General features: G+C 60.2%; 50 protein-coding genes, 1 tRNA gene and 1 pseudogene (2 of these 52 running past the window's edge). 27 read left to right on the forward strand and 25 right to left on the reverse strand.

Annotated elements, in window-relative coordinates:
• A protein-coding gene (locus tag VSP_RS11415) for an autotransporter-associated beta strand repeat-containing protein (protein WP_009960725.1) crosses the window boundary here: on the forward strand, positions 1-2,995 show its 3' portion. Its footprint begins 4,355 nt before the window's first position; only the last 2,995 of its 7,350 coding nucleotides appear in the window; its start codon lies beyond the left edge, outside the window; it ends in the stop codon at positions 2,993-2,995.
• A 22-nt stretch (positions 2,996-3,017) separates the two neighbouring features.
• Here VSP_RS11415 and VSP_RS11420 read toward each other — a convergent pair whose 3' ends face one another.
• Complete coding sequence (locus VSP_RS11420) at positions 3,018-5,537, reverse strand: PSD1 and planctomycete cytochrome C domain-containing protein (RefSeq protein ID WP_009960726.1); 2,520 nt, start codon at positions 5,535-5,537, stop codon at positions 3,018-3,020.
• 155 nt (positions 5,538-5,692) lie between these two features.
• Here VSP_RS11420 and VSP_RS11425 point away from each other — a divergent pair, with 155 nt between their 5' ends.
• The 5 genes from VSP_RS11425 to VSP_RS11445 all read left to right on the forward strand — a co-directional run bounded on the left by VSP_RS11425 (position 5,693) and on the right by VSP_RS11445 (position 10,673).
• A complete protein-coding gene (locus tag VSP_RS11425; protein WP_009960727.1) occupies positions 5,693-6,592 on the forward strand; it encodes a hypothetical protein in 900 nt (299 codons plus the stop codon).
• Between the two features lie 726 nt (positions 6,593-7,318).
• Positions 7,319-8,746, forward strand: coding sequence for an adenylosuccinate lyase (gene purB, locus VSP_RS11430; RefSeq protein ID WP_009960728.1), 1,428 nt, complete (start codon positions 7,319-7,321; stop codon positions 8,744-8,746).
• Positions 8,747-8,877: 131 nt separating this feature from the next.
• Entirely contained in the window at positions 8,878-9,555 is a 678-nt protein-coding gene (locus VSP_RS11435; RefSeq protein ID WP_009960729.1) for a hypothetical protein, read from the forward strand.
• A gap of 54 nt (positions 9,556-9,609) precedes the next feature.
• Complete coding sequence (locus tag VSP_RS11440; RefSeq protein ID WP_009960730.1) at positions 9,610-10,347, forward strand: TlyA family RNA methyltransferase; 738 nt, start codon at positions 9,610-9,612, stop codon at positions 10,345-10,347.
• A gap of 59 nt (positions 10,348-10,406) precedes the next feature.
• Complete coding sequence (locus VSP_RS11445) at positions 10,407-10,673, forward strand: hypothetical protein (RefSeq protein WP_009960731.1); 267 nt, start codon at positions 10,407-10,409, stop codon at positions 10,671-10,673.
• 68 nt (positions 10,674-10,741) lie between these two features.
• Here VSP_RS11445 and VSP_RS35005 read toward each other — a convergent pair whose 3' ends face one another.
• Both VSP_RS35005 and VSP_RS11455 read right to left on the reverse strand, forming a co-directional pair.
• A complete protein-coding gene (locus tag VSP_RS35005) occupies positions 10,742-11,656 on the reverse strand; it encodes a metallophosphoesterase family protein (protein ID WP_081452499.1) in 915 nt (304 codons plus the stop codon).
• Positions 11,625-12,617 (reverse strand): diacylglycerol/lipid kinase family protein, encoded by a 993-nt coding sequence (locus tag VSP_RS11455; RefSeq protein ID WP_081452500.1) that lies wholly within the window; start codon positions 12,615-12,617, stop codon positions 11,625-11,627. The genes VSP_RS35005 and VSP_RS11455 overlap by 32 nt, the downstream gene beginning before the upstream one ends.
• A 172-nt stretch (positions 12,618-12,789) precedes the next feature.
• Between VSP_RS11455 and VSP_RS11460 the strand changes: the two genes are divergently transcribed.
• Entirely contained in the window at positions 12,790-14,388 is a 1,599-nt protein-coding gene (locus tag VSP_RS11460; protein ID WP_009960735.1) for an aldehyde dehydrogenase (NADP(+)), read from the forward strand.
• A gap of 79 nt (positions 14,389-14,467) precedes the next feature.
• Here the strand turns inward: VSP_RS11460 and VSP_RS35010 are convergent, their stop codons facing one another.
• Positions 14,468-14,842, reverse strand: a complete 375-nt coding sequence (locus VSP_RS35010; RefSeq protein ID WP_009960736.1) for a nuclear transport factor 2 family protein — start codon at positions 14,840-14,842, stop codon at positions 14,468-14,470.
• Positions 14,843-14,990: 148 nt separating this feature from the next.
• Between VSP_RS35010 and VSP_RS11470 the strand changes: the two genes are divergently transcribed.
• Entirely contained in the window at positions 14,991-16,373 is a 1,383-nt protein-coding gene (locus tag VSP_RS11470; RefSeq protein ID WP_157210843.1) for an SBBP repeat-containing protein, read from the forward strand.
• 82 nt (positions 16,374-16,455) lie between these two features.
• Complete coding sequence (locus VSP_RS11475; RefSeq protein WP_009960738.1) at positions 16,456-17,958, forward strand: hypothetical protein; 1,503 nt, start codon at positions 16,456-16,458, stop codon at positions 17,956-17,958.
• On the opposite strand, the gene VSP_RS42180 is transcribed toward VSP_RS11475, so the two are convergent.
• From VSP_RS42180 to VSP_RS11490, 4 genes are all read right to left on the reverse strand, one after another.
• The gene (locus VSP_RS42180) at positions 17,886-18,371 is read right to left on the reverse strand and encodes a hypothetical protein (protein WP_156345078.1); all 486 of its coding nucleotides are present in this window, start codon (positions 18,369-18,371) and stop codon (positions 17,886-17,888) included. The genes VSP_RS11475 and VSP_RS42180 overlap by 73 nt on opposite strands.
• 107 nt (positions 18,372-18,478) lie before the next feature.
• Entirely contained in the window at positions 18,479-18,742 is a 264-nt protein-coding gene (locus VSP_RS11480) for a hypothetical protein (protein WP_009960740.1), read from the reverse strand.
• A 197-nt stretch (positions 18,743-18,939) separates the two neighbouring features.
• On the reverse strand, positions 18,940-19,716 hold the full coding sequence (locus VSP_RS11485; RefSeq protein WP_009960742.1) for a hypothetical protein: 777 nt from the start codon (positions 19,714-19,716) through the stop codon (positions 18,940-18,942).
• Between the two features lie 240 nt (positions 19,717-19,956).
• Positions 19,957-20,634 carry a class I SAM-dependent methyltransferase gene (locus VSP_RS11490; protein WP_009960743.1) on the reverse strand — a complete coding sequence of 226 codons (678 nt, stop codon included), beginning with the start codon at positions 20,632-20,634 and terminating at the stop codon, positions 19,957-19,959.
• 262 nt (positions 20,635-20,896) lie between these two features.
• On the opposite strand from VSP_RS11490, the gene VSP_RS11500 reads away from it, so the two are divergent.
• From VSP_RS11500 to VSP_RS35015, 4 genes are all read left to right on the forward strand, one after another.
• Entirely contained in the window at positions 20,897-21,541 is a 645-nt protein-coding gene (locus VSP_RS11500) for a hypothetical protein (protein WP_009960745.1), read from the forward strand.
• Between the two features lie 195 nt (positions 21,542-21,736).
• Positions 21,737-21,813: transfer RNA gene (locus VSP_RS11505), tRNA-Asp, on the forward strand.
• A gap of 161 nt (positions 21,814-21,974) precedes the next feature.
• A complete protein-coding gene (locus tag VSP_RS11510; RefSeq protein ID WP_081452501.1) occupies positions 21,975-22,703 on the forward strand; it encodes an ATP-dependent DNA ligase in 729 nt (242 codons plus the stop codon).
• 296 nt (positions 22,704-22,999) lie between these two features.
• Positions 23,000-23,254, forward strand: a complete 255-nt coding sequence (locus tag VSP_RS35015) for a hypothetical protein (protein WP_009960748.1) — start codon at positions 23,000-23,002, stop codon at positions 23,252-23,254.
• Between the two features lie 84 nt (positions 23,255-23,338).
• On the opposite strand, the gene VSP_RS43945 is transcribed toward VSP_RS35015, so the two are convergent.
• Complete coding sequence (locus VSP_RS43945) at positions 23,339-24,139, reverse strand: pirin family protein (RefSeq protein WP_425509794.1); 801 nt, start codon at positions 24,137-24,139, stop codon at positions 23,339-23,341.
• Positions 24,140-24,244: 105 nt separating this feature from the next.
• Between VSP_RS43945 and VSP_RS11520 the strand changes: the two genes are divergently transcribed.
• Positions 24,245-25,216 (forward strand): bactofilin family protein, encoded by a 972-nt coding sequence (locus tag VSP_RS11520; protein ID WP_029190362.1) that lies wholly within the window; start codon positions 24,245-24,247, stop codon positions 25,214-25,216.
• A gap of 10 nt (positions 25,217-25,226) precedes the next feature.
• Here VSP_RS11520 and VSP_RS11525 read toward each other — a convergent pair whose 3' ends face one another.
• Entirely contained in the window at positions 25,227-26,009 is a 783-nt protein-coding gene (locus tag VSP_RS11525; RefSeq protein ID WP_081452502.1) for a prepilin-type N-terminal cleavage/methylation domain-containing protein, read from the reverse strand.
• On the reverse strand, positions 26,006-26,779 hold the full coding sequence (locus VSP_RS11530) for a PEP-CTERM sorting domain-containing protein (RefSeq protein ID WP_081452503.1): 774 nt from the start codon (positions 26,777-26,779) through the stop codon (positions 26,006-26,008). Before VSP_RS11530 ends, VSP_RS11525 begins: the two co-directional genes overlap by 4 nt.
• A gap of 138 nt (positions 26,780-26,917) precedes the next feature.
• On the opposite strand from VSP_RS11530, the gene VSP_RS11535 reads away from it, so the two are divergent.
• A complete protein-coding gene (locus tag VSP_RS11535; RefSeq protein WP_009960753.1) occupies positions 26,918-27,562 on the forward strand; it encodes a DUF6580 family putative transport protein in 645 nt (214 codons plus the stop codon).
• Between the two features lie 96 nt (positions 27,563-27,658).
• Here the strand turns inward: VSP_RS11535 and VSP_RS11540 are convergent, their stop codons facing one another.
• From VSP_RS11540 to trpA, 7 genes are all read right to left on the reverse strand, one after another.
• Complete coding sequence (locus VSP_RS11540) at positions 27,659-28,687, reverse strand: Lnb N-terminal periplasmic domain-containing protein (protein WP_009960755.1); 1,029 nt, start codon at positions 28,685-28,687, stop codon at positions 27,659-27,661.
• Between the two features lie 726 nt (positions 28,688-29,413).
• Complete coding sequence (gene panB / locus VSP_RS11545; protein ID WP_009960756.1) at positions 29,414-30,187, reverse strand: 3-methyl-2-oxobutanoate hydroxymethyltransferase; 774 nt, start codon at positions 30,185-30,187, stop codon at positions 29,414-29,416.
• Between the two features lie 59 nt (positions 30,188-30,246).
• Positions 30,247-30,771: a 2-amino-4-hydroxy-6-hydroxymethyldihydropteridine diphosphokinase gene (gene folK, locus VSP_RS11550; protein ID WP_009960757.1), complete on the reverse strand. Its 525-nt coding sequence runs from the start codon at positions 30,769-30,771 to the stop codon at positions 30,247-30,249.
• 49 nt (positions 30,772-30,820) lie between these two features.
• A complete protein-coding gene (gene dapB / locus VSP_RS11555) occupies positions 30,821-31,561 on the reverse strand; it encodes a 4-hydroxy-tetrahydrodipicolinate reductase (RefSeq protein WP_009960758.1) in 741 nt (246 codons plus the stop codon).
• A gap of 22 nt (positions 31,562-31,583) precedes the next feature.
• Entirely contained in the window at positions 31,584-32,468 is an 885-nt protein-coding gene (gene dapA / locus VSP_RS11560; RefSeq protein ID WP_009960759.1) for a 4-hydroxy-tetrahydrodipicolinate synthase, read from the reverse strand.
• Between the two features lie 108 nt (positions 32,469-32,576).
• Positions 32,577-33,401, reverse strand: coding sequence for a diaminopimelate epimerase (dapF, locus tag VSP_RS11565; protein WP_009960760.1), 825 nt, complete (start codon positions 33,399-33,401; stop codon positions 32,577-32,579).
• 19 nt (positions 33,402-33,420) lie between these two features.
• A complete protein-coding gene (trpA, locus tag VSP_RS11570; RefSeq protein WP_009960762.1) occupies positions 33,421-34,221 on the reverse strand; it encodes a tryptophan synthase subunit alpha in 801 nt (266 codons plus the stop codon).
• A gap of 177 nt (positions 34,222-34,398) precedes the next feature.
• On the opposite strand from trpA, the gene VSP_RS11575 reads away from it, so the two are divergent.
• Together VSP_RS11575 and VSP_RS11580 are read left to right on the forward strand one after the other, a co-directional pair.
• Positions 34,399-35,856 (forward strand): phospholipase D-like domain-containing protein, encoded by a 1,458-nt coding sequence (locus VSP_RS11575; protein ID WP_009960763.1) that lies wholly within the window; start codon positions 34,399-34,401, stop codon positions 35,854-35,856.
• Positions 35,857-36,176: 320 nt separating this feature from the next.
• On the forward strand, positions 36,177-36,863 hold the full coding sequence (locus tag VSP_RS11580) for a hypothetical protein (RefSeq protein ID WP_156345082.1): 687 nt from the start codon (positions 36,177-36,179) through the stop codon (positions 36,861-36,863).
• 27 nt (positions 36,864-36,890) lie between these two features.
• On the opposite strand, the gene VSP_RS11585 is transcribed toward VSP_RS11580, so the two are convergent.
• The 5 genes from VSP_RS11585 to VSP_RS11605 form a co-directional block, all read right to left on the reverse strand.
• A complete protein-coding gene (locus VSP_RS11585; protein WP_009960765.1) occupies positions 36,891-39,965 on the reverse strand; it encodes a M56 family metallopeptidase in 3,075 nt (1,024 codons plus the stop codon).
• A 13-nt stretch (positions 39,966-39,978) separates the two neighbouring features.
• Positions 39,979-40,386 (reverse strand): BlaI/MecI/CopY family transcriptional regulator, encoded by a 408-nt coding sequence (locus tag VSP_RS11590; RefSeq protein ID WP_009960766.1) that lies wholly within the window; start codon positions 40,384-40,386, stop codon positions 39,979-39,981.
• Between the two features lie 142 nt (positions 40,387-40,528).
• Positions 40,529-41,776 (reverse strand): polysaccharide pyruvyl transferase family protein, encoded by a 1,248-nt coding sequence (locus VSP_RS11595; protein WP_009960767.1) that lies wholly within the window; start codon positions 41,774-41,776, stop codon positions 40,529-40,531.
• A gap of 538 nt (positions 41,777-42,314) precedes the next feature.
• Entirely contained in the window at positions 42,315-43,577 is a 1,263-nt protein-coding gene (urtA, locus tag VSP_RS11600) for an urea ABC transporter substrate-binding protein (protein WP_009960768.1), read from the reverse strand.
• Between the two features lie 105 nt (positions 43,578-43,682).
• On the reverse strand, positions 43,683-44,513 hold the full coding sequence (locus VSP_RS11605; RefSeq protein WP_075086842.1) for a hypothetical protein: 831 nt from the start codon (positions 44,511-44,513) through the stop codon (positions 43,683-43,685).
• A gap of 278 nt (positions 44,514-44,791) precedes the next feature.
• Between VSP_RS11605 and VSP_RS35020 the strand changes: the two genes are divergently transcribed.
• Both VSP_RS35020 and VSP_RS11615 read left to right on the forward strand, forming a co-directional pair.
• Positions 44,792-45,526, forward strand: a complete 735-nt coding sequence (locus tag VSP_RS35020) for a glycerophosphodiester phosphodiesterase (RefSeq protein WP_009960771.1) — start codon at positions 44,792-44,794, stop codon at positions 45,524-45,526.
• A gap of 74 nt (positions 45,527-45,600) precedes the next feature.
• Positions 45,601-46,545, forward strand: a complete 945-nt coding sequence (locus VSP_RS11615) for a metal ABC transporter substrate-binding protein (protein ID WP_157210844.1) — start codon at positions 45,601-45,603, stop codon at positions 46,543-46,545.
• 16 nt (positions 46,546-46,561) lie between these two features.
• On the opposite strand, the gene VSP_RS35025 is transcribed toward VSP_RS11615, so the two are convergent.
• Entirely contained in the window at positions 46,562-47,287 is a 726-nt protein-coding gene (locus tag VSP_RS35025) for a DUF1287 domain-containing protein (RefSeq protein WP_009960774.1), read from the reverse strand.
• A 37-nt stretch (positions 47,288-47,324) separates the two neighbouring features.
• Between VSP_RS35025 and VSP_RS35030 the strand changes: the two genes are divergently transcribed.
• The 8 genes and pseudogenes from VSP_RS35030 (at position 47,325) to VSP_RS11665 (ending at position 55,009) form a co-directional block, all read left to right on the forward strand.
• Positions 47,325-49,397: a sulfatase gene (locus tag VSP_RS35030; RefSeq protein WP_198141366.1), complete on the forward strand. Its 2,073-nt coding sequence runs from the start codon at positions 47,325-47,327 to the stop codon at positions 49,395-49,397.
• Positions 49,398-49,452: 55 nt separating this feature from the next.
• Entirely contained in the window at positions 49,453-49,818 is a 366-nt protein-coding gene (gene queD, locus VSP_RS11630; protein WP_009960776.1) for a 6-carboxytetrahydropterin synthase QueD, read from the forward strand.
• A gap of 352 nt (positions 49,819-50,170) precedes the next feature.
• Positions 50,171-50,386, forward strand: coding sequence for a hypothetical protein (locus VSP_RS11635; RefSeq protein WP_009960777.1), 216 nt, complete (start codon positions 50,171-50,173; stop codon positions 50,384-50,386).
• Between the two features lie 119 nt (positions 50,387-50,505).
• A complete protein-coding gene (locus VSP_RS11640; protein WP_009960779.1) occupies positions 50,506-51,012 on the forward strand; it encodes a hypothetical protein in 507 nt (168 codons plus the stop codon).
• A 107-nt stretch (positions 51,013-51,119) separates the two neighbouring features.
• Complete coding sequence (locus VSP_RS35035) at positions 51,120-52,049, forward strand: alpha/beta hydrolase (RefSeq protein ID WP_198141367.1); 930 nt, start codon at positions 51,120-51,122, stop codon at positions 52,047-52,049.
• A gap of 459 nt (positions 52,050-52,508) precedes the next feature.
• A pseudogene (locus tag VSP_RS43850) lies at positions 52,509-52,616 on the forward strand (SDR family oxidoreductase); the annotation flags it as partial.
• Positions 52,617-52,825: 209 nt separating this feature from the next.
• Entirely contained in the window at positions 52,826-54,019 is a 1,194-nt protein-coding gene (locus tag VSP_RS11655; RefSeq protein ID WP_009960782.1) for a low temperature requirement protein A, read from the forward strand.
• 405 nt (positions 54,020-54,424) lie between these two features.
• Positions 54,425-55,009, forward strand: a complete 585-nt coding sequence (locus VSP_RS11665; protein ID WP_009960785.1) for a hypothetical protein — start codon at positions 54,425-54,427, stop codon at positions 55,007-55,009.
• 371 nt (positions 55,010-55,380) lie between these two features.
• Here the strand turns inward: VSP_RS11665 and VSP_RS11670 are convergent, their stop codons facing one another.
• Positions 55,381-56,736 carry the end of a DUF7133 domain-containing protein gene (locus VSP_RS11670; RefSeq protein WP_009960786.1) on the reverse strand. It continues 3,147 nt past the right edge of the window, so 1,356 of the gene's 4,503 nt are visible here — the last part of the coding sequence; the start codon falls outside the window, past its right edge; its stop codon occupies positions 55,381-55,383.

The following is a 56,736-nucleotide window of genomic DNA, read 5'->3' on the forward strand; positions in this document are numbered from 1 at the left end:
CACAACGCAGAGCAACTGGGTGACGGATACCGGTGCGGACACACCGCTGGTACCAGGTATCAACACCAACGTGATCTTCTCCGCCACGGGGGCGGCAAATCAGAACGTGCCCATGGTCTTGGGAGCCAACATGAGCATCGGTTCGCTGACTTTCAATGACGTCACGGCGGTCACCTTGTCAGATGCGCTGAACCAGTTGCAGCTCAATGGCCAGAACGCCATCACGGTAAATGGACCGGGCCCGGTGGTGCTCAACACCCGTCTGGTCCTCGCAAACGCTGCACCGATCCTGAATGTCGATGCTGGCGGATCGCTGACTCTGGGTTTGAGTGTCTCGGGCTCCACAGTCACCAAAACGGGGGCAGGTTCGCTGACGTTCTCCGGCACACATTCCAGCACCTTCTCTGGCTTGTTCACTGTCAACGGCGGTGCTCTCCTGCTTGGTAAGACAGACGGAGTGGCCTCCATTTCTGATGACCTGCTGGTCCAATCCGGCGGCACGGTGCGGCTACTGAACGGCAATCAGATCGCTGATGCTGCCGACGTGACGGTAGAAGCCGGTGGCAAACTGGACCTGAACGGTAAGGCGGAATCCATCGATGGTCTGAACGGAGGTGGCACAGTCACCAACGAAGCCGTTACAGCCACCACATTGGTGCTCGGCGTGGGCAACGAGGACGGGAGCTTTGCCGGTGTCATTGAAGATGGGACAGGCGGTATGTCTCTGATCAAAACGGGCACTGGTGTCCAGTCGCTTTCAGGAGTCAACACCTACTCCGGCCTGACCACTGTGCTCAATGGCACACTCCGGCTTGGAGCCAATAACGCTCTGGGGACAGGAGATGTGCTGGTCAACGGCGCGACGGCCGTCCTGGATGTGAGCGCTTACACCGACACGGTGGGCAAGGTGACTCTCACCAACGGTTCAATCACAGGCACTTCGGCATCTCTTCTCACCAGCACCACCAGCTTTGAGCTGTTGAACGGCATGGTGAGCGCAAGGCTGGCGGGCAATGTGGCCGTAAACAAGACCACCACAGGAACAGTGACTCTGTCGGGTCAGAGCACCTACACAGGGGGTACGAACATCAAACAAGGGACCCTCGTGGTCACAGGCGTCAACGCCCTCCCCACAAACGGGGCTGTGGTGATCGGTGATGCGGGCAATGTAGGTGTGTTGCAGGTGAACGAAGATCAGTCGATCTCAAGCCTCCGCTTCCGCAGCAATACCGCCACGTTCAACACGCTGACCATCGCTGCCGGCAAGACGCTGACGATCACGGGGATTGACAGTCTCAAAGTAGGCGTGGGTTCCGGGACCGTCGCTGATCCTTACGTGAACACGAGTACCACCAAGGCGACTATCAACGGTGCAGGCTCTCTCGTCGTGAACAACAGTACCGGGACCCTTTCTGTGGGGATCCAGAACATTGACCAGAACAACGGGGAAAATACCTCGGAGTTGGACCTGCGGGACCTGGGCTCCTTCTCAGCAACAGTCAGTGCGTTGCGAGTGGCCTACGAATCAAAGAACAACGCTATCTTGCGGCTTTCCAACACCAGCAACACGATTGAGGCCAACCTGGTGAGCGTGGGCAACAGTGACCAGAACAACGCCGGGGCCAATGCCCAGATGTATCTGGGTGCGGGTACCAACATCATCCGCACCAGTGTGCTGGACGTGGGACGTGGCAAGACGTCCAATGCTCTTTTGACCTTTGGAGGCGCATCCGGCACTGCTCTCATTGAGGGGAAAACGCCGGGGTCCGCCGTCAACATCAACGTGGGTGTGGCTGGCGAGGTGGATACCGGGGCAACCATCGGGGGGACTCTCAATCTCACGGGACATGACGTTACGGTGCGTGCAAACGTACTGACGATCGGTCGTCGTACGCGGGCCAGCACGGGCGGCGCAACGGGTGTGGTGAGCTTTAGCCAGGGCATCTTCACGGCCAATCAGATCCTCCTTGCCAGCCGGACGGCTGGTGGCACGGTGACCGGCCAGTTGAATGTCAGCGGCGGCGAGTTCACGGTCTCCTCAGTGATCGGTAACAGCATCATCATCGCGTCAGGCGACTCCACCAATGGTCATCTCAATATCACAGGCGGGGTTTTTCACTCCAACGTGAAGATCCAGGATGGCGGCGGCACAGGCACAAGCCGGCTGACCCTGGACGGAGGGACGCTCGACATGCATGGCAATTCCATCGGTGAAGATGTGGACGTCATCAATGAGCTCAATTTCGTCAGTGGGGTGCTCAAGAATGTGGACGCCATCAATGGCTCCGCCGGGATCACTAAAACGGGAGCTGGCAAGACGCTGAAGGTGGAAGGTTCCAACTACTACTTCGGCGATACCAACGTGAACGCAGGTACGCTGCTGGTGAACGGTACTCATGGTGACCCGGGCGAGGACTATTATGGGAAGGCTGGGGCGTACAATGTGGCGTCGGGAGCCGTGCTGGGAGGCTCCGGATCGATTCACCTGGATGCTGGCAAATCGATCGCGATCCAGTCTGGCGGCAAGCTGGCGGTGGGTGACTCCACGCTTGCCACCGCTCAGGGGGCTTCCTTGACCGTGAGCACCATGGGCAGCGGGGCGTTGGTCTTTGAGACGGGCAGCTCGTTGGAGTTTGACCTGACGACCGCTGGCTCGGGCGGGCTGAACGAGGGTGATACCCTGGTACTTGAAGGACGTTTGAGCGTGGCGACAGGGGTGACACTCAACATCGCCAACCCCAATGCCTTGGCAAGCTGGAACTATGGCGATACCTGGAAACTGATTGATTGGTCGGCCATAACCTTTGCGGATGGGTCACAAGAAGCCTTTGTCATTGGGTCAAGCTTTGACTCAGTCCTAGTAGGGAGCGGCTACTCCTGGGACCTCACCAAGCTTTATGCTGACGGGACGATTACCGTTGTGCCGGAGCCTGGCCGCATGATGCTGGTGCTGGTGGGCTTCTGCTTCATGCTGGCACGCAGAAGGAGGAAGTAGCGGACGGTTCAACTCGACTCAATCACTCCCGCGTGATCGTCTCGTCCAGATTCAATAAGAGCTGGCACAGGGCGGTCCACGCGGCGTGTTCGATTTCAGGAAGGCTCTTGTCGCGTGGGGACTCTCCCACGGCCAGCAGTTTTGCGGCATCTGCAGGGGTTTCCTGAAACTGCGTGCGCAGGTAGTCCAGTCGTCCCAGTAGGATGTCAAACTCCTCCGCTGTCGGCGCTCGCGCGGTTGCCCACTGGAAGGCGAGGCCTAGTTTGACGCGGTCGTCAGGAGGTGCCGGGGCCTGGAGTACCCTCTGCGCCATGGCCCGGGCGGCCTCTACGTAGGTGATGTCGTTCAGAGTGGTTAGAGCATGCAGGGGCGTGTTGGTCCGGAGAGATCTCACATCACAGGTCTGCCTCGCGGCATTGTCGAAGAACATCGTAGGTCCGACGATGCGCCGCCAGAAGATATAGAGACTGCGCCGGTAGAGGGCATCGCCATGATCCTGCTTGTAGCTGATCTTGCCAAATGTGGCCTCCTCCCAGATGCCCTCTGGCTGGTAAGGGCGAACTGGCGGACCTCCCTGGGTTTCAGTGAGCAGCCCGGCCGCAAAGAGGGCCTGATCGCGGATCATCCAGGAGGGGAGCCGATGCCGTGAGGCGCGGGCCAGGAGGCGGTTCTCGGGATCCCGCTCCTGCAACTCCGGCGTGACGCGGGAGGACTGCCGGTAGGTGCGGCTCATCACGATCTGTTTGCAGAGTGCCTTCACATCCCAGCCCGATTCGATGAAATCGACGGCCAGCCAGTCCAGCAACTCCGGGTGGGAGGGCTTGGCTCCCTGAACGCCAAAGTCCTCTGTGGACTTCACCAGGCCCACGCCGAAGAAGCTCTGCCAGAAACGGTTCACTGTGACCCGGGCGGTGAGGGGATGGTCTGGGGAGACGAGCCATTTTGCCAGATCCAGCCGGGTGGGGCCGGTGCCTCCGGAGGTGAGCAGAGCAGGGAGGATGGCGGGGGTGCCCGCCTGGACCTGGTCGGTGGGTTTATCGTACGCGCCTTTTGCCAGGATGGAGGTCTGCCGGGGCTGCGCCAGCGTGTCCATGATCATCACCTTGGTCACGCCATTGGCGGCGGCGGTCCGTTCCCGGTTCGCGGAAAGGAGCTTCTCCAGTGCCTTCACATACTCCGGATCGGAGCCTTCATTTTTGAAGTGAGCCACCGCTTCGAGCAGGCCGTCCACGCCGCGTTTGACCGGGGGCACCTTCGCCAGCGTGGCGGGAAGATTCCCGGGCAGCTTGGCGGCATCGGTCTCGAGAAGCGGTGCGCCTTCAGCCCGGGGGAATTTCCTGAGCTCATGGGCCTCCACCTCCGCCGCAACGGCAGAGACCCGAGCCTCCGCCTTCTTCACCCGTTCCAGCTCGGCGGGGGTGGACATGTCCATAGCTGGCGCGGCCTTGCCACCGCGGATCGCTCCATCCTCGGAGGTCTGATTGAAGAAGTCGTAGAGTGCGTAGTACTCCCGCTGGGTGAGGGGATCGAACTTGTGGTCGTGGCATTTCGCGCAGGCCAGAGTCAGCCCCAGCCAGACAGTGGCTGTAGTGTCCACGCGATCCATCACATTCTCCACCCGGGTCTCCTCTGGGATGCGGCCGCCTTCGCCATTCATCATATGATTCCGGTGGAACCCGGTGGCCAGCTTCTGCTCCGGGCTGGCCCCAGGCAACAAATCGCCCGCCATCTGCCAGACGGTGAACTGGTCGTACGGCATGTTGGCATTGAAGGCCTGCACCACCCAGTCCCTCCAGGGCCACATGGTGCGTTCGGGATCGCCCTGATAGCCATTGCTGTCCGCATACCGTGCCGCATCCATCCAGTCCCAGGCCATGCGCTCGCCAAACCGGGGCGACTTCAGCAGACGGTCCACCACACGCTCATAAGCTTGGGGGGAGGCGTTGGCGAGGTAGGCGGTCAATTCCTCTGTTGTGGGAGGCAGACCCGTGAGATCCAGCGTCACCCGGCGAATCAGGGTCTCCCTGCTGGCTTGAGTGCTGAGGGCAAGGTTCTCTCGTTTCAGTCGGTCGATGACGAAGGCATCAATGGTGTTTCCATAGGTAATGTCGGGGGGCAGCACAGGGACGGTAGCCTTCACGGGCTTCACAAAGGCCCAGTGCTTGCCCCAGGGGGCACCTTCCTCCACCCAGCGCTTCAGCAGGTCCTTCTGGGCCGTGGTGAGCTTCCGATTGCTCTTGGGCGTGGGCATGACCTCCTCAGGATCGTTGGAAAAGATCCGCTGGATCGCGGTGCTCTGACTGCTGTCGCCAGGGCGGATCGCAATGTGCCCATCCACCAGGGCCTTGGCGGCGGCTTCCTCGTCCAGTCGCAGGCCTCCCTTACGCTCTGCCTTGTCCGGCCCGTGGCAGTGGTAGCAGTTCTCCGAGAGGATTGGCTGGATGTCCCGGTTGAAGTCCAGGGGTGCCGCCGCCCACGATGAGGCGGCCGCGCAGAGCAGGGCTGGAATCAGGACGGGGTGGGGCTTGCGGAATCCAGGCATAGTGAAGATGTCGGAAGCGTGCGGCGCTGGGGGCCAGCATGATGAGGAGCAACGGGATGTGGAAGGGTATTGTTGCGTGGGCTCCCAGGGAACTCCATGCCTGCCATGACCGGATTGCTGGAAAATGTCGTCAGCTGAGCTAGGGTAGGGACTCTGTGAGCCCGTCCGTCCCCGATCTTCCCATCGCCCTGCCTCCCGTCGAGGATGCGGCAGGGGTGCGACAGATCGTGGTGACTAGAGAGGTGTGGGAGGCCAAGACCCGACAGCATCGGGCCCGGGTCGCAGATCACGCTGAGGCTTTTGTCCAGCGGCGGAGCCAAAATGCGAAACACCCGGTGTGGGACTTCCTCTTCACCTACTACAGCTTCTCGCCGAACAAGCTCATGACCTGGGTGCCTGGATTTGCAGGTGGGTGTGTGTCTGCGGAGGGAGCCGAGACCGTGACTTGGGATGCTCCGCCGATGCCAGCCCGCGTGCAGCGCGAGGCCCGGTGGGTGGCTCAGCTCTGCCAGAACATCACGTCCCGCCCCGCCAGGTTTGCCTGCCATGGTCTGCACGAGTGGGCCATGGTGTACAAGCAGAGCGCTGAACAGGTGCGCCACTCGGGGTATGACCTCCGATTGTCATCCGAGGAACTGGCGGCCTTTGTCGAAAGCCAGACGGTGTGTTGCACCCATTTCGACGCCTACCGTTTTTACACGCCGGAAGCCCGGCCGCTCAACACCTTCAATCCTACCTTCGAAACGCGGCAGGAAATGGAGCAGGGGGGCTGCCTCCATGCGAACATGGATCTCTATAAATGGGCCTACAAGCTCTGGCCTTGGATCGGCAGCGATCTGGTGGCCGATGCCTTTGAGGTGGCGCTCATGGGCCGGGCCATGGACATGCGAGCCAGTCCTTATCAGTTGGCTGATCTGGGCTTCGAACCTATCCGGATCGAAACCGAATCCGGTCGCGCTGATTATCGCGCCGCTCAGCAGAATCTTGCCAATGCCGCCCAGGCCGTCCGGTCGAAATTGGGCATGGCTGCCCAGGCACTTGCTGATTTGACCTAAGCGGAATTAACTTCGTTCTTCTAAGAAGTTGACATGTCTAATTTATTAAGTTACCTTGAATATAAAGCTAATATTTTTACTTTTTCAGTAGCGTAAGAGCGCTGAGGTTATTCACAAATAGCCTGTTAATGAGTTCAAATTTCAGACGGTTGAGCGGGTGGAAAAAGATTTAGACAGTCCTTCCGCTTGGTTAGATTGTGAATTTATGATGCACTATTTGTGCGTGTTAAAATAGGTTAAACCTATGATTTAGAGAGAAATAAATCTCTTAAACATGTAAAAACAATGATAAACAGGGCTGTGATCCTTTGCTCTGGGCGGACGGCAGCTTGGGGAGAAAGTTGCTCACATTGAGGCCGGGGATGTGTGAGCATGTGTTTGCACATAAAGTGCGTGTTAAGTCGTGTGAGGAATAAGTGAGGAACCTCTGGGAACTTCTGTGAACGACTTATTATTCACAGCCTCAATGCACTTGGTCAGGGAAACGCTAGGGAGGGGAAGGCATCTCCTAATGGGTGTTTTTACAAAATGGGCGTGAAAATGAATTGACCCTTTGCCCTCGCCTTGAGCGGCTGGGTGGCGAGGGTTCCTTGAGAGTTTGCAGGGGCTGGGCAGACGGAACCGGTGGCCTCGAGTCCTTGCTTCCTTCTTGACCCCGCCCCCTTTTCTCTTATCCCTGTCATCCCCCTTTCTTCTCGTCCCTTACCCCTAGTCCCTCTCGCTCACATGTCCGACGCCATCCCGAATGTCCTTGCCGAACGCTACGCTTCCTCCTCGATGTGCGCCATCTGGTCGGGAGAGGGGAAAGTGCGGCTCGAGCGTGAACTCTGGATCGCCGTGATGAAGGCCCAGCGGGACTTGGGCATTCTGGTTCCCGACGGCGTGATTGAGAGCTACGAGCGGGTGAAGGACCAGGTGAACCTGGACTCCATCATGCAGCGTGAGCGGGTGACCCGCCACGACGTGAAAGCTCGCATTGAAGAGTTCTGCGACCTTGCCGGTCACGAGCATATCCACAAGGGCATGACCAGCCGCGACCTCACGGAGAACGTGGAGCAGCTTCAGGTCTTCCGCAGTCTGCAGGTAGTGCAGCGCAAGAGCGTGGCCGCTCTCGTCAAGCTGGCCGCCCGCGCCAAAGAGACCCGGGACATCCCGCTGACGGCTCGCACCCATAACGTTGCCGCCCAGGTCACCACGGTGGGCAAGCGCATCGCCATGTTCGGTGAGGAGATGCTCGGTGCCTACCATCAGCTTCAGAGCGTGCTGGGCAGCTACCCCGCCCGCGGCTTGAAAGGGGCCGTCGGTACTCGTTTGGACCAGATCAGTCTTTTTGAAGGGGACGCCGTCAAGGCCCGGGCGCTGGATGAGAAGGTGGTGGCCTACCTCGGCCTGCCGCTGGCCTTCGGTGCCGTGGGACAAGTTTATCCTCGCAGTCTCGATCTTCGCGTCGTGAGTTCCCTGGTGGATCTCGCCAGCGGTCCTGCCGACTTTGCCCGTACTTTGCGCCTGATGGCCGGGCAGGAACTGGCCAGTGAAGGCTTTGCCAAGGGGCAGGTCGGCTCCTCAGCGATGCCGCACAAGATGAACAGCCGCTCCTGCGAGCGGGTGAATGGTCTGCATGTGGTACTAAAGGGCTACCTGACCATGGCCTCCGGCCTGGCGGGCGACCAGTGGAATGAGGGAGACGTCTCCTGTTCCGTGGTGCGTCGCGTCATGCTGCCCGATGCCTTTCTGGCCATGGACGGTCTGCTGGAGACCTTCCTCACTATCCTGAACCAGATGGAAGTGTTCGAGGCCGTAGTGGCCACCGAGCTCCAGCGCTATCTGCCCTTCCTCCTCACCACCACTGTCCTCATGGAGGCGGTCAAATCTGGCGCGGGTCGTGAAGGTGCCCATGAGGCGATCAAGGAGCATGCTGTGGCAGTGGCCAAGGATCTCCGCACTGGCAAGGTCCGGGCCAATGATCTCTTTGATCGTCTCGCCGCCGATGCCCGTCTGGGGCTCACGCCGGCGCAGTTCGAGGTGGTCTTTGAGCAGGGACGTGCCAACTCTGGCGACGCTGGCGCTCAGGTGGACGAGTTCGCTGCCCGGGTGGATGCCGTGGCTGCGAACTGCCCGGAAGGTGCTGCATATGAACCGGGTGCCATCCTCTAAGGGTCCGTCGAGCAATATCTCTTTCGGCTAATTGAGAGTTTTTGGTTTTCAGTTGTCTTCCAAACGGGCAAAATAGCGGGCTCAATCCACGCAGCCCGCTGGCTCGACATCTGAAATCAGTTCCTTCTTACATGAAATTCGTCGCTATTTTCATCACGCTCGTCCTCTTCGGGGGCATGGGTTATCTCATGATGGATGCCCGGAACCAAGCCAAAGGGGTGACCAATGAGCTGGAGTTGATTCGTCGTCAGCAGGCTGCAGCTCAGGCTGAGCGGGCCGCCGAGCAACAGGCTGGCGCGGCCCCCGCCACGGACCAGATCCCGGGTGCCACTGGCAAAGGCAAACGTCCGGCCCCGACTCCGGAGCAGCTGGCTGCCGCCGCTCGTGAGAGCGAAGCCCTCGTGCAGGGTGCCTCCACCAGCATCCCTACGATGCCCGCTGGCAGCTCACTCGGTACAGAGGCCCCCAGTGCCCCAGGTTTGGGTACGGTTCCCGGTGCCGCCCCGGCACCGGTGGCCCCGTTGCCACCGACCCCGCGTCAACGTCAGGTGATGTCCGCCCCGGCCATCGCCAAGGTGAGCGAGGTTCAGGTCGAGTCCGGCTTTGTGATCATCAGTTCCGGCTCCGGCCGCAAGATCGAAAAAGGCATGCCGTTCGCGATCCGTCGAGGTGACGCCATCGTCGGCAGGGTGAAGATTACTCTCGTGGAAGAGGGGAACGCGGTGGCGGACATCGTGCGGGAAAGCGTCCCGGTGGGGGTGACCCTCCAGCAGGGGGATGACGTCATTCAGGATCTGCCTCCTCTTTGATCTTCTCCCATAAAAAAGAGATCGTTTTTGTCTCCCCCAGTCTGATTCCGGCAAATGGCAAAGCAGCGGCTTGATCACCTCCTGGTGGCACGTGGACTTTGTGCTTCCCGGGAGCAGGGGAAGCGTCTCATCCTCGCTGGCGATGTGCTCGTGAACGATGTGCCGGTTACGAAGGCGGGCCAGCTCGTGCCAGAGGATTCCGTCATTCGCGTCAAGGTGCCGCCCAAGTATGTCAGTCGGGGGGGATTCAAGATGGAAGGGGCCCTCGCCGCTTTCGGCGTTTCGCCTGAGGGGAAGGTATGCTTTGATGTGGGGGCTTCCACGGGAGGCTTTACCGATTGCCTTCTCCAGCATGGTGCGGTCAAGATTTTCGCGTTTGACGTCGGGACCAATCAGCTGGTCTGGAAGCTCCGCAGCGATCCTCGAGTGGTCTCGCGGGAGAACTACAACGTCCGCCATCTGAAGGCTGAGGATGTGGGCGAGGAGGTGGACCTCATTGTCGCCGACGTCTCTTTCATCTCCCTCACGCTCGTCCTGTCCCCTGCGTTTCAGGTGTTGAAGGTGGGTGGAGAGGCCCTGGTGCTGATCAAGCCCCAGTTCGAGCTGAGTCGGGAGGAGATCGGCCGTGGCGGGATCGTTCGCGAAAAAGAGCTTCACGAGAAGGCCTGCCTGAAGATTGAGACCTTTGTGAAATGCCAGCCCGGCTGGGTCTGGAAGGGCCTCACTGATTCCCCGATTCAAGGCACCGATGGAAACCGCGAGTTCCTGGCCTGGATAGGAAAGGTGGCTTGAATTGGGAGCTGTCGGCAAGCCTGGACAGCCGCCTCCTTCACGGGCACCGATTCAGAGACATGAACGTGTCTGAGTTTATTTCCAAGGTGGCTCCGCACATTGGGAGCGGACAATGGCGGCAACAGCACCCCGGTGCGACTCAGCTTGCGAGCGGGGCTGGAAAGCTGGCCTCACTGGCCACCGGTGTGGGTATGCTGCGAAGCGGTGCGGCGCAGAGGGGCTGGAAGCGGTGGGGGCTTTTCGTTCTCGGAGGCGTTCTGCTCTACCGCATGCTGGCTGGCAAAAAAGAAGAACAGAAAGACGAGGCTTGGTTCAGAAGGAGGTAGGGATTGTGAATTCTGCGGTGAGTTGGCTCATGCCTGTGGATCCGGCGGGATCGATGGACGGGGACGGCTCACGGCACGTTTTGATCACCTTCGGTCACCAAGCGCTGTTTTTCCCTGTCCCTTTGGATCTGGATCGCCTTATGCTGCCGGGGTGGAGACTTGGCTTCGGTCCAGTCGCCATCCTGGCCCCGGTGGAACTGCCACATTCGGGTCGGGACATAGGTCTCGTCATTCCAAGTCCACGCTTGTACTTGCAGATGCTGTCGGTCACCCTCGATCACATGAAATCCATTGGGCTCCCCTTTGAGCCGGTGGGAGGTGGCGGTGGAGGTGACGGAGAGCACGAAGTGACGGGGGTGCACCCCGGGCAGCTTCACGGGCACGGCGTAGCTGAGGTGAAAGTGACCGGAAAGGACGAGGTCAACGCCAGCCTCGTTGAGCGCGCCGAAGAGGGCCGGCCGTTTGTCGATCAGGTGCCGACGGGTGCCCTGGGGTGGTGCTGCTGGCGGGTGGTGGACCACGAGCACCCTCAGTGCCTCTGGGGTGGCTTCGAGGTACTGCTGGCGGAGGCGGATGAGTTGGCCTGCGGACAGTCGCCCGCGAGACCAGTCCACGTAGAGCCCGCCAGGGCGGCTTGAATTCATGCCTGCCACTACCATGCCAGGGGCGTGCAGAGTGGGCTCCATCTCCTCGCCCATCACCTCACGGTAGGTGCGCCAGGGGTGCTCAAACCGGGCCCAAAGGTGGACCCCGTGGGGCATGTCGTGATTTCCTGGGACCACAAAGCGGGGGCCGGGCAACGTCTCAAGAAACTCCCGCGCTGCCACGAACTCGCGATGCCGGCCCTTCTGGGTCAGATCCCCGCTGATGACGGTGAGGTCTGCACCGACTGCCTGGACGGCGTCGCGCAGGGCCTCAGGTCGTCCCATCGTGATGGCACCAAAGTGCAGGTCAGACAGGTGCACCAGCCTCATGGTCGGCATGCTCCGGCTGGTTGTTTCCTGCGTCAACGACTTCCTCCAGTCGGGGGGCTATGACGTGCAGAGCTTTGGGCCGGATCCGGATGCGGAAAGGGACCCTCAGTTTGTCGATCTCGCCATCGCGCATCACCGGGATCCTGGATTTGCGCCTTACTCGCACCTCCAGCTCGGTGGTGTGCAGCACCGTCAGTTCTTTGTCCTCCTTCCAACGTCCCATCAGCCAGGCCAGGCTGGACTTCAGCAGCCCCCAGCGGCTGCGGTGCGTGGAGACATACACGGTGAAATAGCCCGCATCCAACGAGCGACGTCGTGGGATGATGCCGAACAGGTCCTCGTAGTCGTTGTTGGCCATGAGGGCGATGCGGGTGCGGCGGCGCACCTCCCGGCCGTCATCGTCTTTCAGCACCAGATCCAGGGGCGGGAAGGTGGCGGCACTTTTGATGGACGCGGTAGCCGTACGCCAGGCTTTCACCAGCCAGTTGCCGTGATACTCTGGCTTGCCCAAGACCAGCGCTGGGTAGAAGCCCAGCACCACCACGCAGAAAAACAGGCTGCCATCCACGTCCAAGAGGTCCACGGCCCCTTCTGGAGCCTGGGTGAGCTGGCGGGCCGCCTCCTCCCAGTCCAAGTTCATCCCTACATCCCGTGCGGCGAGATTGAAGGTGCCCAGCGGCAGGATGCCAAGGGGCTTCTCATGCCCTGCCAGCACACTTGCAGCCGTTGCAACCGAGCCGTCACCGCCGCCGATGATAACTGCGTCTGCGTCGCCGTCGCGGGCCTCAACCAGGGTGGGTTCGATTTCCGCTCCCCGGACGAGCCGGACATCTGCCTCAGCGCCCAGTTCCGCAAAGATCTCCCGCAGGCGCTCGGCGACATGCTCAGGCCCCAGTGAGGAGATGGTTCCCGATTCGCGGTTGAGGATCACTACTGGGCGGTTCCAACGGCAGGGGGAGGGGGAAGGCATGGGTGGGTGGATGTTGCGACGTTCGCTGGGACCGTCTTTTCTGATTCGCCTGTAGTTTCAAGTCTGCGCTTCTCTGTACGGTGACGGGCTCAGTCTCAGACTCGGTAAAAAGGCGGATTGGGCATCTGACAAAACTGCTTTATTTCTATGGGAGTTAGGTGCTTAGTTACCAATGACTCTCCACGGCCATTCCATCATCGCAGGCAAGGTTACCCGTTCCGAGTCGGGTGTGACGTTTCTTCCGGTCAACCCGTCCACTGGCGCTGATCTGGCCCCTCCCGTACACGAGGCCTCGTTGGAACTGGCTGATCAGGCTCTGGCGGCAGCGGATGAGGCGTTTGATGCCTTGCGGAGCAAGTCTCCAGCCGAGCGGGCTGCTTTTTTAGATGCCATCGCTGACGGCATTGAGGCCCTGGGTGACGCCTTGCTGGAGCGCGCCCAAGCGGAAACCGGCCTGCCTCTCGCGCGGCTTGCCGGGGAGCGGAGCCGGACCACGGGGCAGGCCCGCCTGTTCGCCCGCCTCATTCGAGAAGGGTCCTGGCAGGAGGCGCGGATTGATCGCGCCATCCCTGACCGCCAGCCTCTGGCCAAGCCGGATGTCCGCCGCTTCATGCAGCCGGTGGGGCCGGTGGTGGTCTTTGGTGCCAGTAACTTTCCCCTCGCCATCTCCGTGGCCGGTACGGATACCGTCAGTGCCCTCGCTGCGGGCTGCCCGGTAGTGGTCAAGGCCCACCCCGGCCACCCTGGCACTTGTGAGATGATCGCCCGGGTCATTTCCGAAGCCGCCGACCGTGCGGGCATGCCTTCCGGCACATTCTCCATGGTGCATGGCCGCGGTGTGGAGATCGGCATGGCGCTGGTCAAGCATCCTCTCACCACCGCAGTGGCCTTTACTGGATCCCTCCGCGGCGGCAGGGCACTGTTTGACGCCGCCAGTGCCCGGCCCTCTCCCATCCCATTCTACGGTGAACTGGGCAGTGTGAACCCGGTGTTTCTCCTTCCCGGGGCACTTCAGCAGCGCGGCCCGCAGATCGCAGAGAGCTTCGTCGGCTCTCTCACCATGGGTGTCGGCCAGTTCTGCACGAACCCTGGCGTGGTCTTTGGGGTGAAGGGCGACGGGTTTCAGGACTTCACGGAAAAGACCGCCTCTCTGGTGCGCGCCTGGCCGCCGTCCACGATGCTGCACTTCGGTATCTCCCAGGCTTTCAAAGACGGGCTCAAGCGCATCAGCAGCGTGAAGGGGATCGATCTGCTGGGCATGTCCGAGGGTACGGCCCGTGGGAACTCTGCCCAGGCCTCAGCCATGGTGTTTTCCACAGATCTGGAGACCTACCGCGCCAACGAAGATCTGCACGAAGAAGTGTTCGGCCCAGCCTCCATCGTCACCCAGTGTCAGAGCAGGGAAGAGCTGGAACAGGTGGCTGAGTCCCTGCAGGGGCAGCTCACCGCCAGCATCCACGGCACAGCCGAGGATCTGCGAGAGCATGCCCGCCTCATCCGCATCCTGGAGCGGAAGGTTGGTCGCATCATCTTCAATGGCTTTGGCACAGGCATTGAGGTCTGCCCGGCCATGCATCATGGCGGTCCGTACCCGTCTTCCACCCACAGCTTCTTTACCAGCATTGGCACCGCGGCGATCTATCGCTTCGTCCGTCCGGTGTGTTATCAGGGCTTCCCGGACGAGTGCCTCCCCGCCCCGCTGCAAAATGCCAATCCCGCTGGCATGTGGCGCATGGTGGATGGGGCTATGACCCAGGAATCACTGAACTAAGTGTGCCAGAGGTTGCAACGCCCCTCCCGCCTGGAGGGGCGTTGGAATTGGCTCATGAACCCATCCCAAGGGGTGGGGCTCATTCCGCCGGATGGATCGCCAGGTGGGTGATGAGCCATCCGTCATGTTCCAGCTGGTGCTGTAGCATCACCGGGCTGCCATCAAAGGAGCCGGAGACCAGTCCCGTGATGTTGATCCGGCCATCGTCGCCCGTGACCTCCCGCACCTCGATCCTCGGATGATACTTCTCAAACGCCTCTGCGATCCATGCGTGAATCTGGATGGTGCCCGTGTGGAGGCGTTGCTCGTCCTCGACTTGGGCATCAGGCCCGAAACAGCGGGCCACTGCGTCCGGATTCTGGGAGTTCATGGCCGCCACATATTTGTTGGCCAGCAGTTCAGCGGGGGAGTGGGAGGGCAGGGGATGGGAGGCTTCACAGGCAGTTGCATTCATGGGACCAGTCTATGACAGGGCACTGACAGCCTTATGTCAGCAGGGGACGGCGAATGCGTAAAATGATCTCCCGTGACGGACTCTGGTAGATTCGTGACTGGCGCTGGCCCGTGATGAAATCTCCGGGCTGCCCCGCCGTATCGCCTGCATGATCGAGACCGCATCTTTTTTATACCGCTTCGTTTGTGCCTTTACCCGGTTGGGGCTGGTTGCTTTGCTCATCCCCTGTGCTGCACCCTGCCAGACCTTCGAGTGGGTGGCATCTGGGGGTGGGGCGCAGTCTGACAAGACGCGGGCCGTGAATGTGGACCGCCAGGGCAATGTCTTGCTGGTGGGCGAGGTCAATGGGGACGCGAGGTTCGGGGAGATCGTCGTGTCCGGTGCGGGCAATACGGACTGCTTGGTTGCCAAGGTGTCGCCGGAGGGGGAATTCCTGTGGGCGAAGTCTCTGGGCGGCAGTCTGGTAGATCGCGGCTACGGCGTCGCGGCGGATGCGGAGGGCAATCTCTATGTCACGGGGCATCATCAGAGCACAGACGCCAAAGCGCTCGGCCAGCCTCTGCCCAATGCCGGGGACTATGACCTCTTTGTGGCCAAGTACAGCCCGGTGGGAGAGCTGCTCTGGGTACGTACCGCGGGAGGCAGCGGCTATGACTATGGTCACGGGATCGCGGTGGATAGCGAGGGGGACATTGTGGTGACGGGGGCGGTGGTAGGGCCTGCCAAGTTTGGCGAGACCGAACTGACCGGCACGCGTCCCATTTTCTGTGCCAAGTACGATGCCAGCGGCCGATTGCTCTGGGTGAGGGGCACAGAAGGCAAGGCGGCATGCAGCGGTCACGGAGTGGCGCTGGATGCCGCGGACAACATTTATCTGGGCGGTCTGGTCTCCGGCACAGGCAACTTTGCCGGTCGGGAGTTGAACACTGGTCGTGAGACTCACGCACTCGTGGCCAAGCTCAATTCGCAGGGAGAGGTGCAATGGATCAGCACCGTTCCAGGAGCTCCGAGTGCGGTGGTTCATGAAATCACGGCTGACGCTGTGGGCACGGTCTGGGTGGCGGGCATTTTTAAAGGACGCCTTCAGGCTGGCAACAAAAGCTGGACCACCACCGGTGAGAAGGACAGCGATGGCTGGGTGGCGCAGTTTGGCACCGACGGAAAGCTCAAGTGGTGCCAGACCTTGCAGGGGGCGGGCACAGACTATCTGCTGGGGGTGGCTCCCAATGGCTCTGGCGGCGTGCTGGTGGCGGGTGAGGCCAGCCCTGGTGCCATCCTGGCGGGCGGGCAGAAGCTGGAGGGGGCCGCGCGAACGAGCGTGCTGGCGGCGTCCCTGGATGGCTCAGGCGCGTTGCAGTGGCATCAGGTGGCCACTGGGGACAAGGCGGGCAACGCGTACACGATTGTGGTGGATGGCAAAGGCACGGCCGTTCTGGGCGGGGCGGCGATGGCTCCCACCGACTTCGGTCAGGTGCCTATGAGTGCCACTCAGGGGGCAGATGCCTACGCGGTGAAGGTGAGGCTGAAGTAGCCCGCTCTGGTGCGGGTAAAGTAACGCTGTTCAGAAGGGGGCGGGTTTCGTAGAATCAGGGCAAAACCCCTGCCATTCTGCCATGAAACGTCGCACCTTCCTGGGCCACAGCGCCGCCCTGACTGCGCTCGGGGAGCTGGGCTTTCTTTCCCGGTTGCCTGTTGTCTCTGCCCAGGAGGCGACCCTGCCCACTCACATGGTGCGGTTCGATCCCGAGATCGAGCCGCTGGTACGCCTGCTGGAGGACACGCCCAGAGAGCCTGTGCTGGAGGAGTTTGGTTCGCGGATCCAACGCGGCCTTAGCTATCGGGAGGTGCTCGCCGCGCTCATGCTGGCTGGCGTGCGCAGTGTGCAGCCCCGTCCGGTGGGGTTCAAGTTTCACGCGGTGCTCGTGGTGAACTCCGCGCATCTGGCCAGTCTGGCCTCGCCGGACTCGGATCGATGGCTGCCCATCTTTTGGGCACTGGACCAGTTCAAGTCCTCCCAGGCTGCGAATGTGCGGGAGGGCAACTGGGTGATGGAGCCGGTGGAGGAATCCAAGCTCCCTCCGGCCCATGCTGCCCGCAAGGCATTCATCGAGGCGATGGACAACTGGGATGAATCCGCAGCGGATGTGGCCATCGTCAGCCTCGTGCGCCACAGCAGTGCGCATGATCTCTTTGAGCTCTTCACCCGCTACGGGGTGCGGGACTTTCGCGATATCGGGCACAAGGCCATCTATGTGGCCAACAGCTTCCGCACGCTGGAGGTGATCGGCTGGCAGCATGCCGAGCCGGTGCTGCGTTCGCTCGCCTATGCATTGCTGGATCGCTCGGGAGCAAATGTGAATCCCGCCCAGGCGGATCTCCAGGCGGATCGGCCGTTCCGGGAGAATCAAGAGCGACTCGCCAAGGTGAGGGAGGGGTGGACGGCGGGCAAAATGGATGACGGAGCCACGCGTGAAGTGCTGCAAACGCTGCGCGTGGGATCTTCATCGGATGTCAGCCAATTGACCCTGGACCTGCTCAATCGCGGTGTGGCACCGCAGTCGCTGTTTGAAGGCTGCTTTGATGGAGCTGGGGAGTATCTGATCCAGGCTCCAGGCATTGTGTCTCTGCATGCCATGACCTTCACCAACGCGGTTCACTACGCCTGGCAGCGGGTGCGGAGCGATGAAACAAGGCGATTGCTGCTGCTGCAGAATGCGGCCTTTCTCCCGCTGTATCGCGGAGGCCGGGCGGACAATGGCGTGCACATTGACCAGCTGGAGCCCGTGTCTCCCTCTGCCAGGGGAGATGAAGCGGTGGCGGAGATCTTTGCGGAGATCGGCAAGGACCGGCTCACGGCGGCGAGGAAGGTTCTAGGGTATTTGAAAGACCGTCCTGATGCCCGGGCCTTCTCCGATGCAGCCCGCAGGCTGGTGTTCATGAAGGGCACAAACTCGCACGACTACAAGTTCAGCTCTGCGGTGCTGGAGGACTACGGCCAGCTCAGCCGCCCGTGGCGGGATCAGTTGCTGGCCTCGAGCGTGTTTTATTTTCGCGGATCGGGAGAGCGGGACAATGAGCTGGTGGAGCGCGTGCGCAGCGCGGTGGGAGGGAGTTGATGGGGAGAGAGGGAGGCGGGGCGCAATTGTGATGGCCCACCGCTCCGCGGTAGATTTACCACGGTGTGATACCATGGGTAAGGCTCGCTAAACTCGCCCTCCATCGTAGCGTCTATGCATGGTGCCCCTCCGGGTTCTGGAATGATCCTTTCCGCCACCTGGCCGTCCATGGTCACGACCACGTCGTCTGGCTCAGGGGGGGGCAGGGCCCGGCTTTTGATGGACCATGGACCAACTTTGCGGAGGGAGGAGAGAGACTCCATGTAGTAGAAGCCGATGGAGTTCCGCTGAGCATCCGTGGTGCCGACGCTCTTCACCAGCACTGGATCAGGTGGCAGGGCATGAAGGTGCGTCCCGGCAAGCGGGACCAGCAGGAGCGCCTTATGAAGATAACGCCTTGCAGAAGAAAACATAGGCGGCATTAGCGTTGGAAATCAAAAGGAGACACCAGCCCATCCGCAAACACCGGGACGGGCACATGGGCCAATTGTCGAAGAGGAATGCAGTTCAGGGGGGCTTTCTAAGTCGCCAGTTTCATAGACGCGGCATCCTTCGTGGTGAACCAGAAGATCCTGCCTGCTGCGGGTCGCGCAGTGGCATCTTTCCAGGACTTTGGCTGGTCGGATGAGTCGGGATACTGCCACGAGTTGAACTCTTGCACGCTGTTGAGTTCCCAGTGTTTAAGGTCTCCAAGCTTCTCTTCCGTGAACGCGCGGGCGCTGGTCAGAGATACCTCAAAGCTGGTGGGCTCCCTGAGTTCGGTAAGGGCTCGGTCGGGCGGCACGTGAGCTCGAAACGTCCACCTCCCCTCAGGGCATCCATGAAAATGGGTGAAGTGCGAGCATGACGGGGCTATTTTTGCTTCTAGCAAGCGAACATGTGCATGCAAGTCTTCGCGGGATGAAGTCTCGCCACGCAAAAAAGACCTGGAGCGGGCATGCAGCTCACTCCAGGTCCCGGTTTTTGGGGTGGGGAAAGGGATCAGTTCGCTGCTTCCAGTGAGTAGCTCAGGGCAATGTGCGTTTTGCCATCCAGAGTTTGGATCATCACGGTTTGCGTGCGTTTGCCTTCGTCCTTCGTGGCATTGATGATGGTCATGTCTCCGTCAGCTGTGCTGGTCGCCGTGACGTTGGTTTCATAGCCAGCGGCCTTCAGTTGATCACCGTAGTACTTGCTGACGATCTCATTGTTTTGCGTCGTCTCCATGGCGTAGCTGCCATTGACCGAGCCGCCTTTTTCATTGCGCATGCCACCGGTGTTCGTGGCACCGGGATAGAGTTGCACCCAATCCGGAGGCGCACTCTGGCTGCCGCCGATGACAGTCTGCCCTTCCGGACCTGTCACCACCACGCCTTGTTTCTCCGCATTGGAGGCATCCATGGTGACGGTTTCGCCCTTGGCATTCTTGATGGTGAACTTGCCCTGCGCAATATCATCAAACGACATCGTAATGGTATCTCCAGACTTCTTCTCCTTCACCGTCACTTCGCCGGTAGCGTCGTTGACGGTGATGACTTCTAAATCGGGATTCATTCGCAAGGCGATCATCGCCGCCGCCTTGGTCGGATTCTTCTCGAAGTCGAGATCTCCCGCCACTTCCTTGATTTTCTGGCATGCCTTCATCCCCAGGAGCCCTCCCGCGACCATCGTGAGCAGGAGGAGTGCCCCGCAACCCATGCCCGCCACGGCGAGGCCGGACATGCCTTTTTTCTTCGGGGACTGGGGAGGGGAGGACGACTGGTTTGGATCCTGGTACATGAACGGCTGGGAGGTGGTTGGTGGTTTGGTTGTAAGGCTGAAGTGTAGAGGGGGTTTTGCCGTTTGTATGTAAACTGGCGAACTCGTGTGACGGGCAGGGGGTGGAATTCTTCCTCACCGCCATCCTGACCATGGGGCATGGCTGTGAGTTATTCGGTGGACCTGTCAAGCAGTGGACTGATGGAGTTGCAGGAAATAGGCCCCCGCGCCCCAGGCAACAGGCTCACCAAGCACTAAGCACTAAGCACTAAGCACCCTCTCTGCCACCAACCGATACGCTCCCAGCTGGGACGTGCTCTCCCGCACGGTCCAAATCGTTTGATCCAGGTGCAGCAGCTTGGGCAGTTCCCCGACTCTGAATCCCGCCTGGATGCTGCGGGCCATGTCGAACATGGTCACATGGTTGAAGCCCAGCACGGCATTCAGCAGGCGTCCCTTCCACAGATGAATCGAATGTCGGGCGGGTTCGCTGACAATCAGCAACCGGGCGCGGTGCAGCCGACGGCCCAGGATTGCGAGCTGATCGTCCTGGAAATGGTGTAGAATAAGATTGGCCACCACGATGTCTGCCTCGCGCAGAGCATTGGCGGCGGGTCCTTCTGCCAAGAAGTCTCCTTGAAGCCAGCCAGTCCCACTGGGAAGGCTGTGGAGCGGGGGAGGGGCGAGATCCAGTCCGGTCCAGCGGCTGGCCAGATCTGGGTGCGCTGGAGCCAGGTAGCGAACCAGGGCACCGTCACCAGCACCCAGTTCCACGGCCTTCTCACCGGCTCTGGCGTTTCGACCCAGCTCCTTCCGGATCCAGCGGAAGCTGCCCATGATGGTGTTTAAAAAACGGATGTCTGCTCGGCTGAGCAGGGCATCAGGATGATCGTGAGGCAGGGAATCCAGAATTTCGGGCTCAACCAGACGTGCTCGCATGCGGGAAAAAGGAATGGCATTCTGCCTTCAGGTCAACTTTGCTGCCAAAATCAGGATGCAATATGTCCAAATGAGGATGTCATGAGGGTGTGACTTCTTGGAGTAGGCTGGCCCGCAAGGTCTGGACTTTTCCACACGTTTTCCTCGTCCCCGTTTCCACAACCTGATTTGGATCCGTCCGGGTTGCGGTTGTTCGCAGGGTTTTGCATTCCCAAGGATCCTCCTCCTCCTCCTCTTCTTCTTCTTCCTCATCCATTCTGCCATGAAACACCACTGGACCACCCGCACGTCTGCTCTGATTGCATCCCTCTTGCTGCCCTTGACCTTGTCGGCTGAACCCAAGAAGTTCGTCTTCGACAGCGAAGCCTGGGACGAAGGGGAACCGCCCGCAGAAGTTTTTGTGGTAGAAGGCAAGTTCAGCATTGTCGCGAAAGACGGCAACAAAGGCATTCAGATCGGGGTGGGAGAACTCGTGGAGGCCAATGCACTGCTGGGTGATTCCGCCCGTGGCAGCGCCACCATTGAAGCTAAAGTCTTTGCCACCAAGCAAGGAAGGAGCTTTCCCCGTTTTGCCATCGGCGTGCACGGGCAGAGCGGTTATCGCCTGACGGTGTTTCCTGCCAAGAAGGAACTTCAACTCATCAAACAAGAAGAGGTTGTGAAGTCCATCCCTTACACTTGGACCAGCGACGCCTGGCTGAAGATGAAACTGGAAGCCAGAAAAGTTGCAGAAGGCGAATGGACAGTGACGGGCAAGGTGTGGCCTGCGACGGAGGCAGAGCCTGCAGAAGCTCAATTTACGGTGGAAGACACCACTCTCAAAGGGCAGGGCAAATGCTCCATCTGGGGCACGCCATTCTCCAACACACCGATCCTCTTTGATGACGTGAAAGTCGAGGTGGAGTAGGCCTTGCAACAACCTTGCTTGGGACACCTTCGGGCGCGGATCTCCATCCGCCCGAAGGTGTTTTCGTTCAGGCTCGTAGAGATGAAATAGGGGGGCGGGAAAAAATGTCGAAAAAGATGCATTTTGAGTTTGCACAAATCAGGAGTTCATGTACTCTTTTGACCTTCCCGAACGGCAACGAACGGGGCGAAGGTTGGAGCGGTAGCTCAATTGGTTAGAGCGCTGCCCTGTCACGGCAGAGGTTGCGGGTTCGAGTCCCGTCCGTTCCGCCAATCTTCGCAACTGAGGGGGGCAGATAAGTCCTCAAACCGGAACAAAACAGGTCCGGCATTCCAATCGGTATTTCCTAGAATCCCGGGTTCCTGCTTTGCCTTCGTGCGCGGGGGAGAAATTTTCTGAAGCGCAGTTTCCGGGTTGTCGGCGAATAACCGACATGCAACCTCACACTGATCTCCCCCGGGCAAGTCACGTCCCGGTCATTCCGGAACGGATGACCTCGCTGGATCTCATGTGTTGCCGGCAGGTGACAGAGCTCCCCGCTGGTCCTGACTGGATCTATGAGATGAAGTTGCGGGGTTTCAGAGTCACGGCCTTGAAATCAGCAGAGGAGGCGTGGCTGGTTTCCCGGAACCACTTGTCCTTGGGGGAGCAGTTTCCGGAGATCATCAAGGCGTTGCAGGCTCTTCCTTGCGACCAGGCGCTGGTGGATGGTCAGTTGGTGGCCTTGGATGAGTCTGGTTGCGTGTGTGGTTGCCCGGTTGAGATGTCGGGCAGAGGGCAGCGTCCGGCGGCGGTTGGCCTGGTGGTGTTTGATCTGCTGGAACTGGATGGCCGCTACATGCAGGGCCTCCCACTGGGCGTAAGGAAACAACGCATGTCGGCCCTGCTCGCTGGCGCGCCCCAGGGCGTGGTTGCCGCAGTTGACCTCGCGGGCACCCCTCAGGATCTTCTGGAGCAGGCCAGGATGGCTGGGCAGCCGGGTATCGTCGCCAAACGTCGGGACTCCACCTATGAGGAGGGGCGCCGTACGATGGAGTGGCTGAAATGTCTGGTCCCCGCCGAGGCGGGCCAGGCAAGGAGCGGATTCATCACCCATTTCTGTGTTGGTCAGGTGAAGGATGTGATGCCGCTGAAAGATGAATCCGTGCGCCGCGCGGCCTGAATGCTCCGCTTAAGCAGTGGCCCCCCCCCCCTTGTCCTCAGGGCCTGGATATCGTGGCTGCCCCGCAGGCTTAAGTGGAGCAATGGGCTCATTGATGCCCCGGATTCTTCGTCCTCATGAAGCTTGCAGCGGTCATTACCTGCGTTTTTTTCGTCTGGATAATGGTCTTATTTTGCGCATGATCTTTATCATTCATGCAAAAACTGCTTGTATCTCACCATGAATGGGGGCTAAGGGGGAGTCTTATATTGAGTAAGTAGTGCGTTTTTTGTCATGCCAACTAGAATAAGAATTGTATGATCTCATCCAAGCAACCATCCGTGGAACAACTTAAGAAGGCGGTCGCAATCGCCGAGAAAATCAAAGAACTCGAAACCCAGCTCTCCGAGTTGCTCGGTGGCGGAGCTCCTGCTCCCGTCGTTGCCCGTGGTCGCAAGCCCAAGGCAGTCAAGGTTGAAAGCGGTCGGAAGGCCCGCAACATCTCCCCTGAAGGTCGCGCTCGCATCGCAGCTGCGCAGAAGGCCCGCTGGGCCAAGGCCAGAAAGGGCTGATCCGCCAGCTAAAAAGCCCCGTTGGGCTGGAGGTTCACCCTCCAGCCCGGCTTCCCGCCTTGGGACTTTGGCCCTGGCTGGATGTTACATTTTAAAATCCAGCACAAACACCTGTGCCGGACGCTTGGCTTGAAGTCTCAAGCAGGGCTCGTCATGCGCGAGAGCCGCATCTCCCGCAGCCAGTAGCTTCCCGCAGCACCAAACATCTCCTGAGGTTAGTTTGATCCAGGCATGGTGCCCTGCGCCATGAGATCTCCGCCACCGTTGGCCGTGGTGCAGTGTTGCGTGCCACAGTGCTATGCCTGGGGGGCTGCGCAGATGGTCGGGACCTCCGCTGGGGCAGGCCAGCCATCTGGGGGTATAGGCGTCACCTAAAGGTGGGGAGTGATGTGCCTGAGTTTTGGTCTTCCGAGCCGGACCGCAGCCAGCTATCCAGAACCGCAACAGGTGGCTGACTTCAACGGGCGAAGGATTGTGCCATCGGTCCCCTCCAAAGGAGGCGGAATCTCGTGCGGCCAGCGGTTCCATCAGACTGGACCCAGGGGTTAGGTGAGACCGGGCCGGCGGCGGGGGAGTTAAGTGCTCTGCGACACCCTCAAGCACAAAGGTGAGTACTGTATTGGCTGTGGGTGGGGGCGTGGGTTCTACAAATGTTTCGCCAGGCAGGAGGATTGCATCCGTGATGCCAGCCAGAATCGAGGAGGGGAAGTTCGCGTCTTGGCAGGGGACTGAGGTAGTGCAGACGTGGACGCCGCCCAGATGATGGCGTTTCCGATCCGCCGCCTTGAGAATATGGATCACGGGCGAGCATGGCCCTCCCGACCCGGTCTGGGAAAGACCTTCTCGGCACTGTGAGCATAGTCTTGACGTATGCTCCACAGGCATGGCTTCTGCTTGGCTGAAAAGGAATGGGCAGAGTCAGCGTGGACAAATTCGGGAGGTGTGTTAATTTTGTGACTTGTTTTTGAGAAGGGTTACCCATCTCGCTAGATGTCGCAGCGACTTTACAAGGCAGTGGTTGGCGGGCTCGATCCGGTCTTGACCGGAAGTGGGGAAATGTCTGCACGCTGGACCGCCGAGTTGCTCCTTTCTCTGGACTGGTGCCGCATTGTGGAGCTGGCACGGGCGATGGCCCTTTTCGGCGGATTTGAGCTAGGCTCTACGACCGTGCGAATGGATGGCGCGGCGGACTTTACCATGACGCGCGGCAAGGGTGCGCACGCGCGGCGTTACCGTGTGCGGCTGGCGGAGTGGAACCAGTGGCAGGCGACGGTGGCCGGTGTGGAGGAGTTCGCCCAGACGCTCAAGAAGGAGAAGCACCGCAATACCCGCGGTGTGTTGCTGGCCCCGGGTGGCTTTTCGGCCTCTGCCCTCCACCTTGCGAGGCAGCGCCAGATCGAGACCGTGGATGCCGATGTACTCGCGGCCCGGCTCAATGAGCTGCCGGAGACGCACAGCGTCTTCTTTTATGAAACTGGAACCCTGGGGGACTATGGCAGTCCCACGTGTCCCGCCTGCATGAAGCGCATGGAACTCCTGCCGGAGCCTCGGCCGCAAACGCCGGGTCGGGTTTCCGCCCTCCCGGACCTCAGCTATCGCACGAGTGACATCGTGGCCGAAGTGGTGGCCGCCCGGAGAATCGAAATCCACCGCAACTGCGAAGTGTATTTCCTTCGTGAGGTGCATGCGCGGGACGTGATCGTCCACGGGCACGCGGTGGGCAACTTTGTGTGCGATGGGTGTTTGCTCCTCAATCCAGGCAGCGTGGCCGAGGGCACCGTCGCCGCCCGCTCGGTGATGGTCCGGCCTGGGGCAGTGTTGAACGGTGAGGCCCGCATCCTGCAGGGCGCACCCGAATCCCTTGCCCAGGAATCCCCTTCCTTGACTTGGCGCTGCGCCAACCGGTCACCCAATGCCAAGCTGCGTGCGAAGTGCGAGCAGGTGATGTTTAGGATGCATTGAGGGAGGTGACCTACTTGAAGTAAGTGGTGTCGCCTTTTGCGGCTATCCGACCTACCGTCTCACCCTTGATTCGAGTGTCGGTGCTACCCGGATAAGGCTTGAAGGATTCGACATGGCCATCCACGAACAGCATGTTGGCAGAGCCGTTGTGCCGGAAATGGGCGGTGTTCTCGGTTTCACTGAGGATGTAGAACTCCTCAATCATGGGCTTGCTTGGAGAGGCCGGTTGCTGGAAGGTGTTTACCTGTCCGCAGTCGCCGAACAAGATGACCTTCGCTGCGCTACGCACTTGACTCACATGCATGGGCGCACCGCCGCTGCGACCGCCCAGCAGCCAGTTGTAGCCGTAGCCGTAGCTGGCTCCTTTGAACTTCTCTTTCCACAAGGCTCCTTCATAATTGAAGCCCTGGCACACTTCGATTTTGCCCACTTCTTGAATGTAGGGGTAGAGCGGTCCCGCCGTCTTATCCAAATCGCGATCACCTTCCGCTGTCCCCGCCTTTGTGCTTTCATGGCCGAAGAACCAGGTTCGTTGACCCTTTTTGTCACCTTTGCCATTGACCACGTAAGGCGGGAAGTACCCGTTGTTGTCATTGACGTACATGTTCACCGCAGCCGATAGCTGGCGGAGGTTGCTCGAACAATTGGCTCCGGTGGCAAAACCCCGGTAGGCGCGCCAGCCTGACATGGTGATAGTGACGAGGATGGCGATGATCGTCACCGTCACTAGCAACTCAACCAGCGTGAAGGCCGCTAGATTACGGTGGTTACCCCGGGATAGGCGATGCGTCATCGAAGGTGATTTGATGCTCTTTTGCGGCGGCGCAAGGCAAGCATGCCCGACAAGCCAGCAAAGAGAAGAAGCGCTCGTTGAGGCTCGGGAACTGCCGAATAGGAATAGACGCTCACCCCATTGCCATACTGTTGAATGAGGGTGTTGTTTCCAGTGAAGTTGGCGACAGTAGGAGTATTCTCGCTGCCCTGGATGGTGGCCATGGGCTGGTCCCATCCGTCTCCGCCGTACACCCAAGCGTCGAAAGTTACCTCGTCAATGCCGCCGTCTAAGAGGCTGCGTCCTGTGGTTCCGACTCGTCCGCTTGTCCATCCGGTGTCGGCGTAGGTACCGCTGTTCGGAGCATCGAAGGCACCCGAGTAGCTTCCGCCCGTGTTGTAGTAGTTCCAGCCAAGAGAGTCCTCTGAGTTGGCTTCGAGGGTTTTGTCATCGGCAGAGCCAGGCAGGCCCAACCATGTGAAAGCCGTATAGTAGTACGATGGCGGATTGAAGGTGCCGTAGTATGTAGCGTCAAGCTGGAATCCCGCTCCGACGGTGGATACCGGTCCGCTCGTGGTGCTCATCGTGCCGAAGATTGCATTCATGACGTCCTGGCCCGTTTGGAGCACATTGTTGGGATCATCAACGACCCATTTAAAAGTCTCTGCCCCTGCCGTGCTGGTATCGAAGTTCCCCTGAATCAGAAAGTAGTGCGTTGCTGCATTGCTTTGGGGGCATAGTGCAGCGGCTGCCACGACGGCTAACAGTGGGACAAGTAATCTCGATGCCATGGATAGAATAGGGGAGGGCAAACTGAGGTGTCTAATGTGATGCTAGACGTCGCGTTACCCTGATTTTGCCTCGCTGTCTACATTCGATTTAGACAACATTGCCCTTGTTCATCCGCGCACTTGGAGCTTCATTCCCGCATGTCTCGTTCTGCTCGTTCCCAAGGTCTTTCCGCCTATGTTTGGCTGCCGCTCGTGCTGATGGTTGCGGCTCTGATCTGGCGGGTGCTTTACCAGCAGGGGATCGTTGCAGCCAACTTGGGGAATCTGAGCCCGCTCATGGCTTTTGCCTTCGCCGGGGCCATCGCCTTTCCGCGTTCGCTGCCTTGGTGGAGCTGGGCGGGGCTTTTGATTTTGGTGGACTGGGTCAGCATGGGCTCGCAGTGGTGGTCCACGGCACATGGCCGTGAGGCGGTGCTGCTCAGCTACGGCCTGTATGTGCTGGCTGCTTGGTGGGGGTCCCGACTTCGTGGCAAGGCCGGTATGGTCGATACCGTGCTGGGCACGCTAGGTTGCAGTGTTGGTTTCTATCTCGTGACGAATTCCCTGTCGTGGGCTGTCGAGTCCTACTACGCAAAGACGTGGGCTGGCTGGGTGCAGGCCTTGACGACGGGCAAGGAAGGCCTGCCGCCGACGCTGATGTTCTTCCGCAACTCTCTGATCGCCGATCTGTTGGGGGCCACGGCCATTGTGGTGGTTTACAATTTTGAAGCCTTGGTGAGAAAGCTGCGCGTCATGCCGGTGATTGGTTGGGGGCGTCAGTCCCAGGCCGCGGTGGCGGCGTAGAATGAATGACGGTAGCTGTCCAATCGGTCGCCGGGCTTGGCCAGAATGCCCCGAGGCGATGGCGAGAGGCGAATGTATCGCCATGCCATCGATTCTTCACGGAGCCGCCGCATTGCCAGCCGGTGTTGGTCCAAATCCCGGGCGGCCTTCCCGGATGAGTTTCGAGAAGTCCGGTGATTTGTCGGCCGCCTGCGCTGCTGAGTTGATATGAGCCTTTTCCCGGAGTTCGGGGAAGGGGAGGCCGTCGGTCACGAGGGCATTTCTCTCGTAGAGCATCTCGTCCCCCTTGCCATTTACCAGTATTCGCCAGTCCCAAGGGGCGCGTTTCGAGTTGGGGCGTTGGGTGCGGATGGCCGTGGTGCAGTTGGTGGTCGCAGCGTTGTACCAGCGCGGCTGGTCACGCAGTCCGTTCATGGTGGCGACGTATTCCATGAACCGTTCGCGAGCCCGTTCGGGCGAGACGGGGATGCGGTATAGATAGGAGTCTTCTCCGGTGCGGTAGTTGGTGCGCAATCGCACGATGTCGCGTTCGTCCGCCGCAATGTAGATCAGTTCATATTGCCGGTAGAAGCCTCCGATGGCTGAGTACTTCTCGCCCACTTCCTTCCGGGTCTCGATGGAGAAGCAAATGGGGGGCGCATCCTTGAACTGAAAGCTGGCAATGGGATGGGCCATCCAAGGGGATCCCCAGTAGTTGATAAAGAGGTCAATGCCGGTGAGTTGGGAGAGTCGCACTTTGCGGGTTTCCCAGGCCGGGGTGAAGTCGGTGGTCGTGCGGTAGTCAAAGTTCCGCACGTTGTGAATGGTCACTTCATCCCCAGCCACCTCCGCCCAAGGAAGTTGGGCCACCTCGGGCTGCCATTCGCGGTTCGCCTGGGGCTGGAGTTTCAGCCACCAGCTCAAGACGCCCACAAAGGCCAGTCCGATGAAGAGCGACTTCCGCCAAGGCTGGCGAATAAATAGCAGCATGGTGGCGGCGGAGCCGAGCCAAAGCCAGGCTGTGGCCCGGTTGAGAAAGGGCATGTCGTAATAAAGGGCTCCAAAAGTCCAGGCTACCAGCCCAAGGAGGATCAAGGAGAGTGCCAGGCGGAGCACGAATCTGAGGGACCAGAGAAGGAATCGCATAATTGAAGTGGGTGGGGGTGCCTGGCGCAGCTTAGCGTTTTGCCATGCCGTCTGTCGAACGGTTTTTGGGGGTGTTGATGGCTGTGTGGATGTGGAAGCTGTGAGGCGACCGTGTTGGTGGATTGGTTCCTCAGGAAACACTCGCGTCACCCGGGGCGCTCGCCCTGCAAGATGTCTGGGACGAGAAGCAAAAGGGAGATTTGGCACGTTGGTCCCCGTTAAGACTCCTTCAGGTCAATGCCAGCAGGGGGAAGTGGCGAGGCCGACTATCTTCCTTTTGTGACCGAATTGAGGCGCTAGTTTAGGTTTAGATGATGATGGCCATTGGCCCGGCACCATTCCGGGGTGCTCGTCATGGGCGGGTTTGATGACGCCGGGCCCACAGCCCTTTGGAGTTAGTTGGTCATCGACTCCTCGGGCGTCGCCCGAGGCTGGTATGAAGCCGGACCTTCGGCCCTTCTGAAGGGGCATTCTTGCTGCCGCCACGGCGGATGCTTCATTGAGACTTCGAGGTCATCGTGGCAGAGCTGCAATCTGGACTGCGAACAGGGCTTCGCTGGCAACGCGGAGGGCGACTGCAACACCTCACACATTCAGATAACCTGGGTTGTGGGGCGACCGCTTCGGTTGCCTTGTCAGGGGTGGCGCGTGGCAAGCGGGGCCCTTGCTCTACAGCGTCTCTGGGGGAGGAGGTTAGGGCAGTTCCGGTTCGTGGAATCGACTCCTCTAAGCTCCCTTCACACCCGCGATCCACTCTCGTGCAGCGCGAGTGGTCTCCATGGCCTCATTCGCCAGCGCGGTGGCAAACGGGGGCTTGAACCACGGGAAGGCACCGAGAAGGTCGGGGGTCACGAGCACTTGGCCGTCGCAGTTCGGGCCGGCGCCGATCCCGATCGTGGGGATCTGGATGGCCTTGCTGATGCGTTCTGCCACCTCAGGGACCATGCTCTCCAGGACGATGCCTGCTGCGCCTGCTTCTTCGAGTGCACGGGCATCAGCCAAAAGTCGGTTGGCGTCGTCGTCGGTCTTGCCCTTTTTCTTGTAGCCGCCTTCGTGTTTCACGCTCTGCGGCAGCATGCCGATGTGTCCGATGTAGGCGATGCCAGCTTGTGTGATGGCTCGAACTTGGTCGGCCACATCCACGCCGCCCTCAAGCTTGACGGCATCGGCACCTGCTTCTACGAGGCGGCGTGCGTTGTGCACTGCCATATCTGGCATGCCATAGCTGCCGGAGGGAAGGTCCACAATGATCGTGGCGCGTTGCACCCCACGGCGGACGGCGGCGGCATGATGCAGCATCATCTGCATGGTCACGCCCGTGGTGTCTGGCATGCCTAGCACGACCATGCCCAGGGAGTCTCCTACGAGGATGAGATCCACGCCGGCTTCATCAAGCAGCCGGGCGGTGGGGTAGTCATAAGCGGTGAGGACGGCGAGCTTTTCACCGGCGGCTTTCCGGTCGCTAAGCTGCTGGGCGAGGAGGGCGGGGGAGACGGCCATTGCAGGGGAGGGAGAGGAAGGGGGCGTCGAGCGAAACTTACGATACGACGGAGAGGAGGTCACGGACTGCCGAGGTCGAGCCAGTCCAGTGAATACACCCGAGGTGGAGGCTCGTCCGAGATGGGCAGGGTATCGAGGATCTCCTGCACCGACCGGTCTTCGCCGGGAAGGCGCAGGTCCGCGCGGATGTCTGCGAGCGGTTGCAGCACGAACCGACGCTGCGTCATGCGCGGGTGGGGGAGCGTGAGGTCCGGGTGATCCACCACGGCGGCATCGGCATAGAGCAGATCCAGGTCCACGGTGCGTGGCGCATGGTGCTCGTGCTCATTCGGGCGGCCAAGTGCGGCCTCGATGGCCCGGGTGTGCTGGAGCAGATCCAGAGGCTGGAGTTCTGCTTCCAGCTCGATCACCGCATTCAAAAATCCCGGTGAACCCGGAGGGCAATCCACGGGATCCGTTTCATAAACCGCGGAGGTGGCGATCACTCTACTCCCTGGAACGCTCTGGAGAAGAGCGACCACGGCCTGACGAAGATTCTCAAGCCGGTCCCCCAAATTCGAACCGAGAGCGATGCCGTATTTCATCGACTCCCGGTTGCGAAGGTGGGTAGGGGCAAAGAATCGAGATCTGGAGCTATTTCAGCCCCAGTACGTCCTGCATGTCATAGATGCCCGCGGGCTGGCTCACGAGCCACTTGGCGGCGCGCACGGCTCCGTTGGAGAAGGTGTCGCGGCTGGAGGCCTTGTGTGTGAGTTCCACGCGCTCGCCCACGTTGGCGAAGACGACGGTGTGATCTCCGACCACATCGCCACCGCGCAGGGCATGGACGCCGATTTCCTTCTTCGTCCGGGCACCCACATCGCCCTTGCGGCCGTGGCGGGTGTCCGTTTCGTAGCTGACCTCAGTCTCTTCGCACAGGATCTCCACCAGACGACGGGCGGTGCCGCTCGGGGAGTCCGTCTTCATGCGGTGGTGCATTTCCACCACTTCGAGATCAAAGGGTTCGCCGAGGATGCGCACAGCCTGACGGGTCAGCCAGAAGAGGGTGTTCACCCCCACGCTGAAGTTGGGTGCCAGCACGACCGGCAGCGTCTTGGACGCTTCACGGATTGCGGCGAGTTCCTCCGGCGTGTGGCCGGTGGTACCCATAACGAAAGGCTTTTTGTGCTTCACACAGGCGGCCACCAGCTCATTGCTGAAGTGGTGGGAGGTGAAGTCGATCACTGCATCGCACTTGGAGAGGGCCTCATCCAGGGAGTCACCCATGTCCACAGTCGCGCCGACGGCACAGTCGGCATCGCTTTCCACGGAATGAATGACAGCCTGGCCCATGCGGCCTTTGGCACCGGTGACGAGAATTTTGAGCTGAGCCATGATGGTCGGTTTGCAGTGAATATTACTCAGCAAGGATGCCCACGTTGATCATGGTCTGGCGCAGTTCATTGACCTGGGCTTCCCCCAGCTCGCACATCGGCAGACGCAGCTCGGCATCGCAGATGCCTTTGAGTGCCAGCGCTGTCTTGATGGGGATCGGGTTCGTGGAAAGCTTCAGGAAAGCGGAGAACAGCGGGTTGAACTGCGCATGAATGCTCTGAGCCTCGGCCCAGCGGCCAGCCAGAGCGGCCTGCACCATCCTGTTCATCTCTGCCGGGATGAGGTTGCCCGCCACGCTGACCACGCCCACGCCACCCACGCTCATGAAGGGCAGGGTGAGGGAGTCGTCACCGGAGAGGATATCAAACTCTGCCGGGAGGAGCATTTTCATCTGGCTCACACGGTCGGCATTGCCACCGGCTTCCTTGATGGCGCGGATGTTTGGGCAGGCCTCGGCAAGGCGCACCACGGTGTCCACGCCGATCTCGATGCCACAGCGGCCGGGGATGCTGTACAGCATGATTGGCAGCTTGGTGTTGTCGGCGATGGCCTTGAAGTGGCGGAAGAGCCCCTCCTGGGTGGGCTTGTTGTAATAGGGTGCGACCAGCAGGGCGGCATTGGCACCGGCGGCCTCGGCTTCCTGGGTCATTTCCACGGCTTCACGCGTGGAGTTGCTGCCGGTGCCAGCCATGACGATGCCACGGCCTGCGGTGTACTCCACGGTCAACTGGATGACGCGCTCGTGCTCATCGTAGTCCAGGGTGGGGGATTCACCCGTGGTTCCGCAGGGCACGACGCCCTGCACGCCGCCGGCAAACTGGTAGTCCACCAACTTTCGCAGGGCGGCTTCATCGATCTGGCCGTTGCGAAAGGGGGTGACAATGGCGGTGTGGGTACCGGCGAACATGACGTTTTAGGTGTTAATGATGATGAGAACTGAGAACTGAAAAGAGGAAAGGGGGAGCCAGTTCATCTGCGGCTGTGAGGGCCGGCAGAGGGGGCTCCCAGTGGGCGCTTAGACTTCGAGCTTGCCCTGAAAGACGAAGTCGGCGGGGCCGTGCAGGGTGACGTCAGAATAGACGTCGCCAGCCTGGTTGAAGCCGACCTTCAGGGTGTCGCCACCCTTGACCTTCACGGAGACGGGAGCGGCTGCTCCATGGAGCTCATGGTGAATGAGCGCGCAGGCCACCATGCCGGTGCCGCAGGCCAGGGTCTCATCTTCCACGCCGCGCTCGTAGGTGCGGATCACAATGGAGCCGGGGGAGATGACGGTGGCAAAATTGGCGTTGGTGCCCTTCGGCGCGAAGGCCTCATGGTAGCGCAGGCACGCGCCCAGACGGCGGATTTCGGCCGTGGAGAGGGCATTCACATCGTCCACAAAAACGACGGCGTGCGGGACACCGGTGTTCACGCTGTGCACTTCCAGCGGGGTGCCATCCACCACCAACCCCTGATTCAGCTTCAGGCTGTGGGGCTGGCTCATGTTGATTTCGACCTGATCGCCGAAGAACTCCGCGGAGATCATCCCGGCCTGGGTCTCGAACTTCAGCGCCGCCAGGCTGTTGTCGTGCAGCTTGTTCACGAAGCGGGCAAAGCACCGGGCACCGTTGCCGCACATCTCGGCCTCGCCGCCGTCCGCATTGTAGTAGCGCATGCGGAAGTCACCGCCTTCGGTGGCTGGTTCCACGGCCAGGAGGCCGTCTGCACCCACGCCACGATGACGATCGCAGAGCTGGGCGATGGATTCACCGGAGAGTTGCAGGGACAAATCGCGGTTGTCGAGCATGACGAAGTCATTGCCCGCGCCGTTCATTTTCCAGAAGCTGAGAAGATTGGCCATGGGATAAGGGGCGGAGAAGCTAGACGGCTTTCACTGCGTCCACAAGAGGTTTAACGAATGCCGTGAGCCGGTCGGACAAGTCGGAATGCGTGCCGTGTTCCTCGATCAGCTTCACAATGGCGCTGCCCACGACCACGCCATCGGCCATGCAGGCGACGGTGCTGGCCTGGATGGGGGTGGAGATGCCAAACCCCACGGCAATGGGGGTGTTGGTTGCGGCTTGGATCTTCTGGAGCTGGTCGGAGATGCCGGTGGCCAGGGAGGTCTGGGCTCCCGTCACGCCCTCGCGGGAGACGTAGTAGATGAAGCCCTCTGCCTGCTGGGTGATGAGTTTGATGCGCGACTCCGGGGTGGTCGGTGCGATGAGGCGGATGCGTTTGAGGCCGTCGCCGACTGTCAATTCGTCGTTCAGCGGCGCTTCGTCTGGCGGCAAATCCAGAATGAGCACGCCATCGGCTCCGGCCGCGGCGGCATCGCGATGGAAGGCCTCAAACCCGTAGGTATAGACGGGGTTCAGGTAAGTGAAGAGCACCAGGGGCACCTGGGTCTCCTGGCGCAACTCCTTGATGAACGCCAGCACCTTGGGCAGTGTGGTCCCAGCCTTCAGAGCCCGCTCGGCGGCCATTTGGTTCACAATGCCATCGGCCTGGGGGTCGCTGAAGGGCACACCCAGCTCGATCACATCGGCTCCGCAGCGGGCCAGAGTCAGTACGATCTCCCGGGTCGTGGGCAGGTCGGGGTCTCCTGCGGCGATGTAGGCCACAAAACCTTTCTTTCCGGCAGCACGCAGCCCGGCAAAACATTCGTCAATCCGATTCATGAGAACGGGACGGATAGTCCGAAGCCGCCCGCGGTGCAAAGCGCAATGTCGTCAGCCAGGGGGTTTTTTGGTGGGAAGGGGTGGCGATTCAACGGATAGGGGAGACGGTGTTTGTGTTCGCGGCATTGCATCGCAGATCATTCGGGGCTATCGGTGCCCAGTGGTTGCGCGACGAGCATGATATCATTCCTTTCTGAGATCCTGCCGGTGGTGAAGCCCGTCTGGCACCTGTGTGTTATTGCGCTGAACCTGGTGGTGGTGGGATACGCGCTGAGTCACGTGCTGCTGAGGAACCGGGACTACCGGAGTGCGGCATTTTGGGCGGTGCTCATTGCATTTGTCCCCTTTCTGGGTGCTTGCTTCTACGCGCTATTTGGGATCAACCGCCTGCGACGTCGCGGGGCCAGATATCGTCACAGTCTGGAACTCGCGGCGGTGGGGGAGGTCTGCCCCGTCAATCCGTGGCAGACAGTGCCGGAACTCAAAGAATTGCGGGCGCTCTCGACCTCCCTGGGGATGCTCTCCCGATTTGGCTTTACAGTGGGAAATCACGTCACGTTGTTGCGCAATGGGGAGGAGGCGATGCCGGCCATGCTGGAGGCGATCCGTGGTGCTCAAAAGTCCATCTCTCTGTGCTCTTACATCTTTGAGGCCCACGGTATCGGCATGAAGTTCGTGGAGGAGTTGGTCCTTGCCAAAGACCGCGGGGTGGAAGTGCGGGTTCTGGTGGATGACGCAGGGACCCGCTACTCCTGGCCGCCCATCACCCATCTGCTGCGGAGCCGGGGTGTGATGGCCAAGCGCTTCATGCCTATCCGCTTCGTCCTGCGCATCCTCACCATGAACCTGCGGAATCACCGCAAGGTGATGGTGGTGGACGGGACAACTGGTTTCACCGGGGGCATGAACATCCGCCAGGGCAATATGCTGGAGGCAGATCCCAGCCATCCCGTGCAGGACATGCATTTCAAGGTGGAAGGCCCGGTGGTGCAGCAGCTTCAGCGGGTCTTTGCGGAGGACTGGGCCTTTTGCTCTGGGGAAGTGCTTTCCGGTCCTCTCTGGTATCCCACCCTGGCACCCGCAGGTGAGGTGGCTGCCATCGGCGTGCCGGACGGTCCGGATGAAGACCTTGAACTCATGCCCAAGGCGATTTTCGCCGCGATCTCCGAGGCGCGGCACTCGGTCCGCATCATGACGCCCTACTTCCTCCCGCCGCCGACCCTTATCTGGGCGCTGAACCTTGCGGCGCTCCGCGGTGTGGATGTGAAAGTGCTCACGCCAAGGCGCAACAACATCCCCTTTGTGCGCTGGGCCGCGCGTACCCTCTACCCGGAGATGCTGGAAAAGGGCGTAAAGATCTACGAGGCGGACGGGCACTTCGACCACTCCAAGTTCATGACGGTGGACGGGTTGTGGTCGTTGGTGGGATCTACGAACTGGGACCCCCGCAGCCTGCGGTTGAACTTTGAGTTCAATCTGGCGTGCTTCGATGACCTGCTGGCCCAGGAGCTGGATCGGGAGTTTGAGAAAAAGGTGCGAAACGGCACCCTGGAGTCTCTCGCCGCCCTTCGCAGTGCCACATTGGCCGAACGGCTGCGGGATGGCTTTGCCCGTTTGTTCATGCCGTTCTTGTGACGTCCTTTCGAGACAGGATTAACAAGATTTCTGAAGGATTAACAAGATTTCTGAAGGATTAACAAGATGGGGAATGGATGCAAATCCAGGGGGCAATGATGCGGGGGTAGTCTGACGGTCCCCGTCGGTTCGTGAGCGGAGGATCCTGTGGGAATGGTTGAGCATATGTTGGGCTTCCTGATTGCTCCAAAGCGGGGCACTCGCCTGCGCTCCTCGCACATTTCTCCGCAACTTCCTGACCGTCTGGGCATTCAATGTTGGGAGATGACGCTCCTCCGAATTGCATTGCACAATGGCTCCGCAACCCACACGGTGATCCTGTGAGAACCGCACTTCTGGTTGTCCTGGCGTTTCTGGTGGCACTGGCCATCGGCTGGTACGGGGGCGCTCGTCGTCCCTCCCTTGGTCTTGAGGGTCTGACTGGCGAGCCCATGGCGTCTGCTCAGTCGGCTCCGCGGGAGTTGCCTGCTGCCCGCGCTCCCTTTGTAGCACCCAAGAGCGTTGACGAAGATCTTGAGGATCTTTTGAAGCCAACCGTGGAGGCGGCTCCGGCAGTCGCGGAGCCCCAGCCTGCGGTACCCATCCCGGGTATGCCGGGAGTCCGAGGTCAACGCATGGCTCAGATCGATCAACTGGTGGAAGCGGGATCTACGCTGGTGACGGACCCGTACGAGGTGGAGCCGGGCGTGTACAACTACTCCATACTCACCCCCCGGTTGAACGCTCTTAATGACGGCAGCGCAGGGGTGAAGATGGAGGTGAAGCGTTATCAGTTCGATGTGAGCGGCGGCTACTATGTGGATTTTGACCAGTCGGTGCCGATGACTCCGGGGATCGACTCGGGGATGAACTTCCAGGAAGGCAATCAAGGCTTTGCCAGCATCCTCAGGGTGGAGTTACAACCGGGTACGGGGCAGGTGCGGGTCATGTCCAGCGATTACAAGACAGAGGGGGCGTCACCCGCGCCCTCTGGTGCAGGCGACAGTGCTCCTGGCGAGGTGCCTTGATGCTCCGGTCAGGGGTCCAATCAATCATCAAAGTCGCTTCACAACCACAAAGCTGTCGGAGGAAGAGATCGGGATGGTTCCCGCCTTCTTCCCATCTGGATTGTTGATGTGTATGGAATAGGAGCCTTCCACATCGAAGTTCATGCCTTCCAGAGTGAAGCTTCCGTCCTGGGTGCTGGCGAAGGTGGTGTACCAGTAGTTCCAGTCCCTCAGATGGTACACCAGGGTGAGGCTCGCCTGCGAGGCGGGAGTTCCATCTGCTTCGAGTACCCTGCCAGAGATGGTGAGCCCTTTGGGGAAGGTAAGAGGAGTATCTGGAAGAGGGTTCCTCTCGTCTAGTTTGACCCAGGGTGACTCCACCAGGCGGCAACCAGAGCGGAAGAGGAGGCGGTAGTCCCCATGCAGAGGTAGCCCGGTCACCGCATACTTGTCTGAGCCGGATGGGAGTTGGATATCATGCTCCAGGCTCATGGCACGTGAGCCCTCATCATGGAGGCGCAAAATCGTTCCCATAGTTCTTCGGTAGTCAAGACCAGCCCCGGCGGCGGCCAGTCGTCCCGTGATGCCGCCTGATGGGATCAGGTGGATGTCGAGCTCCACATCTCCCTCGCCGTGGGTGAGTTTGAGCTCCTTCAGACTCTCCGGGCGTGAGTAGCCAGCGATGCCGTGACGCATGAAGTCGATGTAGTCGCCCACTTGAAAGCGCCCCGTCGCTTCGCCGTTGTTGATCGGCAGCGGGCGCTCCCGTCCTCGCACTTGCACGACGAAGTTTCCTTGAGCCGGTGGCTGATCTGCGGGGGGATGCAGCCGGAATCTCACCGTTCGTTCCTGGGGAGGGGTGGGCGGGGCTTGGTTGGGGCCTTCCGCAGTGAGGCCATTTTTTGAGAGATAGAGGTGCAGGTCGGACTGGTTGCCTGTGACCCGTGTCTTCCATTCCCGACCATCGCAATTGAGTTCAATCTCTCCTGGGTTGAGTAGGCCAATCGAGAAATGGACATCGGTTCCCTGGAGGTGACCTTCAGTTTCAAACGCCATGTTGAAGTTGGCCAGATTCCAGGAGTTGCCGCTGTTCGAGTCCAGGTAGTACCGAACAATCGGCGGATTCCCTCTTCTGGAGAGCAACTTCTCCGGATCATGAATGATGCCTCCCAGCCTTAGCTCAGGGAAGAGCCGAACGGGTTCGAGGGGGCGCCTGGGCACCACCGGGGCGATCGCTGAGGCATATCCCGGAGCCTCGATGAGTGCGAGGAAATGGCGGTTGGGAGACCAAAGGTCCAGTTTCAGATGCCCGTCGTTGCCTGATGGCTGGCGGCTCATGCTGGCAAGGAAGGACCGTGAGCCGTAAAACATCGATTCGTTCGCGATTCCCCAGGAACAACAGTAAGCCCTGGCGCTGGGAACAGCGGTTCCCGTATTGGCATCGACGATTTGCAAATCCAGTGGCTCAATCTTGCGGACGCTGATCGTGGTGGGAATGCCATTGGCAAAACGGACGCCATTAAACTGCGACCATTCATGGCCGTAAGCTCGCACCTCGATGTCAAATGCGCTGTCCGTCTCAGCATTTCCGATGGTGGCTTCCCCGGCTGCGGAAGTCTGCAAGCTTCCCTGACGATGGGCCTTTTCGCTATTGAGCATGATCGATTTGACGTGGAGTTCTGCCCCGGGTATGGCCACCCCAATCTCATCCACGAGTTTCAAGATCGCGGGATAACCTTTCCTGACGACGAGGGAGAATGCAGCCGGTTCATCCGCGTTCTTGGGGGCCTGGACAATCGTGGAGGCGGGGGCGTGCCCTTCAAGCCACAGGCCCACCACCATGGACTTCCCAAAGCCCTCACAGGTAAACCTGGCGGCGTTTCGCACGCTGGCGGTGAACGATCTTCGCTCTGACCAACCGCTAATCGTGAAAACGTGGCTTGTGGTGATGACCTTGCCGGTTTCGTCCACCAGCTTGCCAACCGCCTTCCACTCAATTATCGGGTCCATCGTTTGCGTCTCTTCCACCATCGCCAGCGCGGCAATCCTCTCCTCCGGCGTAAAAGCCCGTGCCAAGGGGGGCACGGCGAGCGCACACATGAGAATGAAGCCAGTGATGGAAGTCAGGGTGGCAAGGCCAAGGGTCTGGGAAACAAACGGACGGCCCTGGGTTGGGACGGTTCCCAGAATGCGCTGGATGCGTTGCAACAGACCGCTGCCGCCGGTGGCGGCGAGGGAGAAGGGGAGAGAGTCGGGTCTGGCTGCTTCCAGGTCCGCAAGGGCGCGGGCATAGGTGGGGCGATCTCCCCCCCAGGCGAGAACCTGATCGTCACAGGCGCATTCCGCTTCATCCCGGGCAGCACGGGCCATCGCGCGGACAGGCGGGTTGAAAAAAAGCAGTGTTTCCACCGTGGTGATCCAGAGGTTGATGATGGGATCCCGCCGACGCAGATGGGCCAGTTCATGCAGCACGACCGTTTCCGCGGCGGCAAGGGTCATCCTGCCGAAGATCGCAGCGGGCAGGTAGATGACGGGACGGAACCAGCCAACCACCATCGGTACCTGCAGGCGTGCCGAGCACAGCACCCGGGCGGCGGGGAGGGCGGTGCGCTCCAGCAGGCCCGGCAACCAGGGCGCGGTGCAACGTGAGGCATCATGACGCAACCGTTGCAGGAGCCACCAACCTGCTGCGAGTCGCAGGCAGATCAGGGCGACTCCAGCCGCCCAAATAACCGCTACGAGAGACTGCCAAGCCATCGGGGCAGGCTCCGGCTTGGGGAGGGGGCGGGGGGGGATTGGCGCCGATTTGGGTCCCGGTGAGACAACGGGTGCCTGATCCGAGATCGGAGTGGGGTTCGGCGCAATAACATACGCTGAGGGGCGGGAAAGTTCCGCCGCCTCCCTAAGATCACGGCTCAGCCACACCATGGTGCCCACTGGGAGCAACAAGGTGAAGGTCAGGGCACTCAAGACCAGGCGATGTCTCGCTGCTGCCGACACGTTGCGCATGGCCACCAGAACGACACTGAGCAGCAGCCAAACAGCCGCCGCCTGCCAGAGGCTGTGCAGGAGACTGGCTCCCAGTTGAGAGAGCCAGGGGGAATGAAGAAGGTGAAGGCTCATGGCGGGAAGGGGCTCAATCGTTGCCGTCTTTGCGATCCAGTTCGTCCAGCAGCTTGCGGATCTCCGCCCGCTCTTCTGCCGAGACTTTGCGTGTGGAGAGTGCGCCAAGTGCCAGTTGGGCGGCAGAACCCTCAAACATCTGCGTCATGAGTCGGCCGAGCAGGGACCTCTTCACCTTCTGCTCCGGGACTGCCGCGGCAAAGATGTGCACCTTGGCCGAGTCATCGCGGGTCAGGAGCCCCTTCTCGTGCATGACCTGAAACTGCTTCAGCACCGTGGTGTAGCTGCCTTTGCTGCCGGTTTCCTCCCAGACCTGACGCACGCTGGAGGGGCCGTTCTTCCAGAGGACGCGCAGGAGCAGCAGTTCAGCCTCGGTAGGTTCAGGTTGGGATGGGTCCCGGTCTTTGATCGGTCTGGCCATGGTAGTGTGATATACGAATATCGTCGTAGATGATGGAAAATCGGGAGCGGTTCGTCAACGATTATTGTCGTAGATGCAAAAAGCCCCCGATCCTGCGATGCAGGGGCGGGGGCTGAAACGGGGAGCGGGTAGTGACTTGGGGTTACGCCTTGGCGGTGGCCTTGCTCAAGGAGTCGGCCAGCACACCCATGTGTTCCTTCTGCAGCTTGAGCACCACTTCTCGTGCCTGGGCGGCCTTGGCTTTGGCTGCGTCAGGATCCTTGGCGATCGCCAATATCGTGGGTGCGATCTTGGGCATCTCATCTTCGTTGTCCAGTGTGAAGAGCCAGTCATTCAGGCCGATATCCCGCCACATGTAGCCCTTCGTGGTCTGTTCCTGCCAGCGGCAGACCACGGCAGGGATGCCATTGGCGATGCACATGATGGGGCTGTGCATCTCATTGCCAAAGAGGCCGAGTGACTTGGTGTACACGCTCAGGGCTTCATCGGTGAGCCAGTACTTGTCGCGCCACACCACCTTCTCCTTCACATCATCTGGCAGGGGATCCACCAGGATCTCTTTGCCCAGAGAGATCTGGGTCTGGTCTTCGCAGCACACCAGCACCTTGCAATCGGTCTCCCGGGTGATGCGAATGATCGCCTCCCGCAACTGGGCGTGGTCATGCTCCTTCATCTCCTGGTTGCGGGCATTCTTCACCGCATCGAACTCGCGCCCCTTTTTCACCGTCCAGAAGGGGGTCCAGCGATACCGGGGAATACAGCACAGGAACTTGCCTTCTTCCAGGTTGTTGGCCTTGAGGAAAGCGTTGGCGGCTTCATCATTGCGCAGCTTTACGATGCCAAAGGCGGCATCCGGACCAAAGGCCATGATGGGGCATTTCACCCCGGCATCCTGGGCGACCTTGAGGGACACGGATTCACGGAAATAAACGAAGTTCGCATGCGTGAGGGTCTCGATGCCTTCCTGGTTGGGGGTGAAGTACGAGATGCCGTACACACCATAGGGTTTGCCCGTCTTCTTGCGCCACTCTGCCACATGCTTTTGGGCCACAAAGCCGGAACCAGATCCATGCAGGAGGAAGTCACATTCCTGGAACGCCTTGTCGATATCGGCCTGTCCTTTGAGGATGATGACGTCCGGGAATTGTTTCAGGACCAGTGCATCCGCCCCGTTTTCCAGGTTGCTGGCCCAAAAGCGGATCTCCGCCTTGATGCCGTGTTTCTGGAGCAGCTCCAGAATGCCCAGTTGGTGGGCGATATCTCCAATGTTGATGCTTTGCCACCCGTTGCGCAGGAGGATACGGGGCAGTCGGCCGGTCTCCGCGTAGGCGGGCAGAGCGGCAGCCAGGGCGGTGACAAGGGTGTTCCGAAGAAGCGTGCGGCGGTTCATGTGGGGTAGGTGAGGCATTCAGGAGTCCGGTAAACCGGGGTGAGGTCCCGGGTGTCGCTTCAACTAGGCAAGTTGGGACACGTTTGGACGGTCGGAATTTCTGAATCGCACGGAAAGGGTCTTGTTCCCGGACCGTGCAAAAGGCCTGTCCACCCCAAAGAGCGGCGGTTGGTGTGCACAACCGCCTAGGGGAAGCGGAGCGATGAACCAGCGAATTCCCGTCGTTGTGGGGGGGCTGATGGTTCTGGAGTGGGAAGTTGTTTTGCCGGCTTCCTCACCTGATCCATGCCGCGTGATGTTCCCAAGGCTAGCTCGCTTGACGCTCAGCCAACCTTGGGCTGTGGTAGATATTCCTTTCGGGGGTGAGTCTCAAAATCCTGAGTCCCCTCGGTCTCTCGGTTCTCCTCATGTCTTTGGTCTTCTGTCTCCTCGCAGAGGCACAAAAAACCCTCCGTGAGGAGGCGCTGTTGCCAGCAGCCGGATCACGGAGGGTATGCAATCCCCGGTTTAGGCCGGGTACTCACCAAACAACAACAAACTATTCCTTGGGCTTGAAGGTGCCTTTGAGGAAGGGCTCGCCGACCACGCCTTCATAAGACTTGAGGATCTTGAACTGTCCGTCGGCCTTGGTTTCGCCGATGTACACGTTCTTGGTCAGGTGGCGGTTTTTCTGGGTGGTGACTTTGCCGCCAGGGCCTTCGAAGGAGATGCCCTTCTCAAGTTCAGCGTTCACTTTGTCCACGTCGAAGGAGCCAGCCTTTTCCACAGCGGCTTTCCAGAGGTACACGCCATCATAGCTGAGTACCATGGGGGAGCAGGTCACGCGGCCTTCTTTAACGATGCCGGGGATGTCAGACTTGGCAAGCCAGGCCTTGAAGTCCTTGACGAACTTGGCGTTGGTCTTGGACTTGATGGACTGGAAGTAAGTCCAGCAGCCGAGCTGGCCGACGAGCTGCTTGGCAGGGAGGCCGCGGAACTCATCTTCCGACACGGAGAAGCTCACCACCGGGCAGGTTTCTGCCGTGAGGCCAGCAGCAGCGTACTCCTTGAAGAAGGGCACGTTGGTATCGCCGTTCAGGGTGTTGATGATGCAAGCGCTGCCACCGGCGGCGAACTGCTTGATCTCAGCCACGATTTGCTGGTAATCGGTATGACCGAAGGGGGTGTACTTGCCAGCGGAGATGATCTTGCCGGAAGCGTCCTTCGTGAAGCCGCCGCCGATGTTTTCAAGCGGCACGCCCTTGCTCAAGAGATACTCCAGGAGCACGAGGTTCGTGGTCTGGGGATAGACATAGTCAGAACCCAGGAGATAGAATTTCTTCTTACCCTGCTCCAGCATGTAGTCCACTGCCGGGGTTGCCTGCTGGTTCACCGCCTCAGCGGTGTAGAAAATGTTGGGGGACATTTCTTCACCCTCATACTGCACGGGGTAGAAGAGGAGGCCCTTCTTCTCTTCGAACACGGGGAGCACGGACTTGCGGCTCACGGAGGTCCAGCAGCCGAAGGTGACGGCGACTTTGTCCACTTCGAGGAGCTGCTTGGCCTTCTCAGCAAAGAGGGGCCAGTTGGAAGCACCGTCCACGACGACGGGTTCGATCTTCTTGCCGAGCACGCCACCCTTGGCGTTGATTTCGTCAAACGTGAAGAGGAGGACATCGCGGAGGGAGGTCTCGCTGATGGCCATGGTGCCGCTCAGAGAGTGCAACACGCCCACTTTGACGGTCTCTGCCGCCATGGCGGGTGTGGCGATGGTGGTGGCCAGCGCAGCGGCGATGATTGCCTGAAAGTACCTTCTGTTCATACTTGGTTGGTGCTTGTCGATGTGTGTTTTCATTGAAAGCGCGCACCGCCAAGGGTGACGATGCGCGCTGGTGAGAGGAATCTGAACCTTCTGAAAAGGGACGGATTAGAATGTGAACACGATGCCGGCGGAGCCCACGACGAAGTCGCTGTCAGCGTTCGGGATCACGTCGTCCTGGGTGTGGTAATAAGTCACACCAAGAGCGAGGGAGATCTGCTTGTGCAGCGGGATCGAGGCGCCAACACCGGCGGAGACATAGGCGAAGCCGCCGTCACCAGCGTGGAAGCCGTCCGTGTCAAAGGAGACCGTGATCGGGAAGGAGAGGCTGACAGGGCCCAGCGAGGTGGCGGGGGCGATACCAACCTGGGTCACAAGACCTTCATCATAGCCGGGGATCTCAATGCCAACGCGGCCGTGAAGGGCAACGAAGGGATTGATGAGTCCGTCGAGGTAGGAGATCTTGCCGTCGATGATGTGCTCCGTCTGGGAAGCGTAGTTCCAGGAACCGTAGCCGAGCTGGAACTTGAACTTGTCCACGGTGTAGTAGATACCGACGTTCACGTCGATTTCCTGCACGTAGTCGCCGATGTCGCCTTCGACCTGGTCGTTGACGTCAGCCCAGGTGTTCACATAAATCTGAAGTCCGGGAGCGACGTTGAAGTCGAGTTCGAAGGAAGGGTGGAAGAACCACTCGCCCCAATCATTGCCCACGCCCCAGACATCCTGGCCGTAGGAGATGAAGTGGGTGTCATACATCAGGGACAGGTTCCCGGTGATGAACGGGGTGGGAGCGGGGGGCTCAACCGGGGGTACGACTGTCTTGCCGGACACGGTGCCAGCCTGAGCGACGACGGGCGAAAGCATGGCAGCAGCGGCCAGCATCGCCCCCTTGTGGGAGAGCAGTTTTCTGAGGTTTCCAATCAAGGATGGTTTCATGCGTCTGTTCTTTCTAGGTTGTTGTTGGTTGTCACGACTTGCCGGTCGCAACACGTTCGTAAGCAGCGGCGATGCCATCTTTGAATGTATTTGGGATAAATCTTTTGACTGAACATTATCCTTTGTTGCACGGGGCGGGATGGCGGCGCGCCTGATCAGGAAAACAAGGTGACTGCGTGTCGAAAAACCATTCTGGCCCGTGTTGGCATTGTGTGGTCAACCTGCCTGTGGCCACAGTCGCCACTGGAATAAAGGCCTTCATATGGCATGTTAGGTTCATGGAACCGCTGATCATTGCCCACCGCGGGGCTTCAGCTGATGCTCCAGAAAACACCCTGGCGGCTTTTCGTCTGGCGTGGGAGCAGCGTGCGGATGCTGTGGAGATGGATTTGCGCCTGACTCGCGACCATCAAGTTGCCGTGATACATGATGCGGACCTCCGTCGGGTGGCGGGCGATTCGCACAAGGTGGCTGCAATGGATGCCGTAGATCTGGTGCAGATTCAGACGGGGCAGGGGGCGGGCATTGGCAGAGCCACGATGGTGCCGCTGCTGGCCCAAGTCTTGAGGGAGGTTCCCCAGGGGCGGAGGGTCTTTCTGGAACTGAAAGCGGGGGCTGGCTTGGTGGAAGCTGTGCGAAAGGTTCTGGAGGACAGCTCTCTGGCCCCGGAGCAGGTGGTGATCATTGGGTTCGACCATGCCCTGGTGCAGCAGGCGCGGGAGGCGATGCCCGTGGTGGAGACTGCGTGGGTGGTGGACTACCCCTCGATCTGGAATTTGACCCACCTCATCAAGCTAGCCGCAAGTCATCGAATCAGTGGGCTCGATCTGCGGGTGGACTGGCCATTGACCGGGGCGGACGTGGCCCGCGCTCACGAGGCAGGGCTCAAGCTTTATATCTGGACGGTGGATGACCCGGCGCGGGCCAGAGAGTTGGCGGCGATGGGGGTGGACGGTTTGACGACGAATATCCCGCAAAGGCTGCGTCGGGCTGTCTTTCCTCCACCGCGGTGAGCAGGGAAGTTTCCGTGGTTGCATCCATGCGCAGGGTGGCGAGAATCTTCGCTGCACGCATTCCTGATCTTCTCATGAAACCCCTGTCCCTGTTGTCCACTGTCTTTGTCGGCGCTTTGCTGGCATCCTGCACCCCGGAGCAGAAGGCTCCAGACAGTTCCAAATCATCGGAAATGACCCCACCGGCCAGCACGCATGGTCGCATCGTGGTGTATGTCGCCAACTATCCCCTGGCTTACTTCGCAGAACGCATCGGCGGTCCGGAGGTGGAGGTGAAGTTTCCTGCCCCTCCCGATGTGGACCCCGCCTTCTGGGAGCCCAGCGAGTCAGAAGTGGAGGCCTTCCAGTCGGCCGATATCATCCTGCTCAACGGAGCAAGTTACTCGCACTGGCTGGATACGGTGACCCTCCCTGACTCCAAGACGGTGAACACATCCGCCTCCTTTTCCGACAAGTTTATCGTCGTGAAGGATGCCGTCACCCACAGCCATGGAGGTGAGGGGGAGCATTCCCACAGCGGGACGGTCTTCACGACCTGGATCGACTTCGACCAGGCCATCCAGCAGGCTGATGCCGTCCGCGAGGCGTTGCAAACTTTTCGCCCCGGTCAGGTGGAACTCTTTGCCTTGAACTTTGACCAGCTGAAGGCGGATCTTCTGGCCCTGGACATGGCGATGAAGAGCGAGGGTAAACGGCTTGCCGGGCAGCCGCTCGTGGTGTCCCATCCGATTTACCAGTACTGGGCGCGGCGGTACGGGCTGAATGTCCAGTCTGTGCTATGGGAGCCGGACACTGTCCCTGATGAATCTCAGATCGAGGCGTTCAAGAAAATCCTCGCCACCCATCCGGCGAAGTGGATGGTATGGGAGGGCGCTCCCGCGGCTGCAGCGGTGGAGAAACTAAGGGATCTAGGAGTTAACGGTGTGGTCTTTGACCCCTCGGCCAACGTGCCGGAGAAGGGCACGTGGCTGGATGTCATGAAGGCGAACGTTCAGGAGATCAAGAAGATCACTCCCTGACGGCGGTTGTGTAGTTTCATTGACCCCCGGTGCTCCGCGCCGGGCGCCAGCGGTAGTGGCCGGTGAGTGGGTAGGTGAACAGATTGTCTTCGAGCTGCGGGCCGCGGCCGATGTTGTGCACCACCCAGGGGCGGGAGCCTCCGTCCGGGGCGGGCACGACCATCATGATGTGGGGGAGATGGGGCGGCACCGTGCAGGTGACGATATCGCCCGGGTGGTAGTCTTCAGCATTTGAGGTCACCGGCAGCTCTGCGCCCTGCCGTTTCAGAAATGTCTGCAGATTGGGAACTCGTCGATGGTCAATATTTCGATCCGGCCGGCTCAGGCCCCAGTTTTTGGGGTACTTGCTGAAATTGGCCTTCATATCCTCATGAACCAGTTTTTGGAGGTCCAGGCCCAGCGCACGGCAGGCGCGGATGATTTCATCTGTGCAGACGCCCGTGGCGGGATCAACGTCGCCCCCCGGGTAGGCCAGCTTCACATAGGCGGGCTCATAGCGCACGTCATGGCGGGTGCGGTCCAGGGCGGCGTGGGCGAGCTTGATGCCAAAGGAGCCGCTATTTGCTGGCAGTTGTGCCCGGGACTGGGGGGTGAGGCCCTGGTCCGCAAGGGCAGACTTGGGCTCTGAGAGCGCGGGGGTGCCCTCTGGCGCGGGGGCTGCGACGGCGAGGCCACAGGAAAAAATCAGTCTGGCCAGGGCAGGGATAAGGATGGGAGAGGGGAGTGCGAGGCGTGTTTTCATTGTCTGGAGACGCGTTCTGGGTACACTGCGCCACTTCATGCAAGGCAGGTTCTCCAGGCATTATTTTCTGCGCGGCGCGATGTTGGCGGTCGGTTTGACGCTGGGGCATGCCCTCGCGTTCAGCGCTCCCAAAGTGACCGTGAAGCCGGCTATCGTGCCCAAGGCACAAGCGGCCCGCGCTGGCTCCCCCAATGTGCTCTTCATCATTGCAGACGACCTCAATGACTGGATCGGCTGGATGGGGGGGCATCCTCAGGCGCGGACGCCGAACATGGACCGCCTGGCCCGTATGGGCATGCGCTTCATGAACGCGCACTGTAGCTATGCCCTGTGCAATCCCTCCCGCACCTCCATGCTGACCGGCATCCAGCCCTGGAACAGCGGGGTGGCAGGGAACGAGCAGGACTGGCGCAATGCAGAGCCCTTGCAGGGCAAGCCGACGCTGCCCGAGTACTTCCGCCAGCAGGGCTACACCACGGCAGCCGGCGGGAAGGTGTTTCACGCCAGCCATGGCGGGCCCGAGGGCCGCCTTACGGGCTGGCATGGCGGGCGTCGGGGTTTTGAGCAGGACTCAGCCTGGGATGTGCGCTTCCCGGGGAACGGAGTGCAGATCCCTGATCTGCCCGTTCATACGGGGCAGAACTTTAATGGGCTGGATATTTGGCACTGGGACTGGGGGACTGTCGATGTGAAGCCTGAGGCCACCGATGACGGGCAGGTGGTGAACTGGGCCGCCCAGTATCTCCAGCGCAAGCAGCCCCGGCCGTTCTTCCTCACGGTTGGCCTGTACCGGCCCCATGCCCCTTGGTATGTGCCCCGCCAGTACTTTGCCGAGCGTCCACTCTCCGAGGTACGTCTGCCTGAGGTGAAGGAGGACGACCTGGCTGATGTGCCCGCCGCTGCCAAGGCCTACCTTAATGGAGGGCTGCATCGTAAGATGCTGGACCGGCAGCTCTGGGGCTCAGCCGTGCGTGCCTATCTTGCCAGCATCTCCTTCTGTGATGCCATGGTAGGCAGGGTGCTGGACGCTCTGGAGAGCAGTCCCAACAAGACGAACACGGTGATCGTTTTCACAAGTGATCATGGGCTGTATCTGGGTGAAAAACAGCGCTGGCACAAGGGCGGGCTCTGGGAGCGCGTCACTCATGTACCTCTGGTGGTGGTTGCCCCAGGCGTGACCCAGCCTGACACGCAGAGCAGCCAGGCGGTGAGCCTCGTGGATCTTTACCCCACGCTGTGCGAGCTGACGGGCCTGCCCAAGCCTCAATCTCTGGACGGCATCTCTCTGGTGCCGCTGCTGCGTGATCCCAATGCCTCCCGCACCACTCCTGCTGTCACCGCCATGGGTGAGGGGGACAAGGCCAGTTACGCGGTCCGGACGGATCGCTGGCGCTACATCCGCTACGCCAACGGGAGCGAGGAACTCTACGATCACCAGTCAGACCCGCATGAGTGGACGAATCTTGCAGGGCGGACGAATCTGGCTGCAGTGCAAAAGGATCTGGCAGCCCAGATTCCCCAGAAGTGGGTCTCCGCATTCAGGACAGTGGATCAGATGAAGGTGGATTCCTCGCCTGATGGGATGGTGAGCTACTTCTTCCAATCCGGGGACCGACTCGGCGCGGACGCCTCTCCGGACATTCTGGAGAGGGCCTTCGATATCGAGGTGATCTTTGACTACAACCCCGCTACAAACGGGGACAGTACTCTCCTCAGTCAAGGGGATGCCCGCCTGGGATTCGCTCTGCACCTAGTGGACGGTCACCCGGCGCTCACGGTGAATTACGATGGCCTGCGATCCACACTCAAGTCCGAGGAACAGCTCGCTCCCGGCCAGATTCGCGTGCGCTGCCTGGTCTCGCTGGACGGCTCCATGTCCCTCGCTGCCACCGGCCTGACCAAGGAAGTGCGCGGCTACGCTCCTTTTGAAGGCGGCTTTCCCCGTCTCCCCACTGAGGGGCTCTCCGCCGGAGCCAGCTTCGGCCCGTTGCCTGCGGGACTTTTCCCCAACAGCGCCCCCTTCGACGGCCCGTTCCGTCTTCTCCGCATGACCATCCTCCCCGGCGTCACCGAAGATCGCCGCGCCGCCCGCGCCGTGCCAGTGGAGTGAGCTTTGTTGCTTTTCACTTGTCCCTTACCCTTCTTCCCTTTTCCCTCTCTCAGCCATGATTTGCCGCCTCGTTAAGGACTATCGTTTTGAAGCCGCCCAGACCCTGCCTTCCCTGCCCGGAGATCACAAGTGCAAGCGCATGCATGGGCACAGCTTCAAGATCGAGATTGCCGTCGAGGGCGAGGTGGACCCGAAGATCGGCTGGGTCTATGACCACGCCCAGATCAGCAAGGCGATGAATCCGCTGATGGATCTTCTAGATCACTCTTACCTGAACGAGATCGAGGGGCTGGAGAATCCCACCATTGAGAACATGGCCGCCTGGTTCTGGGTGCGTTTGAGCCCGCAACTGCCTGGCCTGTGCGAAATCGTGATCCACGAGACGCCCACGGCGCGGTGCGTATTCCGCGGGCAGTTTTAGGGGGCAAATTCCTGAGTTGCTGAGAGAATGTGCCGCCTGACTTTGACGATGCACTGGAATGCTCGGGGGCTGCCAAAACGCATCACCAGGCGGATTCCAAACTGTGACGCTTATGTTTTAGTTAAGGGGATGAGTGGTGTTCTCGTGAACATTGCATGTCGAGCCTTCCGTCGATTGCGTTGAGAACATTTTTGGACTCAATCGAGGTTCCATATCGCTTTTTGGCCCTCCGCCCCAACCTCGCTACGCCATCGGTCATTTTGTCGTACCCCCGTTTCACCGTTTCCGCCTTGCGCGGACGGGTTTGACCGCTAGTGTGGGCGGGACAGTCCGACAGATTGACCTGCCAAGCATGAAGACCACGTTCGTTGCCGCCACTCTCGCTCTCGCCGCCCTTTTCACGACCTCCTGTGAACAGCACAAGTGGTCCGAGACCAGCAAACTCTTCAAGGCTCATGGTGGGGAAAAAGGTGAGCATGGTGCCCACGGCGATGCCAAAGGTCACGGCGATGACCATGGCAAGGCCGACTCCCATGGCGAGAAGAAGGAAGGCGAAGCCAAGCACTAAGCTGGGCCGGGCTTCGTTTCAGTCTAGATTTTCGTGAGAGTGGTGGCTGAAATTAAGCCCCCACCCGCCCTGACCGGGTGATATATTGTTTAAGCGGTGACTCAACCGTCCTTCCAGCTATGCGTGCTCCCCTCGGTCCACTCGCCCTGCTGACACTGCTGGGGCTCTTTCTGCTCCCGTTTGTGGAGTTCTCCTGCAAGGGACAGAAGGTGATGACCGCCACGGGCTACGAGGTCGCCTTTGGCAAGAACATGACGGCAGACCTGCCGATCAGCGATTGGCTCAAGGGTGAGCGGGAGCCTGGAGAACTGGGGAGGTCCCGTTCCCGTGACGGTTTTGACCTCACCATCAGCCAGAAAGAGCGTACGCAGGGGCGTCCGCTCGTGGCGGCGGCCCTGATTGTAGCCGTGGTGGGTGGGGTGGTGGGGTTCCTCTGGCCCAGCTTGGGCGGTTTTGCGGGCATGGCAGCGTGCGCGCTGCTATTGGTCTCCCAGAGTGACATGAACAAGGAGATTCAGGAGCAGCAGATCCCTCTTTTGGTGCTGAATTTCCTTCCGGGGTTTTGGGCATCCTTCTGCGCGGCAGCGGTCGGAGCGGTGTTGTGTTTCCTGGGCGGCAAAAAGTAGAAGCGTCGATTGGATAGCAGAGGGGCCTGTTTGGAGCATCGGAGAACAATCTCCTGACAAATTCACCTCTATAATGTCAGATGGGGATCTCCCTGGATCCCCGACTCGTGAAGACCCGTACAGCCATCATCCTGCTCATTGCTCTGGTGCTTGCACCGGTGCTGTTGCTGGCGGGGTTGCTCTACGCGTCGAAACAGCGGGTGCCGCCTCCCGACACTGTTCATTTTCAGGAGGGTGTCGTTTATGGCAAAGGAGGGGATCAGGAGTTGAAGTTGGATTTGGCCCGGCCCAAAATCGCTCCATCTGGCAGGCTCCCCGCGATGGTGATGATTCACGGGGGTGGATGGACCGCAGGAGACCGAAGCGATTTTCACGGGTTGCAGTTTCATCTCGCTCAGGCAGGTGTGGTGTGTGTGACGGTGCAATACCGACTGGCTCCGAAGAGCAAATTTCCAGCCCAGGTGGAAGACGTGAAGTGCGCCGTGAGATGGCTCCGGGCTCACGCAGATGAGTACGGGGTCGATCCGGAGCGGATCGCCGCCTTGGGAGCCTCCGCAGGGGCTCATCTGGCCATGATGCTGGCCGTCACCTCGGATCAGTCGCAACTGGAAGGCATCGGGGGGAGTGCGGGGTTCTCGTCCAAGGTCGTGGCCGCCGTAGGGTTGGCGGGCCCTTACGACCTCACCCTGGCGTATGCCAATAGTTCCCGTCAACGGGCTCAGGAAGGGCAGGCGGTGCGGGGAATGCTGGAAGGCTTTCTAGGCGGCACTCCAGCTCAAGTGGCGGAGGCTTACCAAGCTGCCAGCCCGGTGAGTTATGTGCGGAAGGAGGTTGCTCCGTTGTTTCTCTGTCACGGCGAGCAGGATCCCCTGGTACCGGTGGAGCAGGCGGATGTGATGGTGGCGAAACTCCGCGAGGCGGGGGCTGAAGTGGAGTATGTGAAGATCCCGGATGGTTCGCACGACAGTTTCGGCAAGGACCAGGAGAAGCACCTGTTGAAGATGGTGGCTTTTTTGCGGCGGAATTTGAAGATGTAGAGCGGGTGTGGAGGTGGTGAATGTGTCATGAGCCCTCCCGGTTCGAGGCAATTGCACAAGCGGAATAAGGTTGCTTGTCAAAATGCGGGGAGCCAAGGAGCGGCGGTTTGTGCCCAAAACACAACCGCCGATGGTGAGCGAAGCGGGCAATGTCCTATTGGAGTTGGCGGCTCTGGGCGGGCCCGGGGACCCTTCGCTCCTTGGATGACGAATGCCGCTGGCGGCGATCCGGGGGAAAGGGGATATATCCCCGGCAGGCGAAAGCGGCGTCGAGCCGCCAGCACTCCAAAACGCTTCGCGACACCTGTGCGCGTTGGTGGCAAAGGTGATTAATCTGGCATGCTCCCCCATCGCGGCAGCGTCTTGGAGTTGTGTAGCCGGAGCACGTTACCTCAGTGTTGCTTCACGATACTCACGCGGAAGGCGGCCTTCTTCATTATCCAGGAAGCGGGGCGCAAGCTCAATGACCACGGGAAGATCGTGCCCACGGTCCTCCACTTGGTGTCGGACGGCTGGTGGATCACCGGTCAGACGATCTTTTCCAACGGTGGCTACACGACGAGGTAGCCTGTTGGGTAAAGGCTGGTGATGGCAGGGGAGAACCATTCGGAGATTGACTCTGGCATGGTTTTCCCTTCCATCGTTACCTGTGGAGGGCGAGCGTGGCTCTCCGGTTCATCTTGTCGTTTATGAGCGATTCCGAGTCTCTGTCGTCGTCTGCTTCTGTTGCCTCCTCTCCTTCCGGCCATGGTCATGGGCATTCCCATGGGGCCGCCTTGGGAAAGTTTCGAGTTCCCGGCAGCCTCTTGCGAGTGCGGGACGGGCATGGGGCGCGGGTTTCGTTCGTCGAGCTCTTCTTCGACCTCATCTACGTCTTTGCGGTCACCCAGCTCTCCCACCATCTGCTCCACGATCTGTCGCTGTTTGGAGCGCTGGAGACGCTGGTGCTGATGTTCGGAGTATGGCTGGCCTGGCAGTACTCCTGCTGGATCACCAACTGGTTTGACCCTGAAACCAAGCCGGTCCGGCTCATGCTCTTTGGCATCATGCTGGCGGGTCTGGTGATGGCGGCCGCCATCCCACATGCCTTCAAAAACGGTGGGCTGGCCTTTGCCATCAGTTATGTGCTCATCCAGGTGGGGCGCACCCTCTTCTGTCTGGCGCATCTGAAGAAGGGCCATGATTTGACGCCCAACTTTCAGCGCATGCTGGGCTGGCTGCTGATCTCGGCCGTGTTCTGGTTGAGTGGCGCCTTTGTAATTGGCGGTGCCCGTCTCGCTTTGTGGGCGGTTGCGGTCTGCTGTGAGTACTTCTCGCCCATGTTTGGCTTCTGGTTGCCCAAGCTGGGCCGATCACGCACTTCTGAATGGACGGTGGAAGGCGGTCACATCGCCGAACGGTGTCAGTTGTTTGTCATTGTGGCGCTGGGCGAATGTCTCCTTATTACCGGGGCCACGCTGAGCACGGCGAATCACTTTGATTCATCTTTGGTGATCGCCTTCCTGGCGGCCTTCATAGGCAGTCTGGCCATGTGGTGGATTTACTTTGACACCAGTAGCAAGGATGGCTCCGAGGCGATCGTGCACTCCAGTGATCCGGGGCGCATCGCGGCGTACTATCACTACACGCACGTCACCATGGTGGCGGGCATCATCCTCAATGCGGTGGCCAGTGAATTGGTCGTGGCGCATCCCCATGGGCGCACCAACTTGTCTGCGGCGCTGGTGCTGGGATTGGCCACTGTCTTCTACCTGGGAGGCAATGCGCTTTACAAGAGCGTGGTGTATGGCCGGGTGCCGCGGTCTCACGTGGTAGCGGTACTGGTGCAGCTGGCACTGATTCCCGTGTTTATGAAGTGGCATCTGGCCACGGCCGGCGCGGTGGCGACGGGGTTATTGTTGGTGGTCGCGGTGTGGGAGGGATTGTGCGTGAAGCGGGTGGTGGGGGATGCGGTGAAAATTAGGAATTAGGAATGATGAATTAGGAATTGGGCTGGCGATGTCGGAGGTGGGAATCGTGATCTTCTCACCTGTGACATTCTCCACCGGATCCTGCGCAGCAGGATTTTGGGAGTGCGTGCGGGAACCGCCGCTTTGGCAGGGCCTTGTGAGGGACTGGTGCCAGTTGGCGGATGCTACGTGCCTGACGGGCTGGGTGAGCGCTCCGGTGGCGGGGTGGGATGACTTGCTTCACACAGGACTCCCGAAAGCGGTGATTCTCACCGCAGTCCCAAAGCGGCTGCGCCGCAAGGTGTTGGGTGATTGGGTTAGTTTGGGCGTTGGATGAGCTTGCGACGTCGGTGGTGGTACGTTTTTGCCATTGCCATGGTGTAGCGGAGCGCGAATGGTTGTTTCACGTGAAGTAAAAGCGCCTCTATGGAACTCTCTCCGGATTCTGCCACTCCGACCCCCTGGCCGCATGCGCCACCGCATCACTTCGATGCGACCAGCATCTTCTTTGTCACCGCTAGCACTTACCTGAAAGCCCGACTGTTTCATGACTCGGCGCGGCTCAACCTGCTGCAAGGAGCACTTCTGGATCATGCCAGCCGCTTTGGATGGCAGCTTGAAGCCTGGGCGGTATTCGCCAATCACTATCACTTTATTGCGAGGCCGGTTTCAGGCGGGGTGACGGGGACTGCTGCCGGCAAAGTAGGCTCGCTGCGGGAGTTGCTAACTCAGCTTCATCGAACCACTGCCACCGCGTTGAATTCTCTGGATCAGGCGCCGGGCAGAAAAGTGTGGCACAACTTCTGGGACAAGCGCCTTACGTTTGAGAAGTCCTACATGGCACGTCTCAACTACGTGCATCAGAATCCGGTTAAGCATGGGCTGGTGCCCGTCGCGAGTCAGTATCCTTGGTGTTCAGCGGCGTGGTTCGAACGCATGGCTGCTCCGGCTTGGATCAAGAGCGTGTACGCTTTCAAGACGGACAGGTTGAACATTGAGGATGACTATTGAGCATGTGATGTTGGAGGCGGGGAAGGCGAACTCTTTTCCAGAGCGTCCAACACCTGATCCTGCGCAGCAGGATTTTGGGACTGCGGTGAGAATCACCGCTTTGGCGGGGCCTCGTGAGGGGCTGGTTTCGGTTGGCGGACATTGCGTGCCTGACTGGCTGAGCGCTCCGGTGGCGGGATGAGGTGACTTGCGTCACACAGGACTCCCGAAAGCGGTGATTCTCACCGCAGTCCCAAAGCGGCTTCGCCGCCAGGTGTTGGGTGTTGGGGTGGTTTGGGAGTTGGATGAGCTTGCAATGTCGGAGGCACAAAAAACGGCCGGTCTCGCGACCGGCCGTTTTTGTAGTTTACATCAATTTCCGGGATCCCTGCCTACTTCTTCGACAGCGCTTGCAGGTAGTCCAGCAGGCTGGCGAATTCCTTCACCGTCAGGTTCATGACGAGACCGGGAGGCATCATGGACATGGGCAGCTTTTCACGCTTGGCGATGTCCTTCACCTTGTAAGTGAATTCCTGGGCCGTGATGGTGCGGATCTTCACCTGGTCAGCGGACTCAAGAGTCACAAAACCAAGCTGCTGGGTGCCGTCTTTGAGAGCGAACATCTCCGTGGCGAAACCTTGGGCGATGGTCTTGTTGGGATCCAGGATGGCCGTGGCCAGCTCTTCGCGCTTGTAGGTCTGGGCGATGTTGCCAAGGTAAGGGCCCTTTTGAGCTTCGTCCTCACGGGTGGTGTGACAGGCCACGCAGGTCTGACGGGTGAAGAGCTGCTCACCCAGTTCGGCATCGCCTTTGGTCTTGAGAACTTGGGCGATGACTTCTGCGGGCTGGAGGGTGCTGATGAGCGGGCCGGTTTCCTTGGTCTTCTTCTCCAGCTTCATGGTCTTGGCCGCAGTGGATGCGGCGGCTGCCACTGCCTTGTCGGAGTCGTCGAGGGCGGCCAGCACTTTGTCCGCGTACGGATTGTGCTTGAGCAGGGTCACCGCATTGAGGATCTGCACACGACGCTGGGTGTTTTCCCAGCCGTGATCCAGGGCCTTGCCAGAGAGTTCACGAGATTCAGGGCTGCCGGTCTTGCGGGAACTGAGGTTCAGCAGGGCCGCATCTGCCCAGAGGGCAGTGGGTGTACCGACTTTCTCAGCTTCCACTTCCAGGAGCTGGTGGTGGTTTTCCAGCTTGGCTGAGGTGAGGAAGGCATTGCGGGCGGTTTCCTGCTCCTTGCCAACGCCCTTGATGGCGTTCAGTGCGACCAGTCCGGCAAGACTAGCGCGAACGCCGTCAGCGCTGTCGGTCTTCGTCAGAGCAGCAATGGCCTGGGAGAGCACGCCTGCCGAGATGGGCGGGTTCGAGGAAGCGGCGCTGATGAGCAGCGGGATGCCTGCGGCCGGAATGGTGTCGGCGTTGGCGAGCTGGCCCACCGCGTCGGGAAGCAGCTTCTTGTCCTTGGCAGCGAGGGTGACGATGCGGTCCAGGGCTTCGTTGAACTGAATGCGATTGCGGTTCAGTTCGCTGACCAAGTAGGCAGCATCCTCAGAGGAGGCCTTCGCGAGAACGCTTTTGAGCGCAGTAGCGATCTTTTGGGATTCCCCCCAGGCTTCAGGCTGGTAGTAGGGTCCGCGGGTGTCGGGACGGGTGCCCCAGGAGTCGCCCTTCCATTCACCTTCTGTGAAATGAAGGCGGGCCAGGGCGGAGAGGATGCCTTTGCGTAGAGCGGGGTCATTGGACTTTTC

This window comes from Verrucomicrobium spinosum DSM 4136 = JCM 18804 (assembly GCF_000172155.1).
Lineage (GTDB): Bacteria > Verrucomicrobiota > Verrucomicrobiia > Verrucomicrobiales > Verrucomicrobiaceae > Verrucomicrobium > Verrucomicrobium spinosum.

What these genes read in the sequence shown, in the direction of transcription:
- queD (WP_009960776.1), top strand. Translation starts at nt 49,453, where the DNA reads ATGATTTGCCGCCTCGTTAAGGACTATCGTTTTGAAGCCGCCCAGACC.
- VSP_RS11590 (WP_009960766.1), bottom strand. Translation starts at nt 40,386, where the DNA reads ATGGCCAGACCGATCAAAGACCGGGACCCATCCCAACCTGAACCTACC.
- dapB (WP_009960758.1), bottom strand. Translation starts at nt 31,561, where the DNA reads ATGGCTCAGCTCAAAATTCTCGTCACCGGTGCCAAAGGCCGCATGGGC.
- VSP_RS11595 (WP_009960767.1), bottom strand. Translation starts at nt 41,776, where the DNA reads ATGAACCGCCGCACGCTTCTTCGGAACACCCTTGTCACCGCCCTGGCT.
- VSP_RS11665 (WP_009960785.1), top strand. Translation starts at nt 54,425, where the DNA reads ATGGAACTCTCTCCGGATTCTGCCACTCCGACCCCCTGGCCGCATGCG.
- VSP_RS11490 (WP_009960743.1), bottom strand. Translation starts at nt 20,634, where the DNA reads ATGCGAGCACGTCTGGTTGAGCCCGAAATTCTGGATTCCCTGCCTCAC.
- VSP_RS11575 (WP_009960763.1), top strand. Translation starts at nt 34,399, where the DNA reads ATGATATCATTCCTTTCTGAGATCCTGCCGGTGGTGAAGCCCGTCTGG.
- VSP_RS11485 (WP_009960742.1), bottom strand. Translation starts at nt 19,716, where the DNA reads ATGTACCAGGATCCAAACCAGTCGTCCTCCCCTCCCCAGTCCCCGAAG.
- VSP_RS42180 (WP_156345078.1), bottom strand. Translation starts at nt 18,371, where the DNA reads ATGTTTTCTTCTGCAAGGCGTTATCTTCATAAGGCGCTCCTGCTGGTC.
- VSP_RS35020 (WP_009960771.1), top strand. Translation starts at nt 44,792, where the DNA reads ATGGAACCGCTGATCATTGCCCACCGCGGGGCTTCAGCTGATGCTCCA.
- VSP_RS35010 (WP_009960736.1), bottom strand. Translation starts at nt 14,842, where the DNA reads ATGAATGCAACTGCCTGTGAAGCCTCCCATCCCCTGCCCTCCCACTCC.
- VSP_RS11535 (WP_009960753.1), top strand. Translation starts at nt 26,918, where the DNA reads ATGTCTCGTTCTGCTCGTTCCCAAGGTCTTTCCGCCTATGTTTGGCTG.
- trpA (WP_009960762.1), bottom strand. Translation starts at nt 34,221, where the DNA reads ATGAATCGGATTGACGAATGTTTTGCCGGGCTGCGTGCTGCCGGAAAG.
- VSP_RS11615 (WP_157210844.1), top strand. Translation starts at nt 45,601, where the DNA reads ATGAAACCCCTGTCCCTGTTGTCCACTGTCTTTGTCGGCGCTTTGCTG.
- VSP_RS43945 (WP_425509794.1), bottom strand. Translation starts at nt 24,139, where the DNA reads ATGCCTGTGGAGCATACGTCAAGACTATGCTCACAGTGCCGAGAAGGT.
- VSP_RS35025 (WP_009960774.1), bottom strand. Translation starts at nt 47,287, where the DNA reads ATGAAAACACGCCTCGCACTCCCCTCTCCCATCCTTATCCCTGCCCTG.
- VSP_RS11455 (WP_081452500.1), bottom strand. Translation starts at nt 12,617, where the DNA reads ATGCCTTCCCCCTCCCCCTGCCGTTGGAACCGCCCAGTAGTGATCCTC.
- VSP_RS11500 (WP_009960745.1), top strand. Translation starts at nt 20,897, where the DNA reads ATGAAACACCACTGGACCACCCGCACGTCTGCTCTGATTGCATCCCTC.
- VSP_RS11470 (WP_157210843.1), top strand. Translation starts at nt 14,991, where the DNA reads ATGATCGAGACCGCATCTTTTTTATACCGCTTCGTTTGTGCCTTTACC.
- VSP_RS11640 (WP_009960779.1), top strand. Translation starts at nt 50,506, where the DNA reads ATGCGTGCTCCCCTCGGTCCACTCGCCCTGCTGACACTGCTGGGGCTC.
- VSP_RS11510 (WP_081452501.1), top strand. Translation starts at nt 21,975, where the DNA reads ATGCAACCTCACACTGATCTCCCCCGGGCAAGTCACGTCCCGGTCATT.
- VSP_RS35030 (WP_198141366.1), top strand. Translation starts at nt 47,325, where the DNA reads ATGCAAGGCAGGTTCTCCAGGCATTATTTTCTGCGCGGCGCGATGTTG.
- VSP_RS35015 (WP_009960748.1), top strand. Translation starts at nt 23,000, where the DNA reads ATGATCTCATCCAAGCAACCATCCGTGGAACAACTTAAGAAGGCGGTC.
- dapA (WP_009960759.1), bottom strand. Translation starts at nt 32,468, where the DNA reads ATGTTCGCCGGTACCCACACCGCCATTGTCACCCCCTTTCGCAACGGC.
- VSP_RS35005 (WP_081452499.1), bottom strand. Translation starts at nt 11,656, where the DNA reads ATGCCGACCATGAGGCTGGTGCACCTGTCTGACCTGCACTTTGGTGCC.
- VSP_RS11585 (WP_009960765.1), bottom strand. Translation starts at nt 39,965, where the DNA reads ATGAGCCTTCACCTTCTTCATTCCCCCTGGCTCTCTCAACTGGGAGCC.
- VSP_RS11605 (WP_075086842.1), bottom strand. Translation starts at nt 44,513, where the DNA reads ATGAAACCATCCTTGATTGGAAACCTCAGAAAACTGCTCTCCCACAAG.
- VSP_RS11540 (WP_009960755.1), bottom strand. Translation starts at nt 28,687, where the DNA reads ATGCGATTCCTTCTCTGGTCCCTCAGATTCGTGCTCCGCCTGGCACTC.
- dapF (WP_009960760.1), bottom strand. Translation starts at nt 33,401, where the DNA reads ATGGCCAATCTTCTCAGCTTCTGGAAAATGAACGGCGCGGGCAATGAC.
- VSP_RS11435 (WP_009960729.1), top strand. Translation starts at nt 8,878, where the DNA reads ATGAAATTCGTCGCTATTTTCATCACGCTCGTCCTCTTCGGGGGCATG.
- urtA (WP_009960768.1), bottom strand. Translation starts at nt 43,577, where the DNA reads ATGAACAGAAGGTACTTTCAGGCAATCATCGCCGCTGCGCTGGCCACC.
- VSP_RS11440 (WP_009960730.1), top strand. Translation starts at nt 9,610, where the DNA reads ATGGCAAAGCAGCGGCTTGATCACCTCCTGGTGGCACGTGGACTTTGT.
- VSP_RS11525 (WP_081452502.1), bottom strand. Translation starts at nt 26,009, where the DNA reads ATGACGCATCGCCTATCCCGGGGTAACCACCGTAATCTAGCGGCCTTC.
- VSP_RS11475 (WP_009960738.1), top strand. Translation starts at nt 16,456, where the DNA reads ATGAAACGTCGCACCTTCCTGGGCCACAGCGCCGCCCTGACTGCGCTC.
- purB (WP_009960728.1), top strand. Translation starts at nt 7,319, where the DNA reads ATGTCCGACGCCATCCCGAATGTCCTTGCCGAACGCTACGCTTCCTCC.
- VSP_RS11520 (WP_029190362.1), top strand. Translation starts at nt 24,245, where the DNA reads ATGTCGCAGCGACTTTACAAGGCAGTGGTTGGCGGGCTCGATCCGGTC.
- VSP_RS11420 (WP_009960726.1), bottom strand. Translation starts at nt 5,537, where the DNA reads ATGCCTGGATTCCGCAAGCCCCACCCCGTCCTGATTCCAGCCCTGCTC.
- folK (WP_009960757.1), bottom strand. Translation starts at nt 30,771, where the DNA reads ATGAAATACGGCATCGCTCTCGGTTCGAATTTGGGGGACCGGCTTGAG.
- VSP_RS11530 (WP_081452503.1), bottom strand. Translation starts at nt 26,779, where the DNA reads ATGGCATCGAGATTACTTGTCCCACTGTTAGCCGTCGTGGCAGCCGCT.
- VSP_RS11445 (WP_009960731.1), top strand. Translation starts at nt 10,407, where the DNA reads ATGAACGTGTCTGAGTTTATTTCCAAGGTGGCTCCGCACATTGGGAGC.
- VSP_RS11460 (WP_009960735.1), top strand. Translation starts at nt 12,790, where the DNA reads ATGACTCTCCACGGCCATTCCATCATCGCAGGCAAGGTTACCCGTTCC.
- panB (WP_009960756.1), bottom strand. Translation starts at nt 30,187, where the DNA reads ATGGCCGTCTCCCCCGCCCTCCTCGCCCAGCAGCTTAGCGACCGGAAA.
- VSP_RS11635 (WP_009960777.1), top strand. Translation starts at nt 50,171, where the DNA reads ATGAAGACCACGTTCGTTGCCGCCACTCTCGCTCTCGCCGCCCTTTTC.